Here is a 57,671-nt window from a genome sequence, read left to right on the forward strand (position 1 = left end):
ACGCATAGACCGTGATTTTTATTCTCCGACCAATCCACCTGTGGTGAATAGCATTCCACAGTTTGGAATTGCGGGTGGACCAGACTTCCAGTCTGAAGTGGCAAAGGTTCTCGAAATCGGTTACCGCGCTCAGCTTGATAATGGTTTTTCCTACTCACTGACTGCGTTTACCAGCCGCTATGATAGTTTGCGTACGCTGGAACCCCAGACAAGCGGTGGGGCGGTATTTCAGAATATGGGCGAAGGCAGGACCAGGGGGTTGGAAGCATGGTGGCGCTGGCAGCCAGTGAGCAAATGGCGTCTCTCGGGTGGTCTGGTCGTGCAAAACATCACTACCCAACTTAAAGCCGGTAGCAAGGATTCCAGCGCCAGCAGCGGGCTGGCAAACAATGATCCGCGCCGCCATTGGACCTTGCGTTCTTCTTCTGATTTGTCGCAGAATCAGCAACTGGATGTATCGTTGCGCTATAACTCAGAACTGTCAAATCCGGCCGTGCCCGCGTATTACGAGATGGATGCACAATGGTCATGGCGGGTGCGGCCCGATGTGGACGTTGCGCTCATAGGGCAGAATCTTTTGCACGCTACGCACACTGAATTTGGCGGTCTTGCCGGTAGAAGTGTCTTTGACCGTGCCGTGTTGTTAAAAATCTCCAAGCGCTTTTAATCAGCCATCATGACTGATATCCATCTCAAGCTCTCAGATCAAGTTCAAGTTCAGGTTCAGGCTTCTATCAGTCCTGACTGTCATTCCAGGGTTGCGCCATTCTTTTGGCGTACGCTCGCTTGCATGTTTTTGCCATTTTTTGTGATTTGTACTGCATGGTCAGTCAAGGCTGAAGTACCGCAGGAACGCAATATCAAGGCGGCGTTCATTGCAAAATTTATTGGATATATTGATTTCCCGGCAGTTGAAGTTGGCAGTGCCGAGACGCCGCTGGTGATCGGTGTGCTTGGTGCTGACGATGTGGCAAATGATCTGACGCGCCAGGTCAGCGGGCGCAGTATCAACGGACGTATAGTGACCGTCAGGACGCTGGGGCCAAGGGAAAAACTGGATGGCTTGAACATCTTGTTCATTGGCGTGGCTGAATCAGATTCCGCCGAAAGGCCTTTACGCAACGCCGCCTCTTTGGGTATCTTGACGATCACAGAATTTGACAGCGGCATGCGGTTGGGCAGTGTGATCAATTTCCGTATGGTGGATGACAGGGTGCGTTTTGAAGTGTCTTTACCAGCTGCTGACAAAGCAGGCCTGAAGCTGAGTTCACGCTTGCTGTCGGTTGCTTATCTCGTGCAAAAAGCGACGCCATGAAAACATTATTTGAAACCAACAGCGTCAGAGGCAAGCTGATCATGATGGCGATGATCACGACGCTGGTGGCCGTGATTGTCGCTTCTGTCGCCATGCTGATTTACGACCTGGTGTCCTTCCAGCGTTCATGGGTCAGTGACCTTTCTACCCAAGCAGAAATTGTCGGCAAGGCAGTGGCACCCGCGTTGAGTTTTAATGATAACGCTGCTGCAGAACACAATTTGGGTATGTTGCGCGCCAGACCGCAAATCCTGGTAGGAGCAATCTATGATGCCAATGGCAATCGCTTTGCTGGCTACAGGCAGCCGGACCTGGTTTCACCGGCCTATCCCGAATCACCGGGCGCATCTGGTTATACGATAGATGGCAGTGAATTGCATGTCTATTACCGCGTCATAGAAAACGGTGAATTTCTTGGCACGGTATACATCCGCGAAATTTATCCTCTGTTTGAACGGATCAAGAGTTACAGCATGATCCTGGTGTCTGTCATGCTGATCAGCCTGTTACTGGCAGGTATTGTAGCCTCACGTTTGCAGGTGGCCATTACCACGCCTTTGGGATCAATCACTGATGTTGCCCGCCGGGTCATACACAACCGGGATTTTTCCTTGCGGGTAGAAAGCCGCGATGGTGGCGAGATCGGTACGCTTGTCGCTGCATTCAATGACATGCTGATTGAACTGGGCCGCCGTGCCGATGCACTGGAAACGACCAATACCAGGCTGGAACAGGAAGTGCGCATACGCGAATCAGCAGAGGAGGCGCTGTTGCAGGCCGACCGTCGCAAGGATGAGTTTCTGGCGACGCTGGCACATGAATTGCGCAATCCGCTGGCACCCATACGCACTGGCCTCGACATCTTGCGGATGAAAGAAGGCGACAAAGCGGCAACGGCCAAGGCACGGGACATCATGGAAAGACAACTGGTGCAAATGGTGCGCCTGGTTGATGACTTGATGGATGTCTCACGTATCAATACCGGTAAACTGGCGATACAGGTGGCACCCGTGTCGCTGCATGCCATCATCAATAATGCAGTCGAGATTGCCCGCCCGCTGATCGATAAGTTTGCCCATCAATTTGAAATACAGTTACCTGTTCAGAAATTGATGATCGCCGGCGACGCCACACGACTGGCGCAGATCGTTTCCAACCTCCTCAACAATGCAGTCAAATATACACCGCAAGGCGGGCAGATCAGTTTGACCGCTGCGCTGGACGGCAATGATATTGAAATACGCATCAAGGACAATGGGATAGGCATTGCGCCACACATGCAGGAAAGTATCTTCGACATGTTCAGCCAGGCTGATTCGTCGATAGAGCGTTCCAATGCCGGACTGGGTGTAGGCTTGTCATTAGCGCGCCGTCTGGCAGAATTGCATGGCGGCAGCATTGTCGCCCGTAGCACCGGGATGGGCGAGGGAAGTGAATTTATCTTGCGTTTACCAGCGTTGGCTCATCTTGTAGCGGATGAGCAGCAGGCGGCAGACAGGCAAGCGGCGAATGCGAAATACCGCATTTTTCTGGTGGATGACAACGTGGATTTCGTCAAGGGATTTGGCGAGTTGCTGGAATTGATTGGTCACACCACCCTGATCAGCCATGATGGCGCGGAGGCGCTCAGTATTGCCGCCGCGTTCAAACCTGATTTTGCTTTCCTTGATATTGGTTTGCCGCATTTGAATGGATATGATCTGGTGCGTGGATTGCGTCTCAAGCCTGAACTGCAAAAAACCGTCATGGTCGCCATCACAGGCTGGGGTCAGGAAAAAGACCGTCAATTGGCTCTGGATGCTGGTTTTGATGCGCATCTGGTCAAGCCTGTCAGCTTTGATCAGATTAATGCAATTTTGTGCGACCCTGCGAATCGCCATGGTCAAAACCGCGTAGTAGCGAAGGGATGACCATGGTACAGAGCAGGGCGGCTTAACGAACCAGGCTCAGCCAGACCGGCAAAGTCAGCACGGACAACACCGTACTTGCCGAAATCAGGAAGGCCACAAATGGCCCGTTACCACCCATGCGCGCCGCCAGCACATAAGCGCTGGATGCGGTGGGCAGGGCGCAGAAGACCACGGCAATCTGTAATTGCAGTGGCGGCAATTCCAGCCAACGGCCAAGGAACAGGGCGATCAGAGGCAGGGCCAGCAGCTTCACCGATAAAAAATAGGTGGCTATGCCCTTGGCTTCACGCAGGCCGGACAGGCGCATGCCAGCACCAACGGCCAGCAAGCCTAATGCGATCGATGCATTGCCTAATCGTGACAGGGTGGCGGCTATGCCTTCTGGCATGGGAATTTCAAGTACGCTGAACAAGACCCCGCTAGCGGTACCGACGACCAGCGGATTGCTGGCGATTTCTTTCATGAGCCTGCCGCTATTGTGTGCCAGCGCATATACCGCACCCATATTGCAGATAGGCACGAGAAAGCCAATCAGCAAAGCCATCAATGCGGTACCCTCATCACCCGCCAGACGCGAGGCAATCGCCAGGGCGATGTAGGAATTAAAACGGAATGCTGTTTGCACACCGGACTCAAATATCCTGGGGGCGGTCTTGAACATGAATTTGGCCAGCCAGCCCAGCAACATGCCACAGGCCGTGGTGATGACGGCGACTTGCAGCAAATGCCCCGTCGAGTGAAAATCAAAGCGGGTGCGTGAAGTTGTGTAAAACAACAGGGCAGGGAACATGATGAAATACACGATCTTTTCCACCCCGGCCCAGAAATGCCCGCCCCAGTGTGCATGACGTGCCAGCAGAAAGCCGATCAGTATCAGACTGAAGTCGGGAAACAGCAGGGTGAAGATGGACATCGGTTTACTTCATCTATTTACTTGAGCAGCCCCGCCAGCTCCACCGCAGTTTTGACTTGCATCTTGTCAAAAATATGGGCACGGTGTACTTCCACCGTACGCATGCTGATACCCAACTGGTCGGCAATGACCTTGTTCATTTTGCCGAGCAGGATCAGGTCCAGCACTTCTTTTTCCCGGGCAGACAGGCTGGTTAATCGGTCATGCACCAATGCTGCAGAACCTGCCTGGCGCGAGATGGCAAGGGCTTCTTGCACCCTGTCCATGAGCTTGTTGTCGTTGAAGGGTTTTTCAAAAAAATCAAAGGCACCGCGCTTCAGCGTATCTACTGCCATCGGTACATCGCCATGACCAGTCAGGAAGATCACGGGCAAGCGCTTGGTCAATTGCCGCGCTGCCAGCATTTCAAACAGGTTGATGCCAGTCAGGCCGGGCATGCGCACATCCAGCAGAATGCAGTCGCCCTGGCTGTCAAACATCAGTGGTTTGTCGAGGGCGATCAGGAATTTTTCTGCACTTTCATAGCTGTGTGCGGCAATTTGCCTGGACCTGGCCAGCCAGGATAAGGAGTCACGGATGACCTCTTCATCGTCGATGATATGTAACATGGTATCTCCCGTTTTTTGTGCGGCGCATTATGTATTTTTTGCTAACTTGATGCGCTCGGATAGTCTTGTATAGGTAAAGCGAATTGGAAAATAGTACCACCGGCAGGGTTTTCATGATGTGAGAGCTTGCCGCCATGAAATTCTATGGCAGTGCGGCAAATGTTCAAACCCATGCCCATGCCGGCAGACTTGGTGGTAAAAAACGGTGAAAACAGTTTCTCAGCCACTTCTGCCGGTATGCCGTGGCCGCGGTCGGTCACGCTGACGATCACTTGCTGGCTGGCCTCATCCATTGCCGCTTCTACTCGCAGTATGCGTTTTTCTGGTGCCGTGGTTTGCATGGCTTCAATGGCATTTCTGGTCAGGTTCAGCAAGACTTGCTCCAGCAATACGCGGTCTGCCAGCACCAGTGGCAGCTTGAGCTTGACTTTCCATTGCAGGGCGACATGGCTGGCCTGTGCCTGCAGTTCCACCAGCGGCATGGCACTTTGTATGAGGTCAGCAATTTGCAGGGGTTCACGGGCGGCTTCTCGTTTTTTAACAAACTCATGCACGCTGCGTATGATTTGCCCAGCACGCTGCGCCTGGGCATTGACTTTTTCGAGCGCACTCTGGAACAGGCTGCGGTCTATCATGCCCGCCTGCAAAAGGTTGACTGCACCAGTGGTGTAGCTTGATATTGCCGCCAGCGGCTGGTTCAGTTCATGCGCCAGCATCGAGGCAATTTCACCCATGGTCGCCAGCTTGGCACTGGTGTGCAATTTCTCTTCCTGCTGGCGGGTCAGTTCTTGCGCGCGCCTGAGCTCAGAGATATCGAGGATGGAGCTCATCCAGCCCGCCTGCTTACCCTGTTCATCGATAAGGGCAGATTCATAGATCAGTACCGGGATGCGCTCGCCGCTGGCATGCTGGTATGTCGTCTCGAAACCCTCGGACGGCACGGTACCGGCCAGTAACTGGGTAAAGCGCTGCTGATATTCTTCTATCGCTTCTGGTGCCCAGTAAGGCATGGGTGGCATGCGTCCTATGATTTCTTCCGCCGGGAAACCTACCATGCGGCAAAAAGCCGGATTCACATAAGTCAGGCGGCCTTCCATATCACGCGCACGCAGACCGGTGACCAGGGAGTTTTCCATGGCAGCGCGGAAAGTCACCTGCTTGCGCAGCGCCCCCTCGGCGGCCAGCCTGCGGTTGATATCGCGCCACAGGGCCAGCAGGCTCCAGATCAGGCCTATCGATAGCAGGATCACCGACAAGACCAGCAAGTTCGACAAGAGCTTTGGTTCAGTCTTGATGCTGTTGGTGCGCAAAACCAGGGTCAGACTGGGTAATTCCCAGGCGCGGCTGTGGGTATACACGTTTTTGCCGCTGCCACCGGCGCTGCGTTCGGCCAGGATGCGGTCGTCAATGTCGGTGATGGTGATCTGGTTATCCTGGGCAAACCACCAAGGCACCAGCTCCTCCAGTATGGCATTCATGCGGTAACTGATCATGATGCTGCCTACCCGGTGATCGTCTTTGATCAGAGGGATCTGGCAATGCATGAGGTAAGCATTCTTGGCATTGATTTCCAAAACGGGTTTCATGCACACCGTTTCTTCGCTGACATCAAGCTCGCCAAATTCAAACTTGGGCAGGGGCAGCCTGTCATTATTTGCCGGTATGACTTCGCGGGTATCCACCAGTAATTTATTGCTGGCGTCATACCAGGCGATGCGCTGGATTTCGCGGTTATTCTTGAGTATGGTGCGAAAGCGCTCCAGCACGGCATCTTTTGGCAACTTGGCCGATTTGATTTCATTACCAACCTGGCGCAAGACCTCGTCGTTGCGATTGAGCTGGAATTGTATGGCCTGTTCTACCCATAGTGAATCAGCGATCAGTTGTTCCTGACGCTCATTGGCCTCCATGCGTTGTGCTTGCCACGGTAACCAGATCAGTGTGGACAAGAATAACAACAGCAGCAAAATGGGAATAATCCAGCGCCACTTTTGATTGGGCCAGGATTGGGAGCGTTGGATGCTTTTCATAAAAAACGAGTTTATCGCAGCCTGATCATTGCTGACAGGGGTAATTTGTGGATGCGCAGGCTTTTCAGCTCATGATACCCGCCAGGCTGTATCGAGGTTTGTAAAACAAAGGGCCAGAAATAGGTCTATTTCTGGCCCTTCGCTGGTTTACCTGGCTTACATCATACCCATGGCCCGTGGCAGCCATAAGGAGAGGCCCGGCCAATACGTGACAATCACGAGGAAGACCAGCATCGTACACAACCACGGCATGACTGCAACAGTCAGCTCGGTAATACTCATTTTTGAAATGCCACTGGCGACATACAGGTTCAGGCCCACTGGTGGGTGGCAAAGGCCTACTTCCATGTTCGCATCGATCAGGATACCGAAATGGACGGAATCTATGCCCAGGCGCATTGCGGCCGGATGCAGAATAGGTGCCATGACCAGGATGATGGACGATGGTTCCATGACATTACCAGCCAACAGCAGCAGGATATTGGTAAAGAACAGGAAACCAGCCCTGCCCAGTTCTTTGCCCAGTATCCAGTCAGCCATGAGCTGGGGAATGTTCTCATGCGCCATCAGGAAGGAAAACAGCACGGCATTGGTAATGATGTACAACAGCATGGCTGACAACGCCGCTGAATTGACCAGCACTTTTGGAGTATTCGCTATCTTCATGTCCTTATAAACAAAGACAGAGATAAAGAAAGCGTACACCGCACTCATGGCCGCTGCTTCTGTCGCAGTGAAGATGCCGCTATAGATGCCGCCGATGATGATGACGACCAGCAGCAGACCCCAGATACTTTCGCGGAATGCCTTCCAGCGCTCGCCCCAGGTAGCCCGTTTCATGCGTGGGTAGCCATTTTTCCTGGCCAGGAACCAGGTCGTTGCACACAGCATGGCGGTCAGCAGCATGCCTGGGAATAAACCAGCGACGAACAAGGCACCAATCGAGGTATTGGTAGAAATCGCGTAAATCACCTTGGGAATCGATGGCAACATCAAAATACCCAGAGAACCCGCCGTGATAATAACGCCTGCACCAAACTGTTTGGGATAACCTTGCTTGACCATGGCAGGCAAGATGATGGAACCAATCGCCACCACAGTCGCCACGCTGGAGCCGCATACCAGAGCAAACATGGCGCAGGAAATAATACCCGCCAGCGCCAGGCCACCATGCCAGTGACCTACCATGCTGGTAGCAAAATTGATCATGCGCTTGGCAACACCACCATGAGTCAGGAAGTTACCAGCCAGGATAAAGAAAGGGATAGCCATGATCTCGAACTTTTCTATGCCAGTGAACAGCTTCAGGGCCACGGCTTCGATTGGTACCTGAGTCAGCAGGTACATGAACATCAGCACTGTCAGGCCCAGGGCAATTGAGACCGGGATGCCAGTCAGCATCAGCGCAATCAGCAAGGCGAAGACAATACCGACCTTGCCTACCATGCACATGGCACCAAGTGCCAGGACGATGCCACACAAGACGATCGTGGCACGCTGTTTTGACATCTGTTTGATGCCCAGTGTATCAATGGCGGCGCTCATTACACACCTCCTTTCGCTGCTGCTGTTGCCGGTTGCAATTGGATTTCATTTTCTTCATCACTCAAGCCCTCTACATGGGCATGATCATGTACTGGTAATTCGCCTGTGCGATTGAAGACAAGCGCAACCTGGATAAAGCGGAAGCACATTAAATAAGAACCCATCCAGACTGCGGAATAAACTATCCAGGTAGGCCATTCCAAATCAGGCGTAGTCGGACCTTCAGTGAGTTCGCCTACAGGCAGGCCCAGGGTGTGGAAAATGGCATAGTGCATGCCGTTTTCCCAGACAAAGGTCAGACCCAATGTGCCAATGATGCCGGTAAAGATCATGCCGCATACCAGTGCGGTATAGACAGTGGCATTGCGCCATTCTGACGGCAGGCGGGTCACCAGCACGTCGACGCCTACATGCACGCCAGCGCGCACCCCATAGGCGGCACCAAACTTGGCCATCCAGACGAACATGATGATGCACAGTTCTTGTGCCCAACTGAAATGCAGTGACAATAACCAGTCTTGCACTATTGGGATATTGAAGCCGGTACCGTAACGGTGAAGAACGGAAATGAAGATGATGAACGTTGCACCACCCATGAGGGCAGCGATAATCCACTCTTCCAGATGATCGAGAAATTTCATGACAGGATCCTATTGGAAAAATTAACGCGATGTTGAAAAGACAGGCAGTATCTTTTTATGTCTTTGCCTTGCTAATATGCCTTGCCAATGTGGCTTGGTAATAAGATCTGATTGCGCGCCTTATAGCTGATCAAGGACAGATACACGCTTGCCGCGCTACGTTGCAGTCGTCACCAGCTACAAATTTGTATTCCGTATCAATGCAGCAAGTCAGGACGACCAGCGGACTTCAGCCAGGTAATGTGGATTTTTGATTCATTGAGTCCCCGTATTGTAAAAATTAATTTTTATTTTGTTGCTCATTTTCAGGTAGCACTGCAACTGCGGCAACTGTGGTTTTCCACATTATGTTCATGAATGGAATAAATACAAGTATAGTAATTTTTTTGCTGAAATGGCTGACTCAGTAATATTTCTGTCTGCTAGTTGCTGGACTTGTGGTTTTCCACAGTTGGCAGATAATGCTGGCATTGCAATAATCTGTGCAAGAATAGACACAATCCATAAAAACGTCCGGAGACAAATATGAAACTGAAGTCAGTACTGTTTTCCCTGTTGACCGCATCTCTGGTCAGTGGTGCCGCATTTGCGCAAGCGCCTATCGTCATCAAATTCAGTCATGTGGTTTCCAACGATACGCCTAAAGGCAAAGCTGCCGAGCGTTTCAAGGAACTGGCAGAAAAAGCCACCAAGGGCCGCGTCAAGGTTGAGGTCTATGCCAATAGTACTTTGTACAAAGATAAGGAAGAACTGGAAGCCCTGCAACTAGGTGCGGTGCAGATGCTGGCACCTTCGCTGGCCAAATTTGGCCCGCTGGGTGTTAAAGAATTCGAAGTATTTGATCTGCCGTATATTTTCCCATCCAAAGACGTGCTGTACGCCGTGACAGAGGGCGCAATTGGCAAAGACCTCATGAAAAAACTGGAACCCAAAGGCATCATTGGCCTCGGCTTCTGGGACAATGGTTTCAAGGTCATGTCTTCCAACAAACCCATGCATTTGCCAGCCGACATGAAGGGGCAAAAGCTGCGCATACAATCATCCAAGGTGCTGGATGCACAAATGCGCGCCTTGGGTGCCAACCCTCAGGTGCTGGCATTCTCTGAAGTTTATCAAGCCTTGCAAACCGGCGTAGTGGATGGCACAGAAAACCCGCCATCCAATCTATACACGCAAAAAATGCATGAAGTACAAAAACATGTCACCGTGACTAACCATGGCTATCTTGGCTATGCTGTCATCGTCAATAAAAAATTCTGGGATGGCTTGCCAGCAGATATACGTGCCCAGCTGGATGAGGCGATGAAATCGGCAACCAAGTATGCCAATGCTATTGCCCAGCAAGAAAATGACAATGCACTGGAAGCAGTTAAAAAATCTGGAAAAACCACGGTCTATGTGCTGACCGACAAAGAAAAAGCGGAATGGCGTAAGGCTTTGTTACCTGTACAAAAAGAAATGGAAGGACGAATAGGCAAAGAGTTGATTGCCAACGTCAACAAAGAAGGCGCTAAATTGGGCTTTAAGTAATTGGGTAATCAAGTAGTTAGCTAGACTTCTGAAATTCCTCAAAAACCACCATGGCATGAGCATGGTGGTTTTTTTTGACTTGTCCGTACGGTGCAGTAGTTTTTAATCAACAAATTTCAGATGATATTTGAGTCATGCTTGAATGGCATGCAGGCCAACGGTTCTTACAATCACCAAAATGGTGAAAAATTTGGTTTGATCCGCCTGTTTTTTATGCGCAGGTGTACTCAGCATGCCGTCGCCTGCCAATTGTTGACGCATTGAGGATCATCAGATGCTTGTCATATTTAGTAGGTGAATACGTTAAACAAAGTAAAGTGACGAAATTTTGAAAGAAATTACCTAGTTTCCCGCAAGGAAATACGGCATTTTTTATTTTGGCAGAATTTAAATCGGTGTTGCCTAGCACATTTTTTAGGTTTATGATCGTTTTTCACATATCTGCAACAATGCACTGTTTTGTATCATTTTTATTTTGAAAGCCAAAACTTGTCATGCTATATTCACGGCAGTTCAGAATTCTGCAAGACAAAAAGAAGAATAAAAAAGGTACACAGGTTTAAAAGGCGGTAGTGCAAAATAACGGTAACGATACCGTACACACTGAGGAGACGCGCGTTTTTACTACAAGCTGAGCGAATGTGATAAATTTAAAAAAATCGCAGACGCTAAACAGCCAAAAACGCGAAAGATGTTTTAAGGGCGCATCGGATGATGCGCCTTTTTTCTTTTGTCAAAAAGGAAAACCATGTTGAACAAAGAACACAAAGAATCCAAGGAAGCAGTTTTTTTCTCCGCCATTGTCGAAGCTCCTTTTGGTGCCGTTGGCATACGCTGTGAAGACCAAAAGATTAGTGAACTGGTCTACCTGCCACCACGCTTCCAGGAAAAAGCACCTTCAGACAAAGTAGCTGAAAAAGCCGCCAGGCAAATAACGGCCTATCTGGAAAACCCCGATTTTCAATTTGACCTGCCTTTGAAAGAGGCCGGTACGGCATTCCAGGGCAAGGTCTGGCAGGCTATTTCTTCCATACCGCGCGGCCAGGTGCTTACCTATGGACAGATCGCCAAGCATATACGCTCTGCACCACGCGCAGTAGGGCAGGCATGTGGTGCCAACTGGTACCCTCTAGTTATCCCATGTCACCGCGTTACTGCTGCTGGTGGTTTGGGTGGCTTTGCCCACAATGATGATGAGACAGGATTTCACCTTGGGGTGAAGCGCTGGCTGCTGACACATGAGGGCGTGGCAGGTTTTACCCAGGAAAAATTGTGGAAGTAAAACCGCTACCTGTCATTTTGCCGGAAAAATTGACGTCACAAATCGATCAGTTTTGCGATGCACTATGGCTGGAAGACGGGCTGGCAAAAAATACCATAGAAGCTTATCGCCGTGACATGCGCTTGTTTGCTGAATATTTGCATGAGGGTCAAGGCAAGCATTTGTATGAAGTCAACCATGCAGACATAGGCAATTACATTGCAGCCAAACACGGCACATCCAAAGCCAGTTCTGCCAACCGGCGCATGAGTGTGCTCAAGCGCTTTTATCTGCTGGCATTCCGCCAAAACCTCATCAGTGAAAACCCCTGTACCAAATTACGCTCGGCCAAACAGGGTCAGCGATTGCCCAAGACACTGAGCGAAGCCCAGGTGGTTGCCTTGCTGCAGGCGCCGGATGAGACAAATCCCCATGGTTTGCGCGACAAGACCATGTTGGAATTATTGTATGCCTGTGGCCTGCGCGTCAGCGAGCTGGTGGGTTTGCGATCCATAGAGGTCGGCTTGAACGAAGGCGTGCTACGCATCACCGGCAAAGGCGATAAAACCAGGCTGGTGCCGTTTGGCGAAGTAGCCCGCATCTGGCTGGAGCGCTATCTGCGTGAGGGACGGCCTGCCATCTTGAACGGGCAAATTGATGATGCCCTGTTTGTCACAGCGCGTGGTGGGGCCATGACGCGACAAATGTTTTGGATACTCATCAAAAAATATGCAATGCAGGCAGACATTACTACCCATTTGTCACCACATACCTTGCGCCATGCTTTTGCCACCCATCTCTTGAACCATGGTGCTGATTTGCGGGTGGTGCAATTGTTGCTGGGACATGCGGATATTTCAACGACGCAAATTTATACACACGTAGCGCGTGAACGCTTGAAAAAACTGCATGCCATGCATCATCCGCGTGGTTGAGCGAATTTGTGCCCGACAAAAAAAATCCACGCTGATCAGCGTGGATTTTTTAATTGAAGCGTATTGATTTATTTTACTGCCGTATTCTCATCCAGGAATTTTTCTACCCTGTTCCAGAAGTCGACATTGTTATTTAATTGGCGCCAGCCGTGGCCTTCACCTTTGTAAGTAATCCATTCAACTTTTGTGGTGGCGGGGACGGCTTTTTTGAAGCGCTCTCCATGAACCAAAGGTACGCGGACATCTTCCACACCATAAGCAAGTATCAGCGGTTTAGTGAGTCGTTGCGCTTGTTCAACGGGGGAAGTCGCTTTTAATTGAGCGGCATCTTTTTGCTGGTCACCAATCAGCACTGGCATGCCATAGCGCGCCCATGTGCTTCCAGCAGTATCACTCCAGCTAACATCATAAAGCAGATTGATGTCAGTGACGCCTACCCAGCTTATGCCACAGCGGTACAGCTCAGGTTCTTTGATCAGGCCCATGAGTACGGCATAGCCGCCATAGCTGGCACCTGCAATGCAAATACGTTTAGGATCAGCATAACCTTTCTCTATGGCCCACTTGGTCACATCCGTGACGTCGTCTTGCATTGCCAGGCCCCATTGCCTCCAGCCAGCTTTATGGAGCGTCTTGCCATAGCCTTCGCTGCCGCGAAAATCTGGTTCTATGACAATGTAGCCACGAGAAGCAAGAAATTGCGTCTCTCTATTCCAATTCCAGTGTCCGCCGCGGACGTAGGGGCCGCCATGTACCATGACGACCATAGGCAAGTTCTTGCCAGTAGTGTTGTGTGGAATAGTCATGTAAGTCGGTATTTCCATACCATCCCTGGCTTTGACTTTAACAAAGTCTTTATATGACATGTCCTTGGCATTGATTTCTGGTTTGCGGTCACCAATTGCTGTGAATTGCTCAGTTTTTGTGTTGTAGATGAGATAAGAACCTGGATGAATATCCGAACGTGAGAAAACTACCACCAACTGGGTATCAGCATCAGTTGCAATGGACAAGCTGTTGATGGTGTTAGGCAGGGCCTTGTCAATTTTGGCCTGCAGGGCTTTCAATTTATCATCAAGCCACAATACGCCAGCTGCATCTGTCTCGTAAGTGATACCCAATAATTTATTGAGTTTTTTGTTGAAAATGAAATTGCCGGTAAAGTCAAAACCTTTAGTAGATATGACGGGCGTGTCATCGATTTTATTTTTTTCCAGGTCATAGCGATACACTGAAGTTGTATCCTGACCTTTGTGCGCTGTTACATACAATTGACCATCAGGTGAGATGAACGCTGGCGAAAAACCATCTTCTTTTGTCCTGTCATAGCTGATCAGGGTGCGCCATTGCTGGGTTTTTTCATCCTTGTAGTCAACTCCTGAAAGATTATCCACATTCGTATTGGCAATGCGAAGAGCGCCAGTTTTATCAATCATAAAACCAACAGCATTTTGTGGAGTTGCAACTATTTCACTTTGACCCGTAACGGTGTCAAGCTTGAACAATGACGAAGTAGGGTTATTACGCGTGCCAGATCTGCGGGTGACATATATGTCGTTTGAGCTGGCGGTATTCACAGGACTCAGGAAACTGTGCCCATACGATAACACCCTTGCATTGCTCGCTCCAGAGCCACCTACCAGTTGGCGGAACTGGCTACCATCGACGTTGACCGCAAACATGCCATTCCCACTGCGGAATTCGTCCTGGCCAGCATTGTTATCCCAAGTGCTGAAAATCAACCTCTGGGCATTAACCCAGTGAAAATCATTGACGTCAGTTTTTTCGTAACCAGCAATTATTCTTGGAGTCATGGTGGTAGTGTCCATGACAGACAAGACAATCCGGTTATTTTTCCCAGCAGCAAGCATGGCGATGGTTTTTCCATCTGGAGATACCTGCACTTTTTCAATTTGCAAGTTCTTGAAGAAATTCTCAACCGGGATTTTTTCTGTTGCCGGTGTTTGCGCATGGACTGGCACTGCCAGGCCAAAAGCGATAACTGCGCAGATTGATAGCTGCTTGCACATTTTGGTGAGCACCTGATTCATTCTTTTTCCTATGAGGTTCAGTGTTGAAAAATAAGAAGCACTAAAAATAAACGCCCCGGATTACGAGGCGTTTATTCTTTACACTACGTCAACCGATCAACGGAAAACGTATCTTGCTGACAGTGTGAAATAACGGCCAGTGTTGTTATGCAAGGTTGTATCGTAACCTTGTTGAACAGTTGTACTGGTGTTAGTGCCAGCTGCATATGGCGCTTTGGAATCAAAAATATTTTTGATGTTCAGACCCAATGTCAGGTTTTTGATACCAGAGTAAGAGTAGCCCAAATCTACAGTTGTCCAGCTTGGCAGTTGGCAATCTGGGAAGTACTTGGTGTAGTTAGGTTGGCTTACAAAGGTCGTTGTTGCTCCGGCTGGAACACCTGCACCATAGTAGCAATATGGTGTTGCATAAGTCGTAGTGCCATCGTAACGGCGATAGTAGTTCACGCTGTCTGTATAACGAATGGAACCGTATACAATGTGCGGGCCTTTTTCCCATGAACTGCTGAATGTTGCACGGATACGTGGGATATTGCCGACAGATGTAGCCCAGTCATTCAAACCACCAGATGTACCAACAGCATTTCTTTCCAGATCACCAGTTGTTTCAGCACGGCGATAGGAGAACAGGTAAGTACCACGCAGGGAAGATGTCAGCTTGCCATTTTCACCGAGGTTGTTACGCATTTTCACTTCGAGATCTGCACCGCTGGTTTCTGTTGCGCCCTGGTTGATCCATGGTGTTTTAACAGCCAGCAATGGACCTGTACCTGGGATAGGATTACCGTTGGCATCTTTCAACAGATTCAGCGGATTGGTATCGCGCAGAATGTAGTCAGCAGGGAAGTTGCCTGGGTGTTCCAGCAAGAATGTGGAACTACTCAGAACAACGGAGCCTTCCTGACGCAGTTTGTAGATATCCAGAAGTACGTCGAAGCTGCTGGTTGGGGAGTAGATCAACCCCAGGGAGTAGCTCTTGGATTTTTCTGGTTTCAGATCAGGATTGGCACCACCTACACCGGAAACGCTCTTGGAACAGTCTGCTGGTTCTGCACCGACTGCAGGATTCGTACCATTCGGGCAGCGGACAGGATCAACTGTACCGTTCAGGAAAAACTGTGCACCACCAGCTGCTGTTTGAGACAAGCCAGGAGCACGGAAGGCTTCTGCGTAAGTACCACGGAACGCGAGGCCATCAGATACTGTCCATTTTGCACCGACTTTTGGTACAAAATTGCCTTTGATTTTCTCGTATTTGTCGTAACGGCCAGCGAAATCCATTTCAAAATTCTTGAAGAATGGAGTACGGAATTCAACAAATGCGGAAGATACGTTGCGTTTGGAATCAATTGCAGTCGTTGTCAGACCCAGAATGTCACCACGGGCATTGATAGGGTCTGGATCGATAGCCAGTTTTTCCTGACGGAACTCAAAACCAGCTGCAAAGCCAATAGCGCCGCCGCCGAGTGAGCCAAACTCAGTTGTAGCCTTGCCATCCCATTGAGTAATCTCGGAAGTACCGATATTAGTCAGGTCAGGGCTGAGAGTAGGATCAGCAGCGATAGATGCCAGCGAACGGTTGTCCGTGATCAGCTTGCGCAGTGTTGGTAAATACAGGAAGCCATGAGAAATTTCCGAGCGTTTTGAACGATTCCACAAAACTGCAGATTCCCAATCCCAAGTCGATACCGTACCTTTTAAACCTGCAAGCAAGCGGTAACCTTTGTTATCGAGATCAGTACCTGTATTCAGGTTTTCAAAACGATAAGAAACGGCTGTGCGCGCGTCCTTGTTTGGATTGTCTGGATGACCGATAGGCAAGATAGCCTGGAATGGCGCAGCCAGACCACCAACCAGGAAGTTGGTCGTTGGTGAGGTGCCACTGATAGTACGCGCTGGCGAACGATAGATGCGCTTGGTATCAGAATAAGCAAATTCAGCGAAGCCGGACAGTTTGTCGTTGATTTTCAGGTTGCCTACAGTCATGAAATTGACGTCATCACCTTTGCTCTGTACATCTGTAAATGCGTCGGCATTGTAGTTACAGAACGTGCGGCCAAACAAAACGCTGCTAGACGCAATATTGTTCTGAGCACCACCAACGATGAGGCGTGAAGGATCACAATTGGTCTGATTGATGACCGTTGCACCTGTCGTAAAGAAGGACAGTGCGCCTGGGGTACGTTCTTTGTAGAAGAATGCCTGATTTGACACACTGCTGCTGTACGGATTCAGACGGAAGTTAATGTCGGAGTACAGCTTGGCTTCAATGTCATTTGAACCGTTTTGAACGGTTGTTGCATTTTGTTTTTTGTAATCAACAGCAAACAGAACGTTGTAGCCTTGCGACGCGAAGTCACCAAAACCGATAGTACCATTGACATTTTGACGGCCGAATTCACGGTCATCGTTGGCGCTGATGTTCGTGGCGATTTCACCACCTTGATAATCACGCTTGGTGATAAAGTTAATAACGCCAGCAACCGCGTCAGAACCGTACACTGCAGATGCACCGTCTTTGAAAATTTCTATTTTTTCAATTGCGGAAAGAGGCAGGGAGTTCAGGTCATACAGTGTTGATTGACCATTGTTCGGATTTGCATAAGCAGATGGTGCCATGCGACGACCGTTCAACAGTATCAGTGTGGATGTGGAACCCAAGCCGCGCAGGGATGCTGTTGCTACACCGCGAGAAAAACCATTCTGGTCAGGCGTGTCGTTGTAGCCGCCTGTACCCATGGAGGGAACCTGTTTTAATAATTCCAATACCGTTGTCGCACCACTTTGCCTGATTTCTTTAGCAGTGATGGTTTGTACTGGTGATGTACCTTCTTTATCGGCACGTTTGATGTTCGAGCCGGTAATTTCAATGCGTTGTGGTGCTTCAGTCTGAGCGTGGGCATAACCCCCGATCAACATGGAGCCAGCAAATACGCTGAGCGCCAGGCGCACGGACTGCACGCCTATTTTTTCTTTAAATATCATTATTGTTCCCTCTTTGTTGATAGACCAGATGCAATCGGGTGCCGGATCCGTTTGGCAGACAGGTTTAGTTCAAAAATTTTGTAAATTTGAAAACAGTTCTGTGCTGCTGCCTGATGAAATGCTGCCAAATCCATCCTCTTTATAAATGCGTGCGGGAAGTGAAAGGCAATGAATCAAACAGAACTTTATTATGTAAATAAAATACCTTTCCGGGAAAGCATTTGTTACTTTTTTTTGTGGGATTGTTGTTTGACAACGACAGGAAATGAAAATTTAATTTCTAATTTTTCATGAAAATGAATTTTTAGTACCTTTTTGAAAATCCATTTATTTTTATATAAATTCCAGTTATAAGCTTATAAAAACTGGGAAAAGTCATCAGTTTTCAGAAAATATGATGGATTTGCTGGTATTTGCCTGTTTAATATAAACCTAAGAAATGCGAAAAAATTTTCAAATTCGCGAATTTCTGTAAAAATCTGGCCTGCTAATAAGTTCCTGCGATATGTAAGAACTTGTAACGAGAAACAAGGTCTATGAACTTAGCAAATCACTGCTCAGTGAGTAGTTTGCGGCCAATTTATCTAACTAGGAAAAAACATGAAATTGTCAAAAGAAGTACATTTTAAGAAAAAGACCTTACTCCTTTTGTTATGTGCATTGAGTGAGGCAGCTCTTGCCCAGACACCTCCTGCGACGCCAATCGCCGCGCCTGTTGCAAACGGCACGCCGGCAGCAACACCGGCTGTTGCACCTGCACCAGCAGTCGCGCCTTCTGTTGGATTGCGCCCTTTTAAGGATGTTATCAAAGACGCCAAAGAGCTCAAGGGGTTTTTTAATTTGTATCAGAAAGACGACAAAGTCTGGCTGGAAATTCGCCCCGAACAATTCGACAAGCCATTCTTGTTTACTTACAACATCCCAAATAGCATAGGTGAGCGTGGCTTGTATGGTAGCCAGATGGGGCGTGGTTATCAGGCCGTGTTCAAGAAAATTGGTAATCAAGTACAGTTGCTGGCCAAGAATACCCAGTTTTATGCCACTCCTGGCACGCCACAGGCGCTCGCAGTTTCCCAGGCGTTTTCGGATAGTCTGCTGGCCAGCGCCAGCGTGTTGAGTACACCCAATTCAGATTCGAAAGGCATACTGGTCGATGCCAGTGCTCTGCTGTTCAATGATATTCCCGGCTATTCGACGAGTCTGGAATATGCCTACCGTACCATGTATATACTGGATAAGACCAACACCAGCTTTGGCAAGCTCAATGTAGATGAGTCTTTGGCTGGTTTGTTTGTGAATGCCCATTTTGCAACGCCACGTATTGCTGCTTCACCATTGGTGCCGCCACCAGTGGCATTGCCTACGCCACCACAAACGACGCCTGATCCGCGCAGCTTCTTTGTCGGGTTTTACTTTAACTTTTCTGCTTTACCGACTGAAGCCATGCGACCACGCCTGGCAGATGACAGGCTGGGGCACTTTGTCACGACCAGCTACGATTTCACCGAGGACCTCAAGCCCAAGACTTCGCGTTATTACGTGAATCGCTGGCGTCTCGAAAAGCAAGACCCGGCTGCTGCCTTGTCGGAGCCAAAACAGCCTATCGTCTATTGGCTGGACAAGAACGTGCCAGAGAAATATCGCAATTCGATTACTGAAGGCGTGCTTGAGTGGAACAAGGCTTTTGAAAAGATAGGCTTCAAAAACGCTGTGGTCGTCAAACAGCAAACTGAAAAAGACGCTTTTGACACCATGGATTCACGTCATGCCTCCATACGCTGGTTTGTTGGTGCAGACGTTGGCTTTGCTATTGGTCCTTCTCGTGTTGATGACCGCAGCGGAGAAATCCTGGACGCCGATATCGGTATGTCAGATGTGTTTGCCCGCGGTGCCCGCCGCATGATAGGTGAAGATGCACAGACACATGCGCTGCATACCCAGGGTGACTGCAATTTTGCCCACGAAGCATCGATGGAAATGGGTTTCGCCATGGACTTGTTGGATGCCCGTGGTGAAATTGACATGGATAGCCCGAAAGCAGAAGCACTTGCACAAGCCTATGTCAAAGACGTCATCATGCATGAAATTGGTCACACTCTGGGCTTGCGTCATAACTTCCGTTCTTCCACCATCTATACCCTGAAGCAATTGCAAGACCCGGCGTTCACCAAGGTCAATGGGATGGCTGGGTCCGTCATGGACTATGTGCCTTTCAATCTGGCGACCAAAGGCGAACCTCAAGGCGAATACGTCATGTCTTCGCTTGGCCCTTATGATTACTGGGCAATCGAATATGCTTACAAGCCTATCGATGCCGACAAGGAAAAAGATGAGCTGACCCGTATTGCTTCACGCTCTACCGAGCCATTGCTGGCATATGGTACGGATGAAGATTCTGCAGGTAATTTGGTTTCTGATCCTGATGTCAACGTTTTTGATCTGGGCTCTGATCCGCTGCTCTATATACAAAAACGTTTGACGATTTCACGCGAATTGTGGGATAGGCTGCAAACCCGCCAGTTAAAAACAGGCGACAGCTATGAAACCCTGCGTCGCAGTTTTGAATACGGCTTTGGCCAGTTTGCCCGCACCGTGCCGCTGGCGACGAAATATGTTGGCGGCACCACTTTCTTGCGTGACCATGCCGGTACTGGTCGTGCCACTTTCACGCCTATCGCGGTAGAGCGTCAGCGTCAGGCCTTGAAATTGGTCTCTGACAGTCTGTTCACGGCCAAAAGTTTTGTATTTACTCCAGAACTCCTGAGTCGTTTGGGTGTGGACCACTTCCAGCGAGCCAGCCGCAATGATGTGTCCATATCTGCACGTTTGCTGAGCCTGCAAACTGGGGCTCTGGATCAGTTGATGTCGGATCTGGTGGCACAACGCATGCTCAATAATGCAGAGAAATTGCGCGACCCTAAAAAGGTATTGTCCCTGCATGAGCTGTATGGAAACCTGCAGTCGAATATCTGGAGTGAGCTGGCAAGTGGTACAGATATCAGTTCGGCTCGCCGTAACCTGCAACGTGAACACCTGAAGCGTTTGTCGAATGCCTTGCTGAAACCGTCTGCCACTGCACCTGCGGATGCCCGCAGTTTGCAAAGAGAGCAGGCGAACCAGTTGCTGGTGGCCATTCGTGGTGCAGTAGGCAAACCTATGAGCCCGGAATCCCGTGCACATTTGTCTGAGAGCCTGGCGACCCTGAATGAAGTGTTGAAGGCGTCATTGGTGAGGGCAGGCGTGTAATCGGATCTTCTTTATAAAAATTCCTACTGATTGACTGGGACTGATGGACTTTCTTTAAAAATCAGCTTTAACCTCGAAACCCCGTGCTTTGCGCGGGGTTTTTTATTGATGGCGAGAGTTAATCACATTTGTCGATGTTGCAGGAAGTTGGTCCTGAATCAACGGAAATTATAAGCTTACTCAAAAAAACAACAGCCCTAAATATATTTTGAATATTATATAAAGTTTAATTTTTAAAAACATAATTTTGGGAAAGAAGAAAATTCCACGAAAAACCCAAAAATTATCGAGATATCAAAAACAATATTTCCAAATCCGGGAAATATGCGGATTTTTGCATAAAGCTAATAAGAAAAAACTAAGTAAGTCACATTATGTAACAGTTCATAATCATTGTTCTTTCGCAGAACATTATGTTTTTGCAAGTAATTTGTCCGGTGAAGTAAAGGGGGACTGTCATTTTCCAGAGGAGACAATGACGGCTTCACCGAATTAAATTCGAGCAAAAATGATGCGTTGATGTTTTGGGAAGTACGCGCTAGCAATTAGAAAATTAAAACAGAAAGGTAATTCATGAAGCTGAGTCGTCTCGCATTTGCAATGTCCAGCATAGGACTGTTCTCCATTGCCACCGGTGTATTAGCACAGGTAACAACCCCACCAGAGGATGAAAAGAAAGTAGAAAAAGTCCAGAAAGTGGAAGTGACTGGTTCAAAAATTAAACGTATCAACTACGAAACAGCGTCGCCGGTACAAGTGATCAGTCGCGATGAAATCGCTCGTGGTGGCGCAACTTCCCTGACAGATGTACTGAAAACAATTTCTTCCAATACAGGTGGTATTGATGAAAATCGTACCAATGGCTTCACTGCCGGTGCATCAGGCCTGAATCTCCGTGGCATCGGTAGCCAGGCAACATTGGTGCTGATTAATGGTCGACGTCTGGCCGCCTATGCTCAGCCTGAGTATCAAACCACATTCGTCGATTTGAATTCTGTCCCTATCGGTGCAGTTGAGCGTATTGAGATATTGAAAGATGGCGCGTCAGCCATTTATGGTTCTGAAGCGATGGCCGGTGTGGTCAACATTATTTTGCGCGACAATTATCAGGGCGCAGAGATCACAGGCTCACTTGGACAGTCGCAAAGGCATGATGGCGAAGAAGTGCGTACTTCCCTGAGTTATGGTTTCGGTAGCCTGGTGGAAGATCACTATAATGTCTACGCGACTCTCGATATCCGTCAGCGTAAGCCTATGTTCATCAGCAAGCGTGATGGTTATCTGAGTACAGAGGACCTGCGACCGTATGGTTACAAAGACAATCGCTCTTTGTATACCTTCCCAGGTAATATCTACTGGACTGACAAAGCAACTGGTAAATTTGTTTCCCAAACTCTGGACAAGAATTGCCCGGCCAATAGTCTGGTTCCAGCCGATACTTTCTTTGGGGCCGGTACACTTGGCAACGCCTGCGTATTTGATGATTTGAAAGATGCATCAGTCAACTCTGGCGGTAAAACTGACCGTGTTGGTCTGACCAGCCGTGGTACATGGCAAATCAATGCTGATACGACTGCATTTGCTGAAATAATGTACAACCAGAATAAAGCGAGTGTTACCGGTTTGCCTCACTGGTTTGCAGGTCAGAATGGTCTTGACACCGGTGCTTTGCCAATCACGCATCCACAATACCCTAAAGAGTTGATTGACCCTGTTACAGGTAAAACGCTGGCTGGCGGTAACGGCACTGTCCGTGTTCGCGCATCCCTGAAAGACTTCCCAGGTCAGGGTCTGGAGAATACGACTGATTTTGGACGTTATCTTGCTGGCTTGAAAGGTACTTACGCTAACTGGGACTGGGAATCTGCGCTGATGTTTAACACCAGTAAAGTAGAATCCAAGGCGACCGCAGGTTTGCTGGCCAAGCCATTTATCGCTGCCTATAACAACGGTACTTTCCTGTTCGGCAGCTCGGCACAAAACGCCGAGCTTTACAAAAATATCGTGACTGACTCTGCCGACAGCTTCAAGTCTGGCATGTATATGTGGGATGGCAAAGTGTCTGGCGAATTGATGCAATTGCCAGCTGGTCCATTGTCTATCGCTATCGGCGTTGAAGCGCGCCGCGAAACACTGGAAGTCAATCCTTCTCAATTGTCGATAGATGGTGAGTTATATCACCGCGCCCAGTCGCAGCCTGGTTACAAACGTGGCCGCAATATTGCATCCACTTATGCTGAGTTGTCTATACCTATCTTCAAAACACTGGAAGGTCAGGTCGCCGCACGTTATGACCGTTACTCCGATTATGGTAATTCCACGACCCCAAAAGTCGGCTTGAAATGGAATGCACATTCAACACTGATGGTCCGCGGTACCTATGCAACCGGTTTCCGTGCGCCGACTCTGGTAGAAAACTCTACCCAGATTTTGAAGGCTTTCCTGTCTTATCGTGATCCTGATCGCTGTAACGATCAATTCAAGAACGGCTGCCAATGGAGTAGTGCCTACGAAAGTGGTTCCAATCCTGGCTTGAAGCCAGAGACAGCAAACAGCTTTACACTGGGCCTGGTATGGGAGCCAACGACATGGTTGAATGCGAGCCTGGATTTCTGGCAAATCAAGCGCAAGGATGAAATTTCCACATTTGATCTGACCACAGTTCTGGCAAATCCTGGCCGTTATGCAGGCAACCCCGCCGCTGTGATCACTCGTGATCCTTTGACTGCCGCTGATAAAGCGGCTGGTGCTACCGCTGGTGAAATCACCAACCTGAGATTATTGCTGACGAACGTTGCAACGACGCAAGTCCGTGGCGTTGATCTGGATGTCAATGGTAATTTTAACCTGGGTGAGTATGGTCGTCTGAATCCTAACTTCAAAGTGACTTATAACCATTCCTATAAATCTGCACCTTCACCAGAAACTGAAGCAATTGAGTATGCTGGTTCCCGTGGTCAGCCACGTGTGCAGGCAACTGCCGGTGTGGCATGGGAAAAAGCAGCCTGGAAACTGTCTCTTGATGCAGTGCATATCGGACACATGTCGTCCAATGGTGATTTCACTCAGCCATGCGTATTTGAAACTCAGGGTTATGCCAACCTGTGTAAAGATATCCCATCTTTCACAACGTTTAATCTTGGTGGCAGCTATTCTGGCTTGATGAAGGATCTGAAATTGAGCTTTGCAGTCAGGAACGTATTTGACCGCATGCCTCCGTTTGCGCCAAGTGCAACCTCCGCCCAGGCAGTTGCAGCAATCACCAACTTGCATGATGTTGTTGGCCGTTACTTCCAAATCTCTGCTTCTTACAAGTTCAAGTAATGTGGTGAACTGATAAATGCCGGAATCATTGATTCCGGCATTTATTTTTTCTAAGCGTTATTTTCTGACGCTTGACGATAAAAATCAAATTGATAAAAACAAATTCTTCTGAGGGAGATAAGTCGTGAAGAAACAATTTTGTAAGACCGTACTTGCCAGCATATTGTGCGTGGCAGGTGCAATGAGTTTGCCGGCCTACGCAGATAAATCCATTCCTGTAGCAGATTTTTTCAAGAAAGCGCAATTTGGTGGTCGTCCAGTGCTGTCCCCTGATGGACAAAGCATGGCCGTCGTGACCCCAAGAAATGGGCGTTTTGTGTTGGCCATCATCCGTCTTGATTCTCGCCAGCCAAAAGTGATCGCATCTGATCCGGATTTTGATATTGTTGCTCCTCAATGGGTCAATGACAAGCGACTTGTATTCAGCCTGAGCCGTGGCAGCGATGTTGTACAGGAAGACAATGATGGCGGCGGACTTTTTGCGGTGAATAGTGACGGTACCAGCTTCCGTAAGTTGGTACCCACCAGAAAAGAAGCCAGAGGTGGTAATGTAGCTTATAAACCTTTCTCGGTATTGTCACGTACTTTTGACGGTACTAATGACTTGATTGTTGTCAATAACCAGCGCGGCCGGGATGTCCAATTGGGTGCGTCTGATGTATTGCGTCTTGATACGGTATCCGGCAGAACCAAGCTCCTGACTTTTGATAATCCTGGAAAGATAGGTGACTGGATACTGGATCATAATAATGTGATACGTGTTGGTGTCTCAGCCAATGTCGATCCCGACAATAAACGGATCAAGCAGACCATATATTACCGCGATGGCGAGGGCACTCCCTGGAAAGTCATTCATCAGGCATATATGGATGAAGGCAAGGAAATGCATCCTTTGGGTTTTGACTTCGATAACAAAACCTTACTGGTAGCGGGCCGTTTTAATGGTCGCGACAAGATGGCTGTGCATATCTGGGACTTTGACAAACAGGCAGCAGGTGAAATTATTGCTGATCATCCTGATGTCGATGTGGCAGACCTGGCGATGGATCGCCTGCGCAAAAAACTCATAGGTGTAACTGTTGACGGCATGCAGCCGGAAACAATTTTCTTCGATGATGACTACGCCAAAATGCAGGCAACGTTAAAAGCCAGCTTTCCCGGGCAAGAAGTTTCTTTCCAGTGGAACGGGAAAAATGTTGTTGTCTTTGCCCGGAGTGACAAAAATGTCGGTGCTGTCTATTTTTATGATACCGATAAAAAAGTCATGGAACCTGTCTACGTCGTCAAGCCAGAATTGGAGGGCAAAAAACTATCAGAGCAGAAAATCATCAACTACCAGGCCCGGGATGGTTTGAATATCCCCGCATACCTGACTTTGCCTGAGGGTACATCCGCAAAAAATCTGCCTTTGGTGGCATATATTCATGGCGGGCCACATGCGCGGGACCACAATGGCTACGACCCAATGACGCAAATGCTGGCGTCCCGTGGCTACGCTGTATTGCAACCGCAATTCCGTATGTCCACAGGCTTTGGCTGGAAACATCATACTGCTGGCTGGAAACAATGGGGCCTGACCATGCAGGATGATATTACGGACGGGATTGAAAATCTGGTCAAGCAAGGTATTGTCGACAAGAACCGTGTCTGTATCATTGGTGCCAGCTATGGCGGTTATGCCACCATGTACGGTTTGGTGAAAGACCCTGACCTGTACAAATGCGGTGTTAACTGGGTGGGTGTGACTGACGTCAAGATGTTATTCACTGTTAATTGGTCGGATATGTCCGGTCCTTATATGGATAATATAGGTGCGAAAATGCATGGTGACCCTAAAACCGATGATGCTTATTTCCGTAAAGTATCTGCGATAGAAAATGCTGACAGGATCAAGGCTCCTGTCTTGATGGCATACGGTAGCGAAGATATCCGGGTACCTTTGATTCACGGTGAAAAAATGCGCGATAAATTGAAAGCGAAAGGTAATACCGTGGAATGGATGGTCTTTACTGGCGAAGGACATGGCTGGTCAAAGGAAAGTAACAATATCAAATGGGGTGAGGCCGTCCTGAATTTCATCAACAAATATATCGGCGACGATTCTCCCGCAGCCAAAAAGCAATAAGCACTTAGTAAAGTAATACTGACGCAGTGTGAAACCGGCAAGTTCGCCTGCCGGTTTTTTTTATTCCGCATTGGTCAGCGGCTAAATTATGCAAGTTCTCAATCGAAGGCTATAATTTGCAGCGGCATGACAGCCATCTATTTTGCAAATCCTGTTTTTGAGAGTGTAATTTGGCCAAGAAAGAACATGTATCAGTCACCCAGGCAACCCAGTTGCTGCGCAAGCACAAGGCGGAATTTACTGAGCACCCGTATGCGTATGAAGAACATGGTGGCACTTCAGTTTCTGCCCGTGAACTCGGTGTGGATGAGCACCACGTCGTGAAAACCCTGGTCATGCAAGATGACGCTGCCAAGCCCATGATCGTGCTCATGCATGGTGACAAAAAGGTTTCTACCAAAAACCTGGCCCGGCAGGTAGGCTGCAAGTCAGTCGAACCCTGCAAGCCTGAAAATGCGCAAAAGCATTCGGGCTACCTAGTGGGTGGCACATCCCCCTTTGGCACTAAAAAGGCCATGCCTGTTTATGTAGAGCGCAGCATACTGGCGCTGCCAAAGATTTATATCAATGGTGGCCAGCGTGGTTATCTGATAGGTATCGCTCCCGGCTTGCTGGAAAGTCTGTTGCACGCACGGTCAGTCGATTGTGCGCTCGACGAATGAATCCAGTTTCAAGAATTTTGCCAGGGTAGCTGATTCTGCTACTGGCCTGGCTTATACTTGCGAAGCTTAAAGAAATGAAGGAATAAGATGAATACTATGCTGGCGGCAGTTGCCGCCTACCTGATCGGTTCACTGTCGTTTGCAGTGGTGGTCAGTAAATTATTTGGCCTGGCTGATCCGCGCACGTATGGCTCCAAAAACCCGGGAGCGACCAATGTACTGCGTAGCGGGAACAAGGCCGCGGCGGTGTTGACGCTGTTGGGCGATGCCTTCAAAGGCTGGTTGGCGGTATGGCTGGCAATCCGCTATCAGGATCAGTTTGATCTTGGCGACACCGGCGTTGCCATTGTTGCCCTGGCAGTGTTCATCGGCCATTTGTGGCCCGTGTTTTTCAAGTTCGTTGGCGGCAAAGGCGTGGCGACGGCAGCTGGTATATTGATCGGTATCGATATCTGGCTGGGTGTGGCAACGCTGGTGAGCTGGCTGATGGTGGCGGTTGCCTTTCGTTATTCTTCACTGGCAGCCCTGGTAGCGGCGATATTTGCGCCTTTTTATTATGGCTTGCTGTTTGGCCCGGATGTCAAAATGCTGGCGATTGCTATCATGAGTGCCTTGCTGGTGTATCGCCATAGTCAGAATATCGCGAACCTGATCGCAGGCAAGGAAAGCCGCCTGGGTAGCAAGAAGGCAGCAGTGAAAGAAGACAAAAAAGAAGATAAAAAGCGAGACAAGAAAAAATAAGTCTTAAATATTGTAAATAAATCTAGATTATTCGCTACCCCTCATTTATGCTTAAAAAGCGCCGAGCTTTTTTATTCATAAATGAGGGGTTTGCTTATGCTGACGCGATTTGTGAAACACGGGATGGCAGGCTTGTTCATTCTGGGCTTGATGAATTTTCCGGCCCTGGCAGCAGAGCATGGCAATGCCAATGAGGCCAAGGCCATGGTGCAAAAAGCCATTGATGCGATGAAAAAGCATGGTGTCGAGGCGACTGTAGCCGAGATCAACAAGCGCGATGGTCAGTACCAGGACCGTGACTTATATGTCGTTGTCTATGACATGAATGGCAAAAATCTCGCCCACCTGAATCCCAAGATGGTAGGCAAGGAGATGTTTGACCTCACTGATGTCGATGGCAAATTTTTTATACGCGAGCGTATAGAGCTGGTCAAAGCCAAGGGCAAAGCCTGGCAGGATTATAAATTCGTCAACCCTAAGACCAAGCAGATTGAACCCAAGTCCATGGATGTGGAGAAATTCGAGAGTGTGATCGTCGGCTGCGGTATCTATAAATAGCGCTGCTGTGGATAAAATCAGGCGGCAATCAATTCTTGCAAAGGCCAGCGCGGCTTCACATTGAAACCGTAATCCCTGGTCGCCAGGCCGGGATTGTTTTTGAGACGCATCGCACCGGCAAAGGCGATCATTGCGCCATTGTCTGTACAGAATTCCAGTTCGGGGTAATACACCTGAAAACGCTTCTTTGCCGCTGCGGCATTCAGGGATGCACGTAACTGCTGGTTGGCACCGACACCACCGGCAATCACCAGACGCTTCATGCCACTTTCCTTCATCGCCGTGACGCACTTGGCGGTCAGCACGGCGACGATGGCATCGACAAAACCACGGGCAATATTTGCCTTGTCCTGCTCACAGATATTTACAGGGTGGTTTTTAACAACCGTCAGTACCGCTGTTTTCAAGCCAGAGAAACTGAAGTTCAAGTCCTTGGAATGCAGCATCGGGCGTGGAAACTGATAGGCTGCTGGGTCACCAAACTCTGCCATGCGCGAGATAGCAGGCCCACCGGGATAAGACAGGCCAAGCAGTTTTGCTGACTTGTCAAAGGCTTCACCAGCAGCATCATCCAGGGTTTCTCCCAGTAACTGATAACGACCGACGCCATCGACACGCATTAATTGTGTATGCCCGCCAGAGACCAGCAGGGCGATGAAGGGGAATTCCGGCGGTTGGCTGGCCAGTAAGGGGGACAATAGATGACCTTCCAGATGATGAACACCCAATACGGGCTTATCCAGCGCCATAGCGAGGCCGCAGGCGACCGAGGCACCCACCAGCAAGGCACCAGCGAGTCCAGGACCCTGGGTATAGGCAATCGCATCAATGGCTTGTTTGTCTATTTCTGACTTACTCAGCACTTCTGTCAGCAAGGGCAGGACGCGGCGTATATGGTCGCGTGAAGCCAGCTCTGGCACAACACCGCCATATTCCTGATGCATGGCGATTTGCGAATGCAGGGCATGGGCAAGCAGACCGCGCTCTGTGTCATACAAGGCAAGACCGGTTTCGTCACAGGAGGATTCAACGCCGAGAACTATCATATCTGTTTCTAAGTAAGGAAAAAGCAAGCGAATGACATAGGCATGGCAAGAATGCAAGTGATTGGCCGCTTGTCTTCCAGCACAGGGATTGGTGTGATTCTTGCTATCACTGGTAAACGTAATTATATCTGGCATAGGCCATCAATGCGCGGCAAAGCGAATACTGACGAAGCGGCAACACCAGTATCATCCAGTCTGCGGATTGTGGTGGTGAACACGGTCATCCAGCGTGAAGACGAGTTGCAGGAACACGCCCAGGCACAATTGGCCCGCTCACGCGCCTTGCGTATAGGTTTGCTGCAAGCGGGTTATAACATCATTGCTGTTATTCCTGGCGACATCTACATGAGCGAGCGCATCGCCCAGTTGCAGCCAGACATGATCATTATTGATGCTGAATCTGACTCGCGTGATGTGCTGGAGCACATGGTGATGCTGACCCGTGATGCACCTCGCCCCATCGTTTTCTTTACTGAAGATGGCAACCAGTCGAACATGGCTGCCGCCATGGAAGCTGGGGTCTCGGCCTATGTGGTTGCCGGTTTGCAGTCTGAGCGCATCAAGCCTGTGCTCGACGTTGCCATGGCGCGTTTCAATGCTGATCAAAAGCTGCGTAGTGAATTGTCCGATACCAAGGCCAAGCTGCAAGAACGCAAAGTCATAGAACGTGCCAAGGGGCTGCTGATGGAGCGCCATCATCTTTCAGAAAACGAGGCTTATCAAAAAATGCGCAAGCAAGCCATGGAAAAGAACCTGAAGCTGGTGGATCTGGCGCAGCGCATGCTGGATGTGGCGGATTTGCTCGGTGGCTGAGCCAAGCTTGTGCATGCAAATGGTGCGTTGCGTCATTTGAGTGCGCAGCAACTGGTATTTTTAAGAGGATTTCGCTTCACAGTATTGGCATGAGGAGCTAAGGCCTTTAATTTGAGCTGGCACGGCAATTGCTGTAGCAAAAGAATGTGCCAAAGCTGGTGCTTAAGAAAAATGTGAGTCTGACTAACGGCGGTTACCTCACAAGACAAAGGTGTCTTTCCATCCGGTTTATCCGTGGTGGAACGACACCTTTTTTATTATCGACGGGACTTACGCAAAATTGTCCTGGCAAGGCGTAGCGACGAAGACAGTACTTTACGTACGGCGAGGAGCTAACAACGCAGCCAGGGCGGTTTTGCGTAAGTCTTAATAGAAATTAATTTAGCTGGAGTGCAGACATGTCAAATCAGGAATCTTCTAACAACCTCATCAAGACGCAGGAAGAAAATGAACCTAATTTCAAACGTCGCAGTTTCTTGCAAACTGCTGCACTGGCAAGTGGAGCGGGCATCATGGGCTTGAGTACAGGTGGGGTATGGGCAGCGGGATCAGACAAGCCAGAAAAAGAAGAAGTACACATAGGCTTCATCCCTCTGACTGATTGTGCTTCTGTGGTGATGGCGTCAGTGCTAGGCTTTGATAAAAAATACGGCATCAAAATTATCCCAAGTAAAGAATCCTCCTGGGCCAGCGTGCGTGACAAACTCGTCAATGGCGAGCTGGATGCCGCGCATGTGCTGTATGGCCTGATCTATGGCGTGCAACTCGGCGTAGGCGGGAATAAAAAAGACATGGCCGTGTTGATGACGCTGAACAATAACGGCCAGGCCATTACTTTGTCGAAGAAGCTGGCAGAGAAGGGCGCAGTAGATGGCGCCGGCCTGGCCAAGCTCATGCAGACTGATAAGCGTGAATATACTTTCGCCCAGACTTTTCCTACCGGCACTCATGCGATGTGGCTGTATTACTGGCTGGCTGCACATGGCATCAACCCCATGAAAGATGCCAAGGTCATTACCGTACCACCACCACAGATGGTGGCAAATATGCGGGTCGGTAATATGGATGGCTATTGCGTAGGTGAACCCTGGAACCACAGGGCGATTGCCGATGGCATAGGCATCACTGCGGCAACCACACAAGACATCTGGAAAGATCATCCGGAAAAAGTATTGGGTACCACGTCTGAATTCGTACAGAAATATCCCAACACGGCGCGTGCCATGATAGCTGCGATCCTCGATGCCAGCCGCTGGATAGATGCCTCCTTGTCCAACAAGACCAAAATGGCAGAAACCATTGCTGATAAGTCCTATGTCAATACCTCGGTTGATGTCATCAATCAACGTATTTTGGGACGCTATCAAAATGGCCTCGGCAAGACCTGGGACGATCCCAACTACATGAAATTCTTTAACGATGGTGCAGTGAATTTCCCTTACCTGTCAGATGGCATGTGGTTCCTGACCCAGCACAGGCGCTGGGGTTTGCTAAAGACTGACCCCGATTATCTGGCAGTAGCAAAAGCCGTCAATCGCATTGATATCTACAAGGATGCTGCGACCATGGCCAAGGTATCCGTTCCCAAAGATATTATGCGCAGCAGCAAGCTCATGGACGGTACCGTCTGGGATGGCAAGAACCCTGCTGCCTATGCAGCTTCTTTCAAAATCAAGGCTTAAGGAGTAGTCATGAATACCTTGGTGCAAAGTGCCATGCCCGCGACAGATGATACAGCCAGCGCTGCAACAACAATGACGGAAGTGAAAGTGGCAAAGGAAATCAAACCCAAAACAGAAAAAAAACCTCGCTCGTTCCGGCCTTCTTTTCTGAGTGTGTTGCCGCCTTTATTTGGCATAGGCATGCTGATTTTGATCTGGGAAATCATCGCAATCAAGAACACGACCTTCCCTTCACCATGGGTGACTTTGCAGGAAGCCATCAAGGTATTTTCTGACCCCTTTTATCAAAAAGGGCCAAATGACCAGGGCATAGGCTGGAATATTTATGCCTCGTTAAAACGTGTGGCGGTGGGCTTTGGCCTGGCAGCGGCAGTAGGCATACCGTTGGGGTTTTTGATAGGACGTTTCAAGTTTTTGTCCGGCATGTTCAATCCCATCATCAGCCTGTTGAAACCAGTCTCTCCGCTAGCCTGGTTGCCTATCGGTTTGCTGGTGTTCAAGTCTGCCCATCCGGCGGCGATCTGGTCCATTTTTATCTGTTCCATCTGGCCCATGATCATCAATACCGCGATCGGTGTACAGCGTGTGCCGCAAGATTATATGAATGTCGCCCGCGTGCTTAATTTGTCGGAATGGAAAATCATTACCCGCATTCTCTTGCCCTCTGTCTTGCCATATATGCTGACCGGTGTCCGGCTGGCGATAGGCACGGCCTGGCTAGTGATAGTCGCGGCAGAAATGCTGACCGGCGGGGTAGGAATAGGTTTCTGGGTTTGGGATGAATGGAATAATCTGAACGTACCACACATCATCATTGCCATCGTCGTCATTGGCATGGTAGGCCTGCTACTTGAACAAATTCTGGTGGCAATAGCACGCGCCTTTACTTACGAAGATGTGGGGACATGATCATGAATGAAATCGATAACAAATATATAGAGATCAATCAGGTAGAGATGGTCTTTAATACCAAAAAAGGTAGTTTCCATGCTCTGCGTGATATTAATCTCAATGTCAAAAAAGGTGAATTCGTCACTTTGATTGGCCATTCTGGTTGTGGCAAATCGACCTTATTGAATCTGATTGCTGGTTTGACCAATGCCAGTTCTGGCACTTTGTTATGTGCACACAGAGAAATTTCTGGCCCATCACCAGAACGTGGTGTGGTGTTCCAGAATCATTCTTTATTGCCCTGGCTGACGTGCTATGAAAATGTCTTTCTGGCAGTGGAACGTGTGTTTGGCGCGACCGAGAATGGCACGAAGCTGCAAAAACGCACCATGCAAGCCTTGTCGCTGGTGGGATTGACGCATGCCGAGAAAAAACGCCCAAATGAAATTTCTGGTGGCATGAAGCAGCGTGTGGGAATCGCCCGTGCCCTGGCGATAGAACCAAAAGTCTTGCTCATGGATGAACCCTTCGGTGCCCTTGACGCACTGACGCGTGCACATCTGCAGGATGAATTACTAAAGATCGTCGCCAAGACACACTCCACCGTGGTCATGGTCACTCACGATGTGGACGAGGCGGTATTGTTGTCTGACCGTATTGTCATGTTGACCAATGGACCAGCTGCGACCATAGGCGAAATTTTACAAGTGAATCTGGAGAGACCCCGTGACCGCGTGGCACTCGCGCAAAATCCGCAATATGCCGCATACCGTACTCAAGTGCTGGAGTTTTTATATCACCGCCAATCACATCCTGTGCATGATGCTGCATGATCTTGAGCGAGGCCTTTGCCCGGTTCTCAATCGACTAGGCGGCTCTAGGCTATTTCAAAGTCGCCAGTATGTGAAAAGTTTGCCATCGCCCCATTTTATTGTTTCTGACAATGAAATGGAGGCTCGGCATATTATTTACTGTTCATACAATAAATTATCTAAATGCAATGTTTGATATGTTTTCTGTTCAAAAGAGTTGCAATATGAAATTTAAATATCTGTTCAATTCGCAAAATGAAAAATAGTTTTCATTTTTAATGCGACTAATTGTGACAATATGTGCAGAAATCAATTAAATCTATGAGAGAATGCCTAATTCTTTTGGAAACATTTTTTTACAGATTCATAGGGATTTGTTGATGTGAATGTGGTCAGGAATACTTTGGGGCAAATAATTGTTCTGCTGCAAGAATCCAGGTATTTTTCCATGAATGCGCAACAGGTTCTGGCTTCTTATATTGATTGCATGACATGTTTCGCTGGCTTTTTCTTAATGAAAGTGTATTAACACCTGCCGAGCACGCTGCATGGAAATTAAGTGCACTACGTATCATTTTGATGTCTGGCTTTGTGCTGGAGGCGGCGGTTGCGATTCACAGTTCCCTGGATGCAATCGCAATTGGTGCTTATCAGGTGCTGTGGGTGGTTGGCTTTTTCTATGCGGTGCTGGCATTGGGGCTGTACTACTCATCCCGTCATCTACGCGCCGGTGCCGCTATACTCATAGGCACGGTATATGCGTCTGCATTCGCCATTGTTTGTCTCATCGATCAGTTCGAAATAGCCAAGTTTGGCTATATCTTCATCTATACCACCCCCATTATTGCCAGACTGTTCTTCGGTACCCGGCTCGCCATAGGTCTCATGGCATTCAATATATTGCCTTTTCTTTTGCTGCTACTGAACCGGCCGCTGTTCAATGTGCCTGGGTTTGATGTCACCCTGCCAGCCAGCAATACCTACATCCAGTCATTACTGTTTCTATTCTTTAATACCTGTGTACCACTGGCTGTGTTCAGGGTTTTGCATGAACTTGATGTATCGGCATTACGCTATCGTCAGGCCAGTGCCGCGCTGGAAGTCAGCCATGCGCAATATGAAGAAGTGTTCCAGAACGCTGGCACAGCCTTGTTGTTGACTGACGCCAGTGGGCAAATCCTGCAGGCGAATCAGCTTGCCAATAATTTGCTCGGACGTGACGCAGATGATGACAGTGACCGTGCCTTGTTTGGTTGGTTGTCACTGGATAACAGTGTGCGCCTTAAAAGCCCGAATGCCGAAGAATCAGAAAACATGCGCATGTCGGCCTACCGCACGCGTGATGGCAAACTGGTTGCACTGGAAAATATTTCTCAGACCTCTACCGATCACTACATTGTCGCCTTGCGCGATGTTTCTGGCCTGCATTCCATGCATCATGCGCTGCAACTCAGCCTGCAACGCGAAGACTACCTGAGCCGTCATGATGCATTGACCAATTTACCCAATCGCGATATGTTGCGCAGCCATCTGCAAGCTGTGTTTGCGAGTAATGATGAAGCCAAAGTTACTGCTCTGGTGTCTTTCCGGCTAAACAGCATACGTCATGCCAACCAGCAGTTTGGTGCCCATACTGGCGATATCCTGTTGCGTCGTTTTGCCGAAGAATTGTCGCGTGCCTTGCCCAAGAATTGTTTTTGCGCGCGCCTGCGCAGTATTGTGTTTTCATTTGTCGTCGAGAATTCGCGTACCCCAGGTGAAATCATCAAGCTGGTAGAAAAAGTCAGGAATAATTTACCCAAAGAGCTGGAAATCAATGGCGAGAATTTACTGATACAGTTCTCGGCCGGTATCGCCCTGGTGAGGCCAGAAGATATTGATCCAGATGACCTGATACGCCGTAGCGAAGTGGCGCTGGATACTGCCCGCCGTTCCAGTGACCAGAGTGTCACTTTGTTTGATGAAGAAGATGCCCTGCAAATACGCCGCAGCGTCGAGATCGAAGTCGGTATCGTCAATGGTCTCAAGCAAGATGAATTCCGCCTGGTATATCAACCCAAGGTCGATAAGAATGGCAAGATCGCGGGCCTGGAAGCCTTGCTGCGTTGGGAATCACCTAGTCTTGGCAATGTTGCACCAGCAGAATTTATTCCGATTGCCGAGCGTGCTGGCCTGATACGCCTGATCAGCAACTATGTCATGAACCAGGTGTGTTGCCAGGTCAGGGACTGGCTCAACCGCTTTGCTGATTGCCCCGTGATTGCGCTGAATTTGTCAGCGACAGATATCGCCCGCAATGACTTGCTGCAACTGATAGACAATTGTTGCAACCGTTATGATATTGCGCCTTCTTATATCGAATTTGAAATTACTGAAACTGGCCTTATCGCGAATGAAGCACTGACCATACATCATCTTGATGAACTCAAGGCACGCGGTTTCACTATCGCGATTGATGATTTTGGTACTGGCTACTCATCGCTGTCCAAGCTCAGTCATTTTCCAGCGCAGAGCGTGAAAATTGATCGCTCCTTCGTTGCCCAGATAGGCAATAACAAGAAAAGCGAAATGATCATCAAGGCGATTATCTCGCTGGCCAATATCCTGTCTTGTCACACGGTTGCCGAGGGTGTCGAAAACGAAGAGCAGGAACGATTCCTCAAAGAGATAGGTTGCGATTACTTCCAGGGATATTATTATTACAGGCCACTCGAAGTCTCGGCGCTGGAATTGCTGCTCACTGAAATGCCAGCCAAAGAAGCTGCGCCATCTTATCAATTCAAACTTGCCTGACATTCTTCATGTCATATTTCCCGCATATGCATCAATGATTTGCGATCAAATGCGCATAAAAATTTGTGCATCTGCGGAATTGTTCATCACATAAATTAACATTCGCTGTCAACGCCATCCACGAAATTGCGTTGGATAGTGTAGATTGATGCTTTGTGTGTGATCATGTTCAAGCGCTGGTTTAACTTAAGTCGTTTAACCTAATTCGTTTTACTTAATTCGTTTAGCAAATTAAGCGTCACTGAGTTCGTTTTGCTTATTTCCAACATTTTGCACAGAGTAACAATTTCGTCTGCACGTTTTGGTAATTTCAACTACACTAAAGTTGTAGTGTGCTGGCTGGCAATTAATTTGATGTGAGCAGTTTGATCTGAATTGCCACCAGACCGGTTCGGTATTTGCAAGTTTTCTGCTTATCCATGGAGGTCGGGATGAATATCTTTGACAACTACACCGCGCGATATGAGCGTACTCGTGAAGAAGAGTATTCCATGCAGGAATACCTGGATCTTTGTAAGAAGGACAGGCTGGTCTATGCCAGCGCTTCAGAGCGTATGCTGGCTGCCATCGGTGAGCCTGAGCTGGTTGACACCCGGCATGACTCGCGGCTCTCACGCATCTTCTCAAATAAAGTCATCAAGATCTATCCTGCCTTCCGAGAATTTTACGGCATGGAAGAAGTCATAGAACAAGTCGTTTCCTACTTCCGCCATGCTGCGCAAGGTCTGGAAGAGCGCAAGCAAATCCTGTATCTGCTAGGCCCTGTCGGTGGCGGTAAATCATCCATCGCCGAGAGACTGAAATCGCTGATGGAGAAGATACCCTTCTACTGCATCAAGGGTTCACCCGTCAATGAATCGCCTCTCGGTTTGTTTAACGAAGATGAAGACGGGATTTTGCTCCAAGAAGATTTCGGTATCCCGCGTCGCTACCTAAAGAATATACCCAGCCCATGGGCGGTCAAACGCTTGCATGAGTTCAATGGTGATATCAACCAGTTCCGCGTGGTCAAACGCTATCCCTCGGTATTGAAGCAGATTGCAGTTTCCAAAACTGAGCCTGGTGATGAAAATAATCAGGATATTTCTTCCCTCGTGGGCAAGGTCGATATCCGCAAGCTCGAAGAATATGCGCAAGATGATCCTGATGCATACAGCTATTCAGGTGGCCTTTGCCTGGCGAATCAGGGCCTGATGGAATTCGTGGAAATGTTCAAGGCACCGATCAAGGTCTTGCATCCCTTATTGACTGCCACTCAGGAAGGCAATTTCAAAGGTACAGAAGGCTTTGGCGCGATACCTTTTGAAGGCATCATACTGGCGCACTCAAATGAGTCAGAATGGAAAACCTTCAAAAACAACAAGAACAATGAAGCTTTCCTCGACCGGATTTATATCGTCAAAGTACCGTATTGCCTGCGCGTTAATGATGAAATAAAAATCTACGACAAACTGGTCCGTACTTCCTCACTGGCAGCCGCACCGTGTGCGCCCGGTACCTTGAAAATGATGGCGCAATTTGCCGTGTTGTCACGTCTGAAGGAACCAGAAAATTCCAGCATCTTCAGCAAGATGCAGGTCTATGATGGCGAGAACCTCAAGGATACTGATCCCAAGGCCAAGTCTCGTCAGGAATATGCTGATTATGCTGGTGTTGATGAAGGCATGAATGGTCTGTCAACTCGCTTCGCCTTCAAGATTTTATCCAAGGTGTTTAACTTTGATAATACCGAAGTGGCGGCCAACCCTGTGCATTTGCTATATGTGCTGGAGCAGCAGATAGAACGCGAACAATTTGCGCCAGAGATTGAGCAAAAGTATGTGTCCTTCATCAAGGAATATCTGGCACAGCGTTATGCCGAATTTATCGGCAAGGAAATCCAAACTGCCTATCTTGAAAGCTATTCCGAATATGGCCAGAACATCTTTGACCGTTATGTAACCTTTGCCGATTTCTGGATACAGGATCAGGAATTCCGTGATCCAGATACCGGTGAGAGTTTTGACCGCGATGCCCTGAACAATGAATTGGAGAAAATAGAAAAACCGGCAGGTATTTCCAACCCTAAAGACTTCCGCAACGAAATCGTCAATTTCGTGCTGAGGGCGAGGGCGCAGAATGCCGGTAAAAATCCAGCCTGGACCAGTTATGAAAAACTGCGCACTGTCATCGAGAAAAAAATGTTCTCGAATACCGAAGAATTATTGCCTGTCATTTCCTTCAATGCTAAAGCCAGTGCCGACGATTCGAACAAGCACCAGGAATTTGTTGAACGCATGGTCGCCAAAGGCTACACCGCCAAACAGGTACGCCTTTTATGCGAATGGTATTTGCGTGTCAGGAAATCTTCATAATTGAAATGCGACTGAAGAGCAGGGAAATTTCAGGGCAAACGGGAGAGCATTTTGGTTCATCTGATTGACCGGCGTGTCCAGGGTAAAAATAAATCTGCCCCGAATCGCGAGCGCTTTTTGCGTCGCTATAAAGGGCAGATTAAAGATGCTGTTGCCAGAGCAGTCAAAGGTCGCTCTATCACTGATATAGAAAGTGGCGAGCGTATTTCCATTCCCGTCAAGGATGTCAGTGAGCCAAGTTTTGGCCACGCCCATGGCGGTGTATGGGAAGGTGTGCAGCCTGGTAATGAGCAATATCAGCGCGGTGACCAGGTAGCCAGACCTAAAGGCGGTAGTGGTGGTTCCGGCAAAGGGCAGGGCGGCAATAGTGAAGACCCCAGCGAAGATGATTTTGTTTTTCAATTGTCGCGCGAAGAATTCATGAATTACTTTTTCGAAGATCTGGAATTGCCCAATATGGTCAAGACCCAGCTCACTTCGACGACCGATTTCAAGAGCCAGCGTGCAGGTTATAAAACTTCTGGCACGGCATCCAGCCTGCATGTGCTGCGCTCGTTGCGCGGTGCCATGGGCAGGCGGATAGCGGTGGGTGGCAAGTCTGCCCGCAGGCTCAAAGATGCAGAAACAGAGATGACAGTCTTGCTTGAAGTCGGTGTAGATCCGAAGGATCCACACTTCGTCGCACTCAAGCAGGAAATACATCATCTGCGCACCCGTTTGCTGGCCATCCCTTTTCTTGATCCATTTGATCTGCGTTACAGCAACCGCGTCAAGGTACCCAAGCCCGCCAGCCAGTGCGTGATGTTTTGTCTGCTGGATGTATCGGGTTCCATGGATGAGCAAAAAAAAGATACGGCAAAACGCTTCTTCATCTTGCTATACCTGTTCCTGACACGCGCCTATGAAAAAATAGAAGTCGTTTTCATACGCCATCACACAACGGCGCTGGAAGTGGATGAAGACGCTTTTTTTCATTCGCGTGAATCGGGTGGCACCATCGTTTCTTCAGCACTGAATCTGCTCTCGCAAATTGTGCGTGAACGTTATGCCGCATCGGACTGGAATGTGTATGTGGCCCAGGCTTCGGATGGCGACAATTGGGACAATGATTCTGCCACCTGCAAGCAGTTGCTCCTCAATAGCATCATGCCTCTCGTGCAATATTATGCCTATGTAGAAATTACCGATGGTCAGCCGCAAAACCTGTGGCTGGAATATGAAAAAGTCGCCGAGCAAAGTGCACACTTTGCGATGCAAAAAATAGAAACGCCGGCCGATATTTATCCGGTTTTTCGGGAACTGTTCAAGAAGCAGCCGAAATGAGGTAATCCATGGAAAACGACCATGTCAGCCCCAGGAAAAAACATGCCCGCGCCTTGCCCGAACAATCAGAATGGACTTTCGAACTGATAGAGCAGGCGCACGAAGAAATACGCCGCGTAGCCGGGCAATTTGGGCTTGATACCTACCCAAATCAGCTGGAAATCATTACCGCTGAACAGATGATGGATGCCTATGCCTCAGTCGGCATGCCGGTATCCTATAACCACTGGTCTTTCGGCAAGCATTTCTTATCAACGGAAAAAAGTTACAAGCGCGGGCAAATGGGGCTGGCGTATGAGATAGTCATCAATTCCAATCCCTGCATTTCCTACCTCATGGAAGAGAATAGCCTGACCATGCAGGCACTGGTCATTGCGCATGCTGCTTACGGGCATAATTCCTTCTTTAAGGGGAATTACCTGTTCCGTACCTGGACTGATGCCGAGGCTATCATTGATTACATGTTGTTCGCCAAGAATTACATTGCCGACTGCGAGCAGCGTTATGGTATGGAAGCGGTGGAACTCATTATCGACTCTTGCCATGCCTTGCAGAATTATGGCGTAGATCGTTATAAACGCCCTGCCCGCATTTCTCTTGCTGAAGAACGGGAGCGTCAGGAAGAGCGCGAGAAATACATGCAGTCCCAGGTCAATGACTTGTGGCGCACCATTCCACGGCGCAATGAAGCACCTGAGAGTATGGTCAAGCAGCGTTTCCCGGTAGAGCCGCAAGAAAATCTCTTGTATTTCATCGAGAAATATTCTCCGCTGCTGGAACCCTGGCAACGTGAGATCGTACGCATCATACGCAAGGTGTCGCAATATTTTTATCCACAGCGCCAGACCCAGGTCATGAACGAGGGTTGGGCTACCTTCTGGCATTACACCATACTGCAACAACTGTATGAAGAAGGCGTTGTTGGCGATGGCTTCATGATGGAGTTTTTGCAGAGCCATACCAATGTCGTCTATCAGCCACCAGTAGGCAGCCGCTATTTTAACGGCATTAACCCATATGCTCTGGGCTTTGCCATGATGCGCGATATCCGTCGCATCTGTGAAGACCCGACGCCGGAAGATCGTGAATGGTTCCCTGATTTTGCCGGTTCTGACTGGCAAAAGACATTGCAGTTTGCCATGCGCAATTTTAAGGATGAAAGCTTTATTGCCCAGTATCTGTCACCCAAGCTGATGCGTGATTTTCATTTCTTTTCCATCCTTGATGATGATAGTAAGGATAAATTGCTGATTTCTGCCATTCATGATGAGCATGGCTACCGTTATCTACGCGAGCAACTGGCAGGACAATACAATCTCGGCAACCGCGAACCCAATATCCAGGTCTGGTCAGTTGATATGCAGGGGGACAGGGCCTTGACCCTGCGCCATACCCAATACCTGCGCCGCCCGCTGAACCCGCAAACAGGCGAAATGCTCAAGCATGTGGCCAGGCTTTGGGGTTTTGATGTGTATCTGGAAACGGTTGATCCTGAGTCCAAGGTCCTGGCAAGGCAGGAATGCAAATGGGAAAAACGCAACAGGCCCTGAGTTTTTCAGGCTGGCAGGAGAGGATGAGCTTAAATCCCGGTAGCGACAGTGCTGTCTATCAGTTAGAATGAAAAACGATTATCAGAAGACGGAGACGCGCCATGTATCTGGACCACCCAAAAATTTCTGCCACCAATAGCGAAACCGAACCAGACCGTATAGAACGCCTCAGCCGTGTATATGGTTATGCGATGGGGCTGGCAGATATTGATGGCAATACCGTGTGTATTACCAAGCTGGCCAAGATACATGATCACAAAGGCACGCTCATGGTGATCTGGTACGATGCGCCGACACAGGCAGAAAAGAATTATTTTGTACGGGCCTGGAATAGCCGTATTGGTGACGAAACCGAGATAGTAGAGCATGCCCTGATGCTTAATGAGCCGGTATCCAACGCAGAGTAAGTACGTTCCTCCCTCTGTTCAGAGGGGGAATCAGTAGCACATGACCAGGTTTATACCTGCCATGTGCGTATTTGTTGCCTAGTGTTTCAAATCCCCCAGCAAATCAGAAATACCTGCCCAACCAATTTCTATGCCTATGCAGAGCAAAATAAAGGCAGACAGGCGTAGCAAGACGATAGCGCCGACATCGCCGAGTATTCTCTCCATATTGCGGGCAAAGCGATAACACAGGTAAATAACCAGACTGGTCAGCAATACCCCTATCAAGGAGGCGATGCCGGTAATGATCCAATCTACTGGCTTGTGCGGCATCTGCGTGCCCAGCGTGACTGAGGCGGCAATGGTGCCTGGCCCCACGGTCAGAGGGAAGCTGAAAGGATAAAAACTGCGGCGGCGCAGTTCTTCACGGGTCCAGCTGCCGCCATGGGATGCGGCGACAGAGTTGCGCAAATTATCCTGGCCCTGGTCGTTCAATAATTTCCAGCCCGCCATGGCAACCACGATGCCACCGGCGACCCTGACGATGGGGAGGGAGATGCCAAAAAAATCCAATACGTAAGAGCCTATGAAGATGGCTCCCATGAGAAGGAAAAAACAATTCAGGGCAATGCGTTTTGCCAGCCGGTTAGCCAGCGGTGGTTCTATCGGTCCTGTCATGGACAAAAAGATAGGTGCAATGGCAATGGGGTTCAGGATGGGCAGCAAGGTGATCGGTACTACGATCAAGGCCTTGAAAAAAATGATCATCGTGATGCTCATGTACACTCCTTAAATATGGGCTAGTGATTATGCATCAGAAATTCGGCTACCGCGACTGTGCGGTCAGACTTTGAAGTACAAATTGATACTTTTTGCAGATAGATGACTGTATTGGCATGATTTACAATATATGCATGTGGTAATGTACAGCAAATTTGCAGTAAATCTGCGACCGGAAATATATGAATGCATTGTATAAATTTGCTGCATTGGCAGCCTTGGGCGTGTTAGCAGCTTGCGAGACGGCTCCCCTTTCTTACCTGAGTGGCAAGCCTGACCGCCCTTTGATTGACCATGAATACCCAGTCCGTATCGTTGCGGTTGACCAGACTTATTATTTCCAGGGGCCGGTTTCTGTGACTCCCGGCAAGCATCTCGTCACATTGGAGCTTCGCCATTCCAGCTCACGTCTGCCGACCCAGAAGACACTGGCACTCGAAGTGCAGCCATGCACCCGCTACTACCTCACAGCCAAGAAAATATCCCTGATGGAAAGTAAATGGGAACCGCGCATCTTCGACACTGAGCAGGTAGGTGGTTGTAACGCTGAAGAAGAATTGAAGAAAGCCAGCGCCTCTGCCGGTCTTGCCGTATCTCGTTCATAAAATTTGGCAGGCATGGCATCGACTTAAATGCAAGAATCTGGGTATTTGCTTAAAATAGCGCTCCGTAAGCAATCCACACTCAGGCTTGGCACTTATGAGCATCAGCTTTTCCCCCTTACTTCCTGGACATCAGGACTTGCTCTGGAATTTTCTGCACATTGCTCTGTGGGACCCGCCGCCTGCGGCTTTGCGCCCTTTGGAAACGTTGCAACTGCCCCATGTACGCCTCTATGCAGAAGACTGGGGGCGTGCAGCGATATCGGTGTCATTGCCAACATTGAAGGCGACGGTGCTCCCATAGGTGCGTGCTGGATGCGTCTCGTGCCAGACGGGATGGGGCTGGCGTATATCAATGAACATACACCGCAGCTTGGCATTGCGCTTCTGCCCTCCTGGCAGCACAAGGGCTACGGCAAGTTAATGATGCTGGCCGCATTGGATGCGGCGCGCCAGCGTGGCATAAAACAGGTTTCTCTCACGGTACATCCAGAAAACCCGGCGGCTGGGATGTATAGCTCTTGCGGTTTTGTGCAGACCGGTGTCAGGAATTCTTATCTGCTGATGCAGGTCACATTATAAAATTCAGCCGCATTTTCTCAAATCATCAGAAAGAAAACATGCCTCATCTGACCGTAGAATATTCCAGTAATCTGCCCTTGCAAGCCAGGGAATTACTGTTGCAAATCAATACTTCATTAGCAGAGACAGCTCATTTCAAGGAGATCGATATCAAGAGCCGGGCAATCTGCTTTGATGAAGTGGTCATTGGCACCGCGCCTGCTGCGCGCGCTTTTTTGCATGCCAAACTGGTGATATTGAAAGGGCGCAGCACCGAAGTCAAACGTGAACTATCAGAGCGTGTGCTGGCCGTCATCCAGGCTGCACAAACCTGGCCGCAGGGGCTGGATGTGCAGCTTTGTGTTGAGGTGCTGGAAATTGACAAGGAAACGTATGCAAAGGCGCATCTGGCTAATTGATAAGGCCATCATAGCCACAGCATAAAGCCACAGCGCCTTTGGTTTAGTCCAGTTTAAAAATCAAACTTCAATTCACCGACTACACTGCGTTGTGTGTAGGGGTGAAAAGCCCAGTATTTTTTATTGTTCAAATTATCTATGCCAACTGAGGCAACCCATTGCCTTGCCAGTTGATAACGCACCCGCACATCAGCGACCATAAAACTGGAAAAGCCCTGATAGGTAAAGGCATTGCTGTCGCTGTTGTCGAGTGAGCCATATTGCTTGCCGCTATAGCGTAAACCCAGCGTGGTGCTGAACTTGTCGTCAGGGCGGTAGCTGATGACAAAATTGGCGCGCCAGGCGGGCACACGCGGCTGCCATTTGCCGATGCTGGCCGGGAATTTGTCATTGCGCGTTATTTCAGAATTGGCATAAGTCAGGCTGGCTACCAAATCCAGCCCACGGGTGAATACATCATTGGCCTGATAGGCAAGTTCCAGTCCTGTTGTATGGATTTCATCGACATTCTGGATATTCGTGACATTAGGCGTGACCAGGGTGTTCACTTGTGAATAAAGTGCGTCCCTGGTTCTCTCATGGAACAGGGTAGTACGCAGGAAACCCTTGCCTTCATTCAGTGTCCGTTCTGCCGTCCACTCCGTAGTCCAGGATTTTTCTGGTTTCAGGTTGGGGTCATTGTTGACGATGGCAGTGGTGGAAATACTGCCCTGGTAAAGTTCAGAGACGGTAGGCATGCGTACCGCACGACCTGCTGATGCCTTCAGGGTCCAGTCATCATTGGCTTTGAAGGCGATGGCTGCCTTGGGTGAGAAATAATTTTCCTTGCGTTCAGCAAAGGGCAGGGTACTGGTCGCGGATGAGATGGCTCCACGATCTGCCTGCCATTGCTCAAAGCGGCCACCAACAATGGCTTTCCACTGTGGATTGATGCGCCATGCATCTTGTGCATACAGGCTTTGCAATTGGGTATTACCCTGGAAGGCAGAGAAGCGCTTGAGTGCGCCGCCATTGATCCAGTCATCCGTATCCGACACCAGGGTACGCATTTGATAAGCCTCGCGCTGGTAGCCAAATTCGGCAGTGTGTTCTGCTGTCGGTCGCCAGATGGCTTTCAGGGCCAGGGTGTTCCAGCCTGTACCTGCTCCATCGGTAATCCGGCCATTACCACCGCCGTTGGCCTGCGGGATTGCCACTGTCGGCGCACGGACGATATCCTTGCTGTAGTCGTACAGGCTGGCTGCCACTTCCCAGTCAAACTCGCCTTTGGTATTACTCCTGAGATTCAGGCCATGGGTGATATGTTCAAGCTGGTTTTTGCTGTTCGATATATCAGTAGGGGCCAAGGTATATTTTTTACCGGCGATGTTGATGTCGCCGCTATATACCGCATTGCCAGCAGCATCACGCAAGTAACTTTCTACGCCGCTATCCATATTATTGCGCCAGTAGCCAAAGGTATAGCTGGCGCGCAAGGTCGGGCTAAAGTCATATGCCAGCTTGATCTTGGCATGGTCTTGCGTGGTGTGGTATTGACCTGTCGCACCGAGTATCCACCAGTCCAGGCCTTGTGGATTTTTGTCGGCTATGGCACCGGTTACTGCCGTGCCTGCGTTGCTGCTGACGCCAGTTGAAGCCAGTTTGTTGGCAAAGGCGATAGGGTGGCCATCGCTATCAAGCTGGTTCACATTCAACCACCAGGAAAATGCCCCCTGTTTATTGCCAAGGCTAGCGCTGAGCTGCTTGCCGCTATAGCTCTTGTCTGTGCCATATTGCTGGAAGTTTTCGCTAAAACCAACCAGCTTGGCATGGGCTTCAAACTGCTTGGGCATGCGCGTCACATAATCGACTACGGCACCGGCAGAGTTACCTGCATAGGCGGCAGAGAAGGGGCCGTACAGCACATCCACCCGCTCGATTTCTTCTGGCGTTACCAAACCCCAGCGCGGCGTGAAGCTTGCACCATTGCCCAGCAAATTCGACAGCAGGATGCCATCGGCATACACCATCGAGCGTGCGCTGTTACCTGTGCCAGATGCCCGTGTCGCCAGCACCGCATGATTGTAATCACCGACATAGCGCTTGCGCACCAGCAGGCTGGGCAGGTATTTCAGGGCATCTTCTGCATCTATGGCATTGATGGTTTGCTCCATGGTTTTGGCATTGATGCCTTCTATGGTGGTTGGAATTTCCTTGGGCAGGGAAGAGGGTCTGTCACCATTGATGATGACACGTTCGGCCTGGGTGGCATTATCTGTTGTTTCAGTCGCCAGGACAGTCGCTGGCAACAAAGATAAAGGGAAGGCAGCAGCCATTGCTACTGCCAATGCATGCAAGCGCAAAGGACGTAAAGAATGAGACATATAGATCATCTAAAAATTGGAAAGCGCAGACGAATGCGCAAAGCAAACTTGCCATTGCGAGTAGCAAGGCAGGTTTGAACTAATTCAATTTTTAGATGGATGGCGGCCCGCGTGCCGGTAGCGGGGCCGCGACGATCGCAGCAAGGTGTGCTGCCGGTATAGCGCGGGTAGCGTAGGAAAGAGCGTGTGGTGCAGTAAACACCGTGGTTTGCGGGAAGCTGGCGGGCAAACTGGCGGCCAGGCACATGGAGCAATCCAGCAAATGCGTCATGCTCTTGCCAGTTTCTTTGGTGCCACTGCCATCAGCTTTGATGAATTTATAGCCAGTGCTGGTACAGATCAGATTCATGCCCTGCTCGCCAGCTTTCACCACTGAAGATGCCATGGCGACACTCAGCGTCAGTACATACATGAGCAGTACTGCGCGCACCAGGTGGCGAAAACACGACAGGGGAAAATCATGGGCAGACATGGGGCTGCATTGTACCATCCTTCTGTCTCGCTACAAATCTGCTGTTGGATGTCAGGAAAAATAAGCAGACTGACATCAAAGCAAACAAATTTGGGGCTATCATGGCGATTTTCGGGGCAAGCCTGGTCTGGGCCGCACAATGGCAGACAGCTAAACCTGGACGAGTAGTCCGGATGATAGCCAGGCATGAGCTCCTTTACTCAACAGGTATTTGGCATAAGCAGAAGGATAGATCTTGAGACAAGTTAGCCTGGGTCAGCAACTGACCCGCACCAAGCCCATAGACCATAGCGAACAAGTTACGGATGACCAGGGTCATGCCCTGCACCGCTCATTGGGATTGTTTGCCCTGACCATGATAGGTGTGGGTTCTACTATTGGTACCGGTATTTTCTTTACCATGGTTGAGGCTGTGCCCAAGGCCGGGCCCTCGGTCATTTTGTCTTTCATCATCGCCGCGATTACCGCTGGCCTGACTGCCCTGTGCTATTCTGAATTGTCTTCCCGTATCCCGGCATCAGGTTCATCTTATTCTTATGCCTATGCTACGGTAGGTGAGTTTGGTGCCTTCATCGTCGCAGCTTGCCTGTTGCTGGAATATGGCTTGGCTGCCAGTGCCACCGCAATTGGTTGGTCTGCCTATCTGAATAATTTCCTGACTAATGCCCTCGGCTGGCAGATACCCGAAATGCTGCGTTCACCCATGATCGTGGCCGGTGCCAATGGCGTAGAGTTTCATGCGGGTCAATTCAATCTGCCGCCCATGGTGTTGGTGGCGATTTGCTGCATACTCTTATTGCGCGGTGCGAAGGAGTCTGCCACCGTGAATGCCGTCATGGTCATGATCAAACTCGTCATCCTGACTTTCTTTGCCATCGTGGCATTCTCCGGCTTCAATGCCGAGCATTTTACGCCTTTCTTTAATACCGACAACAGCAAGGGCCTGGCTGGCATGGCTGGCGTGACGGCTGCTGCGGGCACTGTCTTCTTTTCTTTCATTGGTCTTGATACCGTGGCGACAGCGGGGGCTGAAGTCAAAGACCCCAAACGCAATGTGCCTCTGGGCATCATGGCGGCGCTGATTGTCGTGACAGTATTTTATTTACTGGTCGCTGTGGCCGCAGTTGGTGCCCAGCCCGCCAAGATGTTTGAAGGACAGGAAGCCGGCCTGGCGGTAATCTTGCAAAACGTCACAGGCAAAACCTGGCCTGCATTGATCCTGTCTGCTGGTGCTGTCATTTCTGTATTTAGCGTGACCCTGGTGACCATCTATGGACAAAGCCGGATTTTGTTTGCCATCAGTAAAGACGGTTTGATCCCAAGTTCTTTCCAGCGCGTGCATGCGCGCACCCGCACCCCTGTTAGCAATACCATCATGGTGTGTATATTGGTGGGTATCGTGGCTGGCCTGGTTGACTCCACTTTCTTGTGGGATATGGTCAGCATGGGTACTCTGGTCGCCTTCATGGTGGTGTCGGTTGCTGTGCCTGTCATACGCAGGCAAAAAGTTGGGGAAGGTGCTGGGGGGTTTCGCGTGCCTTTTGGCCCTTACCTGATACCAGGCATGAGCATACTCGCCTGCCTGTATATCCTCAAGGATTTGTCGGCTACTACTTACCATGTCTTCTTTATCTGGATGGCAGTCGCGATTGCGATTTATTTCCTGTATAGCAGAGCCCATTCACACTTGAATAAACAGTAATAAGCCAGATATTCCTGAAGCGCCCGGTTTGTGGCGTCTTCAGGAAAAGAGCGAGATTATGAAACTGCCATTATCAAGTTTTGCCGCCATAGCCATATTCACAGCACTCTCGGCATTAAGTTCTGTTGCGTTCGCTGAAAATATAGGCAGTGTAGACACTGCTTTCAAACTCATAGGGCCAGACCATAAAGTCGTCGTGGAAGCTTATGATGATCCCAAGGTAAATGGTGTCACCTGTTATATATCACGCGCTAAAACCGGTGGCATCTCCGGTGGTCTTGGCCTGGCAGAAGACAAGTCAGAAGCCTCCATTGCCTGCCGTCAGGTTGGCCCCATCAGTTTCTCTGGCACACTTAAACAACAGGATGAAGTCTTTAATCAGAGTTTGTCCATCTTGTTCAAGAAGCTACGCATCGTGCGCATGGTCGATCAAAAACGCAACGCCCTGATCTACCTTACTTATTCGGACAAATTGGTTGATGGCTCGCCCAAGAATAGCGTTACTGCTGTTGCGGTAGATCGTAGCACTCCCATCCCAGTCAAGTAGTGCGCTAAAAATCGACGGAGAAGCAGTCAGGGCTTGATATGTAAAAAATGTTTGGCTTTGCTATCGGGCAATGAATTGCGCTTACAATAGCGGCTGTAAGCGTAATCCCTTCCTGGCGTATTAACTGTACTACTGTGTACTATTATGACAAGCTCTGCCGCAGCCCCCAGGCTGACCACTGAACAATCCGTTGATGCGCTCGTCAAGACGATACGCATACCGCCACGTCCCAGTTTACTGGCAGACGTGCAGGCCGAGCTTGCCGCCAATGATCCTGATCCTCGCAAACTGACTGGCATTATTGCCAATGACGTGGCGATGTCTGCATCATTATTGAAGCTCGCCAATTCGTCTTTCTTTGGCTTGCGCCTCAAAGCAAAGTCGGTCGAGCATGCTGTCAATTTGTTAGGTATTACCCAGTGTGGTAATTTGATGACAGGGATTATTGCCCGGCAAAGCATACAGGTTGAAAAAATCTCTCTCGTCAAATTCTGGGATTTTTCTACCAAACGTGCGCAAGCCATGACACAACTGGCCAGGCGCATGCGTGTTTGCCCGCCTGACCAGGCCCATACCTTTGGTTTGTTTTGCGACATAGGCATACCCTTGTTGCTGGAGCGTTTTCCTGATTACAACGAGACGCTGGATCTTGCGAATCAAGAGGCTCGCGAAGCCTTCACTGCCATCGAAGAGCAGCGCCATACCACCTCGCATACAGCCATAGGTTCATTGATGGCGCGTACCTGGGGTTTGCCTGAGAGTGTATCTTTGGCGATACTTTTGCATCATGACTATAGTGTCTTGCATGACGCCAGTACTGAAGACTCAGTCAAAAGCCTGATTGCCCTGGCCCTGCTTGCTGAATATGGAATACAAAAATACCATGGGCAAGAATTTTCTTGTGAATGGGAAAAAGGTGGGGCAGCCGCCTGTGAATTTTTGGGCTTGTCTGCCGATGAAGTCGAAGACAGGTTTGAAGAATTGCACGAATTATTCAATCACGCGCATTAGCCTGTATTAACAGTTAACAGGCGGCTCATTTACCATATAAAAGCCGTCCTCTCATGGACGGCTTTTTAACAGGTTGGCTGGCAACATAAACATTGCCCGCAATAATTCAAACACACCAGCCACTGCTATGCCTAGCACACGGAAGGGCAGCAGCACCAGCCAGACCAGTGGGTACAACACCAGTGCCAGTATGGCAAGCGGCCAGCAGAGCACAAACAAGATAATCCAGATCAAAAAGCCTAGCATCATTTTTCCTTAAGCGATGATGGCGCGCAACAGGCTGCTCAGGATAACCAGAGCGATAGTAGCGATGACAACGCCGTCCATGTTTGCTGTGATGTTCATGATATTTCCTTTCAATTCGGGTGGGAGTGATTGCACTGTAGCCCGGGGCCGTGTAAGCCACCAGCCACAAGCGACGAAGTGCAATTTCTTAGTATCGGAATGCATTTGCAGGCGATGAATTGAGGGAGCTATTTATCGCCTTAGATCATGATCCTTGGGCGCGATATTCCTTGATATTTTAAAAATAAGTATTTACCAAGGCTTTTAAAAAATGCTTGACTAGGTGCTCTTGAGCCTGCACACTCAAATTATTAGTCAGCTGCATAATAATTATTGTCAAAGAGAAATATGGCACGTCCTTCACAACAACTTGACGAAGTTTTATTGCAAAGCGGGCGCGCCCTGTTTGCTCGGCATGGCTGTGGCGGTTTGTCCCTGCGCATGCTGGCTGAGCATGCAGGCGTGAATGTCGGCATGTTCCATTATCACTTCAAGAATAAAGATAATTTCCTGACACAGTTGTTGCAAACCATGTACGACGAAGTGTTTGTGCAACTGCAGGCTGAGGTGAATCACGAAGGCTCACCTGTGCAGCGCCTTCGTGAGGCTTTGTATTTGCTGGGTCGTTTATTACGCGAACATGGCGGCTGGATAGGCCGGATATGGGCAGATGCTGCCATGGGCGAAAAAGTGGCGAGGCAGTTTCTCGAAAAAAATGGCTCGCGCCATGTATTGCTGATCACTGGTTTGCTGATGCAGGCCATGCAGGCTGGCGAGATAGCCATGGCACCGCCTACTCATGCCCTGGCGTTCTTGATGGCCAGCGTCGCCGCGCCCATGGTGATTGTCCCGCGTGCACTGGATATGGGCTTTGTACCACCCATGCTACAAGAACCTTTGAGCCAGGTATTAAGCGATGCTGCCATTGCCGACCGCGTCAACCGCGCCCTGTATGCCCTGGCAGCAAGCAATGAGGAGTTACATCGTGTATAAAAGATTTAAACCAGCAGCAGTATTTCCATCGCTACTCGCCATCGCAGTCATTTTGGCCGGCTGCAATGAAAAGGCGTCCACCGGTTGGTCAGGCTATGCAGAAGGTGAGTACGTTTATATCTCTGCACCACTGGGCGGCAAACTCGACAGCATTAAAGTACAGGCAGGCCAGCAAGTCAGCAAGGATAGCCTGCTGTTTGCCCTTGATGCAGAAGCTGAAAATGCCGCCCATGATGAAGCCAGTGCGCGCCTCACGAGCGCGCAGGCACAAGCCAGCAATACAGAAAAAGGCAGGCGCCATGAAGAAATTGCGGTCACCCAGGCGCAACTGACGAGTGCCCAGGCACAGGCAGCGCTGGCAAAGCAGGAGCTGGCACGCCAGCAGCAGTTAGTAGGACAGGGCTTTGTTTCAAAATCCCACATCGATGATGCACAAACCAATGTCAAACTCGCTGAAGCCCGCGTGGCAGAATTGAATGCGTCGCTGAGTGTCGCAAAGCTACCAGCACGCGTAGATGAACGTGCTGCCGCCCAGGCCAGTGCTGATGCAGCAAGAGAAGCGCTGCGCCAGACCACCTGGCGCTCGGGGCAAAAATCACAAAACGCACCTGCGAATGCACTGGTGGCCGACGTGTTTTTCCGTCAAGGCGAATATGTACAACCTGGCCAGCCCGTATTGTCCCTGCTGCCTCCCGAAAACCGTAAAGCCAGGTTTTTTGTGCCGGAAGCTGAACTTGGCAAGATCGCCGTTGGCCAGGCAGTCAGCCTGCATTGCGATGGCTGTGCAGCATCCGTACCTGCCCATATATCCCGCATCGCCAGCCAGGCTGAGTACACACCACCCGTGATTTATTCAAATGCGCAAAGAGCCAAGCTGGTGTTCATGGTCGAGGCCAAACCTGACCAGCCCGGCAAACTGTTGTTGCATCCCGGCCAGCCTCTGGATGTTTCGTTGTTGTCTGCAGCAAGTACAGGAAATGCACAGTGAATGCCGCAATAGATACAGGAAATCTGGCCATCAATGTCCATGGCCTGAGTAAATCCTATGGTGGCCGCGCCGTGGTTGACAAGGTTGAACTGCAAGTTGCCAAGGGCCGTATCTGCGGTTTCCTGGGGCCAAACGGCAGTGGCAAGACTACCACTATACGCATGCTGTGTGGTTTGCTAACACCCGATGCTGGCACAGGTTCTTGCCTTGATCTTGACATTATCAAGCAGGCAGAACAGATCAAGCGCCAGGTAGGTTATATGACGCAAAAATTCGGCTTGTATGATGATCTGTCGATACGCCAGAACCTGGATTTCGTGGCGCGCCTGTTTGAGCTGCCAAGCAGAAAAAATGCAGTTGATCAATCGCTGGAAAGACTGGGCCTGACAGCCCGCCAGCAACAACTGGCCGGATCATTGTCAGGTGGCTGGAAGCAGCGCCTGGCACTGGCGGCCTGCCTCATTCATGAACCTCGCCTGCTGTTGCTGGATGAACCCACTGCTGGTGTGGACCCTAAAGCACGTCGTGACTTCTGGGACCAGATCCATTTACTGGCTGACCAGGGCATCACGGTGCTGGTGTCCACCCACTATATGGATGAGGCAGAACGCTGCCACGAACTCTGCTATATCGCCTACGGCAAAATACTGGCGCGTGGTACTGAGGCAGAAATCATACGCGACTCCAAACTCAAGGTCTGGACACTGCAAGGGGAACAACTGGGTTCCTTGCTGGAACCCTTGAAATCAGCACCTGGCGTATTAAGTGTCGCTGCTTTCGGCAATAGCGTCCACGTAGCCGGGCTGGATGAGGTGCTGGTCTTGCAGGCGCTGGACACCATCAGGCATCAGGCCAATATACAAATCACGCCGAGCGCTGCGAATCTAGAAGATGTTTTCATCAGTCTGATCGCCAGTGCGCCTGATAATTTTTCCAAAGACGACCTGCGACAAAAACAGCAAAAGGCAGCAGCATGAGAAATTTTTCGCTGGCACGCATGTTCGCCATCTTCATCAAGGAATTCCAGCAAATGATGCGCGACCGCATGACCTTTGCCATGGCTGTCGGCATCCCCATCCTGCAACTCATCCTGTTTGGCTATGCCATCAATACCGACCCCAAGGGTTTGCCAACCGCTGTGGTCAGTACAGACAATAGTGCCATGGCACGCAGCTTTGTCGTTGCCATGCAAAACACGGGTTACTTCCGTATCGATTCGGTAGGCCAGAGTGAAAAAGAGGCAGAAACTTTGCTCGACACCGGCAAAATACAATTCATGCTGGTGATACCGCCACAATTCACTCAGCAACTGGTGCGCGGTGAAAAGCCAGCCTTGCTGATCTCTGTTGATGCGACTGATCCCTCAGCTGCCGGTAATGCCATCGCAGCGATGAATGTTATCGCCACCCAGGCCCTGCATCATGACCTGAAAGGCCCTTTGCAGTACCTGCAACCCGCCACGCCGGCTTATGAAGTGCGTGTGCACCGCCGCTATAATCCCGAGGGCCTGTCACGCTATAACATCGTCCCCGGCCTGATAGGCACCATACTCACCATGACCATGGTTATGCTGACTTCACTGGCCATGACACGCGAACGTGAACGCGGCACCATGGAAAACCTGCTCGCCACTCCGGTGCGCCCGGCAGAAGTCATGGTCGGCAAAATACTGCCCTATGTATTGATCGGTTACATACAACTTGGCGTCATCATCAGTGCTGCTTTCCTGTTATTTGAAGTGCCCATGATGGGCAGCTTCAACCTGCTCATGAGCATGATAGGCGTGTTCATCCTCGCCAATCTCGCAGTCGGCTTTACCTTTTCCACGATCGCAAAAAACCAGTTGCAAGCCATGCAAATGACCTTCTTTTTTTTCCTGCCATCCATGCTCTTGTCCGGCTTCATGTTCCCCTTCCGCGCGATGCCAGAATGGGCACAAGTCATAGGCGAAGCTTTGCCCCTGACGCACTTTCTGCGTATCGTGCGTGGCATTTTGTTGAAAGGAAACACCGCAGGCCAACTCGCACCTGAATTGTGGCCCATGCTGGTGTTTTTATTGCTAGCGGGTTTTGTGGCTTTGAAGCGGTATAGGCAGACTTTGGATTAAGGTTGGAAGCACCAATGCCAGGGCTCATACTGAAACCCGTTGCTATTCCCAGGCGGGTAAGACATCTGAAAACCAAAGCGCACAGCATTATTTTGCAACCACGCAAATGCTGCGGTAGTGTCAAAAGAGATTTCCAGCTCAGGGTCTTCTGGTGTGGCGATGTCGATGGCGCGGCCAGTGTGGTGCTCACTATAACCGGGTGGGGCGCAGACCAGTAGAATGTCCTCTAGTTGTTGGCCTTCAGCCAGCTTGTCGCTGATGATCTCGGTTTGTCTGGCGATACTGCGAAAGGCGGAGATCATCAGCAGGGCGATGCCATCCTCGCTGGCGGCAGCCCTCATGGCTTGCCAGGCCAGATTGGTGGAAGGTGTCAGCAGGTATTGCCTGCCATCCTCGCCGGTTTCTGCCAGTACCAGTTCTATGGCTTCTTGCTGCAATAGCAGGCCACGCTGTTCCAGTAGTTGCGGCGGGATGGTGAAGTTTGCTGCCTGGCTGACGACCATATTTATTTCGCCTTCAGGTTCGCAAGCAATGTATCGAGCATGGCGGCGGTTTCTGCATCTGGCATGCCATCGAATTTTGCTGGCCTGTACTTGGTCTGGAATGCCACCAGCACACTGCGGGTGGTTTCATCGAGCAGGCCGGTTTGTGGAATGCCATAGCCGTATTGGGCAAGCTTTTGCTGGAACCATTTGATGTCCGGTAGCTGCAACTCATAAGCTGTCATGCGTTGTGCGACTTCATCTGCCTTGGGCCAGGGGATCAGGCCAGCATCGGCCAGTTGCTTCCATGGGAAGAGCGGCCCTGGGTCCGATTTGCGTAATGGGGCGATGTCTGAATGGCCGAGTATGTACTCAGGGCGTATCTGATAACGCAGAGAGATATCCTTGACCAGGGCAATCACGCGGTCAATCTGCGCTTGCGGAAAGGGGAAGTAAATCCTGCCTTCTGGCGTATCCTTGAAACCGAGATTGACGATTTCTATACCTATGGAACTGGCATTCATGCGGCTATAACCTTTCCATTCACTAAGTCCTGCATGATAGGCCATATGGTTTTCTGGTACCAGTTGCCAGACCTTGATGGGGTCTTCATCACCGACCAGGTAATTGGCGCTTACAGCTTGCTGGCTGAGTACCCGCAGTGACGTAGGTTGATCCAGCGCGGTGTAGTGCAGGACGATGAATTGCACACGTTCTTCCTGGCTCTTGGCAGAAATAGTGGTATCAAGTTTGCCCATGGGGCCTACGGTGGCGCAGCCACTGATGAAGATACTGACTGCAGTAAACAAACTATATAACGTGATTTTTTTCATGATTGTTTCTTGAGGTGTCGGGCAGCGAGCCGTGCTGCGGAAAAATGTGCCTGGCAAGTACTTTGGCGCAAGGAGATATCGGGTGCTAAATTCTGGCGCAGGGATTCTACGATGGCCGGATGCAGGTCCTGCACGCGGCCACCGAGTGCGATGGGTTTATTGCCAAAACGGGCGCACATGGCCATGCCCAGGCGGGCCAGTTCCTTGCCTGCATTTTGCAAGATGGACATGGCGACAGGGTCACTGTAGGCAGCAGAGGCAACGGCCAGCGCAAGTTTGCCTATGTCGCCACGGCTGCGGTGATAGATAAAGTCACGCGATATATTCCAGTCATTACCACCGATGAGCTTGAAGATACGTATCGCCATTTCTGAATTTTTCCACTGGCCCGGATTTTCATCTTCGGCACGCCAGAGCTTGCTGATGGCTTCGCGTGCTATCCAGAAACCGCCTCCGGCATCATCGAGCAGGTAACCGCGGCCACCAGCCCGGTGAAATTCGCCATCGGCATCAATATAGGCAGCGATAGAGCCGGTACCTGCATAGATCAGATAGCCAGTGCCGGGTTTGAAAATATCAAGATAGGCAATTTCTATATCATTGCTGACCAGGATGTGCTGTTTTTTCAGGTCAAAGCACTCAGCCAGCATATCTGGCAGCGTTTGTGAGTCGCCACCAAAGCCGGTGATGCCTGCGCGTATGCTACCGACCTGGCCATGGCTGCCGGTGGCAGCTGCGAGACTGGCAAATATCTGGTGCACGGCTTCTCTTCCTTCCGGGCTGTCTGTTTGCAGCGCGGTCAGGCCTGCGGCCGTGCCGCTGGCAAGGATCTGCTCATCCTGGGTTGCCAAAGCCCAGCGTGTCTGTGTGCCGCCTGCATCTATGCCTAGCGCAATGTCTGTGGTTTGTTGTGCCAAGGTCGCTTGCTGGTCAGGTGACATGGATACAGGTTTCTGTTGATTTTGGTGAAACATCGTCGAGCTGAATTGCAAAAACTGGCAGTTGTTCGTTTATCATAGGGCGCTTCTGGCGCTGGCAGCGAATGAAAAGATACATCCGGCTTATAACTTTTTGCTATGAAGCTGCAGCAAAATTTCAATCGTCATCCCGGTATTTTACTGGGAAGATGATCCAGGCCTTAATTCAAGAAAAAGATAAAAATGACAAGCGAGACAGCTATTGCAGTCAAAAAACCTGAAGTTCCTGCGGGCGGGGTCTGGCGCTGGATACCCTCATTGTATTTCAGCCAGGGGATTCCTTACGTCGTAGTAATGACACTTTCCGTCATTATGTACAAAAATCTGGATATTTCCAATTCAGATATTGCATTATATACAAGCTGTTTATACCTGCCTTTTGTGATCAAGCCGTTCTGGTCTCCCTTTGTAGATATGTTCAAGACCAAGCGCTACTGGATTGTGACCCTGGAACTGGTGATCGGTGCCATGTTCGGGCTGGTGGCCCTGACTATCCCCATGCCAGGATTTTTCCAGGCG

The 57,671-nt window shown here is 49.7% G+C and carries 47 protein-coding genes (2 of these 47 cut by a window edge); 32 read left to right on the forward strand and 15 right to left on the reverse strand.

Going from position 1 to position 57,671, the window contains the following annotated elements; all coding sequences use genetic code 11:
- The 3 genes from ACO0LG_RS19710 to ACO0LG_RS19720 all read left to right on the forward strand — a co-directional run.
- Window positions 1-667 carry the 3' end of a TonB-dependent receptor plug domain-containing protein gene (locus tag ACO0LG_RS19710; protein ID WP_423029262.1) on the forward strand. Its footprint begins 1,253 nt before the window's first position, so the window shows 667 of its 1,920 coding nt (coding positions 1,254-1,920); its start codon lies off the left edge, out of view; the stop codon is at window positions 665-667.
- Window positions 668-790: 123 nt separating this feature from the next.
- Complete coding sequence (locus tag ACO0LG_RS19715; protein WP_423029263.1) at window positions 791-1,315, forward strand: YfiR family protein; 525 nt, start codon at window positions 791-793, stop codon at window positions 1,313-1,315.
- Entirely contained in the window at window positions 1,312-3,225 is a 1,914-nt protein-coding gene (locus ACO0LG_RS19720) for an ATP-binding protein (RefSeq protein WP_423029264.1), read from the forward strand. Before ACO0LG_RS19715 ends, ACO0LG_RS19720 begins: the two co-directional genes overlap by 4 nt.
- A gap of 22 nt (window positions 3,226-3,247) precedes the next feature.
- On the opposite strand, the gene ACO0LG_RS19725 is transcribed toward ACO0LG_RS19720, so the two are convergent.
- From ACO0LG_RS19725 to ACO0LG_RS19745, 5 genes are all read right to left on the reverse strand, one after another.
- Window positions 3,248-4,138, reverse strand: a complete 891-nt coding sequence (locus ACO0LG_RS19725) for an AEC family transporter (RefSeq protein ID WP_423029265.1) — start codon at window positions 4,136-4,138, stop codon at window positions 3,248-3,250.
- Window positions 4,139-4,155: 17 nt separating this feature from the next.
- Window positions 4,156-4,746 (reverse strand): response regulator transcription factor, encoded by a 591-nt coding sequence (locus ACO0LG_RS19730; protein ID WP_423029266.1) that lies wholly within the window; start codon window positions 4,744-4,746, stop codon window positions 4,156-4,158.
- A gap of 41 nt (window positions 4,747-4,787) precedes the next feature.
- Window positions 4,788-6,776: a sensor histidine kinase gene (locus ACO0LG_RS19735; protein ID WP_423029267.1), complete on the reverse strand. Its 1,989-nt coding sequence runs from the start codon at window positions 6,774-6,776 to the stop codon at window positions 4,788-4,790.
- Window positions 6,777-6,932: 156 nt separating this feature from the next.
- Complete coding sequence (locus tag ACO0LG_RS19740; RefSeq protein WP_423029499.1) at window positions 6,933-8,222, reverse strand: TRAP transporter large permease; 1,290 nt, start codon at window positions 8,220-8,222, stop codon at window positions 6,933-6,935.
- Window positions 8,223-8,320: 98 nt separating this feature from the next.
- The gene (locus tag ACO0LG_RS19745; protein WP_423029268.1) at window positions 8,321-8,962 is read right to left on the reverse strand and encodes a TRAP transporter small permease; all 642 of its coding nucleotides are present in this window, start codon (window positions 8,960-8,962) and stop codon (window positions 8,321-8,323) included.
- Between the two features lie 525 nt (window positions 8,963-9,487).
- Here ACO0LG_RS19745 and ACO0LG_RS19750 point away from each other — a divergent pair.
- From ACO0LG_RS19750 to xerD, 3 genes are all read left to right on the forward strand, one after another.
- Window positions 9,488-10,492 carry a TRAP transporter substrate-binding protein gene (locus tag ACO0LG_RS19750; protein WP_423029269.1) on the forward strand — a complete coding sequence of 335 codons (1,005 nt, stop codon included), beginning with the start codon at window positions 9,488-9,490 and terminating at the stop codon, window positions 10,490-10,492.
- Window positions 10,493-11,240: 748 nt separating this feature from the next.
- Window positions 11,241-11,774, forward strand: a complete 534-nt coding sequence (locus ACO0LG_RS19755) for a methylated-DNA--[protein]-cysteine S-methyltransferase (RefSeq protein WP_423029270.1) — start codon at window positions 11,241-11,243, stop codon at window positions 11,772-11,774.
- Window positions 11,765-12,688, forward strand: a complete 924-nt coding sequence (gene xerD, locus ACO0LG_RS19760) for a site-specific tyrosine recombinase XerD (protein WP_423029271.1) — start codon at window positions 11,765-11,767, stop codon at window positions 12,686-12,688. The genes ACO0LG_RS19755 and xerD overlap by 10 nt, the downstream gene beginning before the upstream one ends.
- 68 nt (window positions 12,689-12,756) lie before the next feature.
- On the opposite strand, the gene ACO0LG_RS19765 is transcribed toward xerD, so the two are convergent.
- The gene (locus tag ACO0LG_RS19765; RefSeq protein ID WP_423029272.1) at window positions 12,757-14,739 is read right to left on the reverse strand and encodes an alpha/beta fold hydrolase; all 1,983 of its coding nucleotides are present in this window, start codon (window positions 14,737-14,739) and stop codon (window positions 12,757-12,759) included.
- 96 nt (window positions 14,740-14,835) lie between these two features.
- Complete coding sequence (locus ACO0LG_RS19770; RefSeq protein WP_423029273.1) at window positions 14,836-17,724, reverse strand: TonB-dependent receptor domain-containing protein; 2,889 nt, start codon at window positions 17,722-17,724, stop codon at window positions 14,836-14,838.
- A gap of 600 nt (window positions 17,725-18,324) precedes the next feature.
- Between ACO0LG_RS19770 and ACO0LG_RS19775 the strand changes: the two genes are divergently transcribed.
- The 6 genes from ACO0LG_RS19775 (at window position 18,325) to ACO0LG_RS19800 (ending at window position 28,380) form a co-directional block, all read left to right on the forward strand.
- Window positions 18,325-20,970 carry a zinc-dependent metalloprotease gene (locus ACO0LG_RS19775; RefSeq protein WP_423029274.1) on the forward strand — a complete coding sequence of 882 codons (2,646 nt, stop codon included), beginning with the start codon at window positions 18,325-18,327 and terminating at the stop codon, window positions 20,968-20,970.
- Window positions 20,971-21,543: 573 nt separating this feature from the next.
- Window positions 21,544-24,294: a TonB-dependent receptor gene (locus tag ACO0LG_RS19780; protein WP_423029275.1), complete on the forward strand. Its 2,751-nt coding sequence runs from the start codon at window positions 21,544-21,546 to the stop codon at window positions 24,292-24,294.
- Between the two features lie 124 nt (window positions 24,295-24,418).
- On the forward strand, window positions 24,419-26,419 hold the full coding sequence (locus ACO0LG_RS19785) for a S9 family peptidase (protein ID WP_423029276.1): 2,001 nt from the start codon (window positions 24,419-24,421) through the stop codon (window positions 26,417-26,419).
- 170 nt (window positions 26,420-26,589) lie between these two features.
- A complete protein-coding gene (gene ybaK, locus ACO0LG_RS19790; RefSeq protein WP_423029277.1) occupies window positions 26,590-27,081 on the forward strand; it encodes a Cys-tRNA(Pro) deacylase in 492 nt (163 codons plus the stop codon).
- 87 nt (window positions 27,082-27,168) lie between these two features.
- The gene (gene plsY / locus ACO0LG_RS19795) at window positions 27,169-27,822 is read left to right on the forward strand and encodes a glycerol-3-phosphate 1-O-acyltransferase PlsY (RefSeq protein ID WP_423029278.1); all 654 of its coding nucleotides are present in this window, start codon (window positions 27,169-27,171) and stop codon (window positions 27,820-27,822) included.
- A 96-nt stretch (window positions 27,823-27,918) separates the two neighbouring features.
- Window positions 27,919-28,380: a cache domain-containing protein gene (locus ACO0LG_RS19800; RefSeq protein WP_423029279.1), complete on the forward strand. Its 462-nt coding sequence runs from the start codon at window positions 27,919-27,921 to the stop codon at window positions 28,378-28,380.
- A 17-nt stretch (window positions 28,381-28,397) separates the two neighbouring features.
- Here ACO0LG_RS19800 and tsaD read toward each other — a convergent pair whose 3' ends face one another.
- A complete protein-coding gene (gene tsaD / locus ACO0LG_RS19805; protein WP_423029280.1) occupies window positions 28,398-29,426 on the reverse strand; it encodes a tRNA (adenosine(37)-N6)-threonylcarbamoyltransferase complex transferase subunit TsaD in 1,029 nt (342 codons plus the stop codon).
- Between the two features lie 144 nt (window positions 29,427-29,570).
- Between tsaD and ACO0LG_RS19810 the strand changes: the two genes are divergently transcribed.
- The 9 genes from ACO0LG_RS19810 (at window position 29,571) to ACO0LG_RS19850 (ending at window position 42,051) form a co-directional block, all read left to right on the forward strand.
- On the forward strand, window positions 29,571-30,239 hold the full coding sequence (locus ACO0LG_RS19810) for an ANTAR domain-containing response regulator (RefSeq protein WP_423029500.1): 669 nt from the start codon (window positions 29,571-29,573) through the stop codon (window positions 30,237-30,239).
- Between the two features lie 512 nt (window positions 30,240-30,751).
- Window positions 30,752-31,921, forward strand: a complete 1,170-nt coding sequence (locus tag ACO0LG_RS19815) for a CmpA/NrtA family ABC transporter substrate-binding protein (RefSeq protein WP_423029501.1) — start codon at window positions 30,752-30,754, stop codon at window positions 31,919-31,921.
- Window positions 31,922-31,930: 9 nt separating this feature from the next.
- Window positions 31,931-32,830 (forward strand): nitrate ABC transporter permease, encoded by a 900-nt coding sequence (gene ntrB / locus ACO0LG_RS19820; protein WP_423029281.1) that lies wholly within the window; start codon window positions 31,931-31,933, stop codon window positions 32,828-32,830.
- Window positions 32,831-32,832: 2 nt separating this feature from the next.
- Complete coding sequence (locus ACO0LG_RS19825) at window positions 32,833-33,645, forward strand: ABC transporter ATP-binding protein (protein WP_423029282.1); 813 nt, start codon at window positions 32,833-32,835, stop codon at window positions 33,643-33,645.
- A 471-nt stretch (window positions 33,646-34,116) separates the two neighbouring features.
- Window positions 34,117-36,417: a putative bifunctional diguanylate cyclase/phosphodiesterase gene (locus tag ACO0LG_RS19830; protein WP_423029283.1), complete on the forward strand. Its 2,301-nt coding sequence runs from the start codon at window positions 34,117-34,119 to the stop codon at window positions 36,415-36,417.
- 431 nt (window positions 36,418-36,848) lie between these two features.
- The gene (locus tag ACO0LG_RS19835) at window positions 36,849-38,771 is read left to right on the forward strand and encodes a PrkA family serine protein kinase (RefSeq protein WP_423029284.1); all 1,923 of its coding nucleotides are present in this window, start codon (window positions 36,849-36,851) and stop codon (window positions 38,769-38,771) included.
- A 51-nt stretch (window positions 38,772-38,822) separates the two neighbouring features.
- Complete coding sequence (locus ACO0LG_RS19840; RefSeq protein WP_423029285.1) at window positions 38,823-40,094, forward strand: YeaH/YhbH family protein; 1,272 nt, start codon at window positions 38,823-38,825, stop codon at window positions 40,092-40,094.
- 8 nt (window positions 40,095-40,102) lie between these two features.
- Window positions 40,103-41,644 (forward strand): SpoVR family protein, encoded by a 1,542-nt coding sequence (locus ACO0LG_RS19845; protein ID WP_423029286.1) that lies wholly within the window; start codon window positions 40,103-40,105, stop codon window positions 41,642-41,644.
- Between the two features lie 101 nt (window positions 41,645-41,745).
- Window positions 41,746-42,051 (forward strand): hypothetical protein, encoded by a 306-nt coding sequence (locus ACO0LG_RS19850; protein ID WP_162040187.1) that lies wholly within the window; start codon window positions 41,746-41,748, stop codon window positions 42,049-42,051.
- A gap of 78 nt (window positions 42,052-42,129) precedes the next feature.
- Here the strand turns inward: ACO0LG_RS19850 and ACO0LG_RS19855 are convergent, their stop codons facing one another.
- A complete protein-coding gene (locus tag ACO0LG_RS19855) occupies window positions 42,130-42,810 on the reverse strand; it encodes a MarC family protein (protein WP_232063727.1) in 681 nt (226 codons plus the stop codon).
- Window positions 42,811-42,992: 182 nt separating this feature from the next.
- Between ACO0LG_RS19855 and ACO0LG_RS19860 the strand changes: the two genes are divergently transcribed.
- From ACO0LG_RS19860 to ACO0LG_RS19870, 3 genes are all read left to right on the forward strand, one after another.
- Window positions 42,993-43,415, forward strand: a complete 423-nt coding sequence (locus ACO0LG_RS19860) for a hypothetical protein (RefSeq protein ID WP_423029287.1) — start codon at window positions 42,993-42,995, stop codon at window positions 43,413-43,415.
- A 165-nt stretch (window positions 43,416-43,580) separates the two neighbouring features.
- The gene (locus ACO0LG_RS19865) at window positions 43,581-43,994 is read left to right on the forward strand and encodes a GNAT family N-acetyltransferase (RefSeq protein ID WP_423029288.1); all 414 of its coding nucleotides are present in this window, start codon (window positions 43,581-43,583) and stop codon (window positions 43,992-43,994) included.
- Between the two features lie 38 nt (window positions 43,995-44,032).
- Complete coding sequence (locus ACO0LG_RS19870; protein ID WP_423029289.1) at window positions 44,033-44,392, forward strand: 5-carboxymethyl-2-hydroxymuconate Delta-isomerase; 360 nt, start codon at window positions 44,033-44,035, stop codon at window positions 44,390-44,392.
- Between the two features lie 53 nt (window positions 44,393-44,445).
- On the opposite strand, the gene ACO0LG_RS19875 is transcribed toward ACO0LG_RS19870, so the two are convergent.
- Both ACO0LG_RS19875 and ACO0LG_RS19880 read right to left on the reverse strand, forming a co-directional pair.
- Complete coding sequence (locus ACO0LG_RS19875; RefSeq protein ID WP_423029290.1) at window positions 44,446-46,755, reverse strand: TonB-dependent receptor; 2,310 nt, start codon at window positions 46,753-46,755, stop codon at window positions 44,446-44,448.
- Window positions 46,756-46,846: 91 nt separating this feature from the next.
- Window positions 46,847-47,227: a DUF2946 family protein gene (locus ACO0LG_RS19880; protein WP_423029291.1), complete on the reverse strand. Its 381-nt coding sequence runs from the start codon at window positions 47,225-47,227 to the stop codon at window positions 46,847-46,849.
- 235 nt (window positions 47,228-47,462) lie between these two features.
- On the opposite strand from ACO0LG_RS19880, the gene ACO0LG_RS19885 reads away from it, so the two are divergent.
- The 3 genes from ACO0LG_RS19885 (at window position 47,463) to ACO0LG_RS19895 (ending at window position 50,487) form a co-directional block, all read left to right on the forward strand.
- Window positions 47,463-48,929 (forward strand): APC family permease, encoded by a 1,467-nt coding sequence (locus tag ACO0LG_RS19885; protein WP_423029292.1) that lies wholly within the window; start codon window positions 47,463-47,465, stop codon window positions 48,927-48,929.
- 58 nt (window positions 48,930-48,987) lie between these two features.
- Window positions 48,988-49,476 (forward strand): CreA family protein, encoded by a 489-nt coding sequence (locus tag ACO0LG_RS19890; protein WP_423029293.1) that lies wholly within the window; start codon window positions 48,988-48,990, stop codon window positions 49,474-49,476.
- Window positions 49,477-49,620: 144 nt separating this feature from the next.
- Window positions 49,621-50,487 (forward strand): HDOD domain-containing protein, encoded by an 867-nt coding sequence (locus ACO0LG_RS19895; protein ID WP_423029294.1) that lies wholly within the window; start codon window positions 49,621-49,623, stop codon window positions 50,485-50,487.
- Window positions 50,488-50,538: 51 nt separating this feature from the next.
- Here ACO0LG_RS19895 and ACO0LG_RS19900 read toward each other — a convergent pair whose 3' ends face one another.
- Entirely contained in the window at window positions 50,539-50,733 is a 195-nt protein-coding gene (locus ACO0LG_RS19900) for a hypothetical protein (protein WP_423029295.1), read from the reverse strand.
- 387 nt (window positions 50,734-51,120) lie between these two features.
- Here ACO0LG_RS19900 and ACO0LG_RS19905 point away from each other — a divergent pair, with 387 nt between their 5' ends.
- From ACO0LG_RS19905 to ACO0LG_RS19920, 4 genes are read left to right on the forward strand one after another with little or no spacing between them, the layout of a single operon-like run.
- Window positions 51,121-51,765 (forward strand): TetR/AcrR family transcriptional regulator, encoded by a 645-nt coding sequence (locus tag ACO0LG_RS19905; RefSeq protein WP_423029296.1) that lies wholly within the window; start codon window positions 51,121-51,123, stop codon window positions 51,763-51,765.
- A complete protein-coding gene (locus tag ACO0LG_RS19910) occupies window positions 51,758-52,753 on the forward strand; it encodes an HlyD family secretion protein (protein ID WP_423029297.1) in 996 nt (331 codons plus the stop codon). Before ACO0LG_RS19905 ends, ACO0LG_RS19910 begins: the two co-directional genes overlap by 8 nt.
- The gene (locus ACO0LG_RS19915; RefSeq protein WP_423029298.1) at window positions 52,750-53,730 is read left to right on the forward strand and encodes an ABC transporter ATP-binding protein; all 981 of its coding nucleotides are present in this window, start codon (window positions 52,750-52,752) and stop codon (window positions 53,728-53,730) included. The genes ACO0LG_RS19910 and ACO0LG_RS19915 overlap by 4 nt, the downstream gene beginning before the upstream one ends.
- Window positions 53,727-54,860 carry an ABC transporter permease gene (locus tag ACO0LG_RS19920; protein ID WP_423029299.1) on the forward strand — a complete coding sequence of 378 codons (1,134 nt, stop codon included), beginning with the start codon at window positions 53,727-53,729 and terminating at the stop codon, window positions 54,858-54,860. The genes ACO0LG_RS19915 and ACO0LG_RS19920 overlap by 4 nt, the downstream gene beginning before the upstream one ends.
- Here ACO0LG_RS19920 and ACO0LG_RS19925 read toward each other — a convergent pair.
- Genes ACO0LG_RS19925 through ACO0LG_RS19935 form a run of 3 tightly spaced genes read right to left on the reverse strand, consistent with a single transcriptional unit; the run spans window position 54,857 to window position 57,116 of the window.
- Window positions 54,857-55,363 (reverse strand): M15 family metallopeptidase, encoded by a 507-nt coding sequence (locus tag ACO0LG_RS19925; protein ID WP_423029300.1) that lies wholly within the window; start codon window positions 55,361-55,363, stop codon window positions 54,857-54,859. The genes ACO0LG_RS19920 and ACO0LG_RS19925 overlap by 4 nt on opposite strands.
- Window positions 55,364-55,365: 2 nt before the next feature.
- A complete protein-coding gene (locus tag ACO0LG_RS19930; protein ID WP_423029301.1) occupies window positions 55,366-56,175 on the reverse strand; it encodes an N-acetylmuramoyl-L-alanine amidase in 810 nt (269 codons plus the stop codon).
- Window positions 56,172-57,116 carry an N-acetylglucosamine kinase gene (locus tag ACO0LG_RS19935; protein WP_423029302.1) on the reverse strand — a complete coding sequence of 315 codons (945 nt, stop codon included), beginning with the start codon at window positions 57,114-57,116 and terminating at the stop codon, window positions 56,172-56,174. The genes ACO0LG_RS19930 and ACO0LG_RS19935 overlap by 4 nt, the downstream gene beginning before the upstream one ends.
- Window positions 57,117-57,335: 219 nt before the next feature.
- On the opposite strand from ACO0LG_RS19935, the gene ACO0LG_RS19940 reads away from it, so the two are divergent.
- Window positions 57,336-57,671: the start of an MFS transporter gene (locus ACO0LG_RS19940; RefSeq protein WP_423029303.1), read on the forward strand. It continues 966 nt past the right edge of the window; 336 of the gene's 1,302 nt are visible here — the first part of the coding sequence; it begins with the start codon at window positions 57,336-57,338; the stop codon falls past the right edge of the window.

The sequence above is a fragment of the Undibacterium sp. Ji42W genome (assembly GCF_049340405.1).
In the GTDB taxonomy this organism is placed as follows: Bacteria; Pseudomonadota; Gammaproteobacteria; order Burkholderiales; family Burkholderiaceae_D; genus Undibacterium.

What these genes read in the sequence shown, in the direction of transcription:
- ACO0LG_RS19730 (WP_423029266.1), bottom strand. Translation starts at nt 4,746, where the DNA reads ATGTTACATATCATCGACGATGAAGAGGTCATCCGTGACTCCTTATCC.
- ACO0LG_RS19835 (WP_423029284.1), top strand. Translation starts at nt 36,849, where the DNA reads ATGAATATCTTTGACAACTACACCGCGCGATATGAGCGTACTCGTGAA.
- ACO0LG_RS19925 (WP_423029300.1), bottom strand. Translation starts at nt 55,363, where the DNA reads ATGGTCGTCAGCCAGGCAGCAAACTTCACCATCCCGCCGCAACTACTG.
- ACO0LG_RS19880 (WP_423029291.1), bottom strand. Translation starts at nt 47,227, where the DNA reads ATGTCTGCCCATGATTTTCCCCTGTCGTGTTTTCGCCACCTGGTGCGC.
- ACO0LG_RS19845 (WP_423029286.1), top strand. Translation starts at nt 40,103, where the DNA reads ATGGAAAACGACCATGTCAGCCCCAGGAAAAAACATGCCCGCGCCTTG.
- ACO0LG_RS19780 (WP_423029275.1), top strand. Translation starts at nt 21,544, where the DNA reads ATGAAGCTGAGTCGTCTCGCATTTGCAATGTCCAGCATAGGACTGTTC.
- ACO0LG_RS19715 (WP_423029263.1), top strand. Translation starts at nt 791, where the DNA reads ATGTTTTTGCCATTTTTTGTGATTTGTACTGCATGGTCAGTCAAGGCT.
- ACO0LG_RS19850 (WP_162040187.1), top strand. Translation starts at nt 41,746, where the DNA reads ATGTATCTGGACCACCCAAAAATTTCTGCCACCAATAGCGAAACCGAA.
- ACO0LG_RS19905 (WP_423029296.1), top strand. Translation starts at nt 51,121, where the DNA reads ATGGCACGTCCTTCACAACAACTTGACGAAGTTTTATTGCAAAGCGGG.
- ACO0LG_RS19725 (WP_423029265.1), bottom strand. Translation starts at nt 4,138, where the DNA reads ATGTCCATCTTCACCCTGCTGTTTCCCGACTTCAGTCTGATACTGATC.
- ACO0LG_RS19860 (WP_423029287.1), top strand. Translation starts at nt 42,993, where the DNA reads ATGAATGCATTGTATAAATTTGCTGCATTGGCAGCCTTGGGCGTGTTA.
- ACO0LG_RS19745 (WP_423029268.1), bottom strand. Translation starts at nt 8,962, where the DNA reads ATGAAATTTCTCGATCATCTGGAAGAGTGGATTATCGCTGCCCTCATG.
- ACO0LG_RS19870 (WP_423029289.1), top strand. Translation starts at nt 44,033, where the DNA reads ATGCCTCATCTGACCGTAGAATATTCCAGTAATCTGCCCTTGCAAGCC.
- ACO0LG_RS19750 (WP_423029269.1), top strand. Translation starts at nt 9,488, where the DNA reads ATGAAACTGAAGTCAGTACTGTTTTCCCTGTTGACCGCATCTCTGGTC.
- ACO0LG_RS19810 (WP_423029500.1), top strand. Translation starts at nt 29,571, where the DNA reads ATGCGCGGCAAAGCGAATACTGACGAAGCGGCAACACCAGTATCATCC.
- ACO0LG_RS19890 (WP_423029293.1), top strand. Translation starts at nt 48,988, where the DNA reads ATGAAACTGCCATTATCAAGTTTTGCCGCCATAGCCATATTCACAGCA.
- ACO0LG_RS19830 (WP_423029283.1), top strand. Translation starts at nt 34,117, where the DNA reads ATGTTTCGCTGGCTTTTTCTTAATGAAAGTGTATTAACACCTGCCGAG.
- ACO0LG_RS19855 (WP_232063727.1), bottom strand. Translation starts at nt 42,810, where the DNA reads ATGAGCATCACGATGATCATTTTTTTCAAGGCCTTGATCGTAGTACCG.
- ACO0LG_RS19815 (WP_423029501.1), top strand. Translation starts at nt 30,752, where the DNA reads ATGGGCTTGAGTACAGGTGGGGTATGGGCAGCGGGATCAGACAAGCCA.
- ACO0LG_RS19895 (WP_423029294.1), top strand. Translation starts at nt 49,621, where the DNA reads ATGACAAGCTCTGCCGCAGCCCCCAGGCTGACCACTGAACAATCCGTT.
- ACO0LG_RS19935 (WP_423029302.1), bottom strand. Translation starts at nt 57,116, where the DNA reads ATGTCACCTGACCAGCAAGCGACCTTGGCACAACAAACCACAGACATT.
- ACO0LG_RS19930 (WP_423029301.1), bottom strand. Translation starts at nt 56,175, where the DNA reads ATGAAAAAAATCACGTTATATAGTTTGTTTACTGCAGTCAGTATCTTC.
- ACO0LG_RS19875 (WP_423029290.1), bottom strand. Translation starts at nt 46,755, where the DNA reads ATGTCTCATTCTTTACGTCCTTTGCGCTTGCATGCATTGGCAGTAGCA.
- ACO0LG_RS19825 (WP_423029282.1), top strand. Translation starts at nt 32,833, where the DNA reads ATGAATGAAATCGATAACAAATATATAGAGATCAATCAGGTAGAGATG.
- tsaD (WP_423029280.1), bottom strand. Translation starts at nt 29,426, where the DNA reads ATGATAGTTCTCGGCGTTGAATCCTCCTGTGACGAAACCGGTCTTGCC.
- ACO0LG_RS19775 (WP_423029274.1), top strand. Translation starts at nt 18,325, where the DNA reads ATGAAATTGTCAAAAGAAGTACATTTTAAGAAAAAGACCTTACTCCTT.
- ACO0LG_RS19740 (WP_423029499.1), bottom strand. Translation starts at nt 8,222, where the DNA reads ATGGTAGGCAAGGTCGGTATTGTCTTCGCCTTGCTGATTGCGCTGATG.
- ntrB (WP_423029281.1), top strand. Translation starts at nt 31,931, where the DNA reads ATGAATACCTTGGTGCAAAGTGCCATGCCCGCGACAGATGATACAGCC.
- ACO0LG_RS19800 (WP_423029279.1), top strand. Translation starts at nt 27,919, where the DNA reads ATGCTGACGCGATTTGTGAAACACGGGATGGCAGGCTTGTTCATTCTG.
- plsY (WP_423029278.1), top strand. Translation starts at nt 27,169, where the DNA reads ATGAATACTATGCTGGCGGCAGTTGCCGCCTACCTGATCGGTTCACTG.
- ACO0LG_RS19765 (WP_423029272.1), bottom strand. Translation starts at nt 14,739, where the DNA reads ATGAATCAGGTGCTCACCAAAATGTGCAAGCAGCTATCAATCTGCGCA.
- ACO0LG_RS19720 (WP_423029264.1), top strand. Translation starts at nt 1,312, where the DNA reads ATGAAAACATTATTTGAAACCAACAGCGTCAGAGGCAAGCTGATCATG.
- ACO0LG_RS19900 (WP_423029295.1), bottom strand. Translation starts at nt 50,733, where the DNA reads ATGCTAGGCTTTTTGATCTGGATTATCTTGTTTGTGCTCTGCTGGCCG.
- ACO0LG_RS19735 (WP_423029267.1), bottom strand. Translation starts at nt 6,776, where the DNA reads ATGAAAAGCATCCAACGCTCCCAATCCTGGCCCAATCAAAAGTGGCGC.
- ACO0LG_RS19770 (WP_423029273.1), bottom strand. Translation starts at nt 17,724, where the DNA reads ATGATATTTAAAGAAAAAATAGGCGTGCAGTCCGTGCGCCTGGCGCTC.
- ACO0LG_RS19755 (WP_423029270.1), top strand. Translation starts at nt 11,241, where the DNA reads ATGTTGAACAAAGAACACAAAGAATCCAAGGAAGCAGTTTTTTTCTCC.
- ACO0LG_RS19920 (WP_423029299.1), top strand. Translation starts at nt 53,727, where the DNA reads ATGAGAAATTTTTCGCTGGCACGCATGTTCGCCATCTTCATCAAGGAA.